Annotated in this window: 61 protein-coding genes and 4 pseudogenes (1 of these 65 running past the window's edge); 29 read left to right on the top strand and 36 right to left on the bottom strand. The window is 43.3% G+C overall.

The window, feature by feature from the left end; all coding sequences use genetic code 11:
- A protein-coding gene (locus tag ACED41_RS17485; RefSeq protein WP_171733000.1) for a sterol desaturase family protein crosses the window boundary here: on the top strand, positions 1-719 show its 3' portion. It extends 91 nt beyond the left edge of the window; only the last 719 of its 810 coding nucleotides appear in the window; its start codon lies off the left edge, out of view; it ends in the stop codon at positions 717-719.
- A 115-nt stretch (positions 720-834) separates the two neighbouring features.
- On the opposite strand, the gene ACED41_RS17480 is transcribed toward ACED41_RS17485, so the two are convergent.
- Positions 835-2,880 carry a methyl-accepting chemotaxis protein gene (locus ACED41_RS17480; RefSeq protein WP_371725349.1) on the bottom strand — a complete coding sequence of 682 codons (2,046 nt, stop codon included), beginning with the start codon at positions 2,878-2,880 and terminating at the stop codon, positions 835-837.
- A gap of 104 nt (positions 2,881-2,984) precedes the next feature.
- Here ACED41_RS17480 and ACED41_RS17475 point away from each other — a divergent pair, with 104 nt between their 5' ends.
- Positions 2,985-3,470, top strand: a complete 486-nt coding sequence (locus tag ACED41_RS17475) for a C40 family peptidase (protein WP_017059602.1) — start codon at positions 2,985-2,987, stop codon at positions 3,468-3,470.
- 107 nt (positions 3,471-3,577) lie between these two features.
- Here the strand turns inward: ACED41_RS17475 and ACED41_RS17470 are convergent, their stop codons facing one another.
- The gene (locus tag ACED41_RS17470) at positions 3,578-3,922 is read right to left on the bottom strand and encodes a DUF3802 family protein (protein ID WP_010440912.1); all 345 of its coding nucleotides are present in this window, start codon (positions 3,920-3,922) and stop codon (positions 3,578-3,580) included.
- A gap of 585 nt (positions 3,923-4,507) precedes the next feature.
- Between ACED41_RS17470 and ACED41_RS17465 the strand changes: the two genes are divergently transcribed.
- On the top strand, positions 4,508-5,374 hold the full coding sequence (locus ACED41_RS17465; protein ID WP_017059601.1) for a fructosamine kinase family protein: 867 nt from the start codon (positions 4,508-4,510) through the stop codon (positions 5,372-5,374).
- 74 nt (positions 5,375-5,448) lie between these two features.
- The gene (locus tag ACED41_RS17460; protein ID WP_004733789.1) at positions 5,449-5,652 is read left to right on the top strand and encodes a CPXCG motif-containing cysteine-rich protein; all 204 of its coding nucleotides are present in this window, start codon (positions 5,449-5,451) and stop codon (positions 5,650-5,652) included.
- 168 nt (positions 5,653-5,820) lie between these two features.
- On the opposite strand, the gene ACED41_RS17455 is transcribed toward ACED41_RS17460, so the two are convergent.
- Positions 5,821-6,429 (bottom strand): riboflavin synthase, encoded by a 609-nt coding sequence (locus ACED41_RS17455; protein ID WP_017065861.1) that lies wholly within the window; start codon positions 6,427-6,429, stop codon positions 5,821-5,823.
- Between the two features lie 161 nt (positions 6,430-6,590).
- Between ACED41_RS17455 and ACED41_RS17450 the strand changes: the two genes are divergently transcribed.
- Positions 6,591-7,961 (top strand): MATE family efflux transporter, encoded by a 1,371-nt coding sequence (locus ACED41_RS17450; protein WP_102333327.1) that lies wholly within the window; start codon positions 6,591-6,593, stop codon positions 7,959-7,961.
- Positions 7,962-8,062: 101 nt separating this feature from the next.
- Here the strand turns inward: ACED41_RS17450 and ACED41_RS17445 are convergent, their stop codons facing one another.
- The gene (locus ACED41_RS17445) at positions 8,063-8,905 is read right to left on the bottom strand and encodes a DNA ligase (protein ID WP_065584423.1); all 843 of its coding nucleotides are present in this window, start codon (positions 8,903-8,905) and stop codon (positions 8,063-8,065) included.
- Between the two features lie 311 nt (positions 8,906-9,216).
- Here ACED41_RS17445 and ACED41_RS17440 point away from each other — a divergent pair, with 311 nt between their 5' ends.
- The 17 genes from ACED41_RS17440 (at position 9,217) to ACED41_RS17360 (ending at position 29,037) form a co-directional block, all read left to right on the top strand.
- A complete protein-coding gene (locus tag ACED41_RS17440; protein ID WP_371725348.1) occupies positions 9,217-9,546 on the top strand; it encodes an STAS domain-containing protein in 330 nt (109 codons plus the stop codon).
- A gap of 62 nt (positions 9,547-9,608) precedes the next feature.
- Positions 9,609-10,445 (top strand): OmpA family protein, encoded by an 837-nt coding sequence (locus tag ACED41_RS17435; protein ID WP_371725347.1) that lies wholly within the window; start codon positions 9,609-9,611, stop codon positions 10,443-10,445.
- The gene (locus tag ACED41_RS17430) at positions 10,442-12,541 is read left to right on the top strand and encodes an SLBB domain-containing protein (RefSeq protein ID WP_017067079.1); all 2,100 of its coding nucleotides are present in this window, start codon (positions 10,442-10,444) and stop codon (positions 12,539-12,541) included. The genes ACED41_RS17435 and ACED41_RS17430 overlap by 4 nt, the downstream gene beginning before the upstream one ends.
- A complete protein-coding gene (locus tag ACED41_RS17425) occupies positions 12,541-13,230 on the top strand; it encodes a chromosome partitioning protein ParA (protein ID WP_371725346.1) in 690 nt (229 codons plus the stop codon). Before ACED41_RS17430 ends, ACED41_RS17425 begins: the two co-directional genes overlap by 1 nt.
- A gap of 592 nt (positions 13,231-13,822) precedes the next feature.
- On the top strand, positions 13,823-14,815 hold the full coding sequence (locus ACED41_RS17420; RefSeq protein ID WP_017059592.1) for an ABC transporter substrate-binding protein: 993 nt from the start codon (positions 13,823-13,825) through the stop codon (positions 14,813-14,815).
- A 146-nt stretch (positions 14,816-14,961) separates the two neighbouring features.
- Positions 14,962-15,861 carry a proline/glycine betaine ABC transporter permease gene (locus ACED41_RS17415; protein ID WP_017059591.1) on the top strand — a complete coding sequence of 300 codons (900 nt, stop codon included), beginning with the start codon at positions 14,962-14,964 and terminating at the stop codon, positions 15,859-15,861.
- Positions 15,854-17,086 carry a glycine betaine/L-proline ABC transporter ATP-binding protein gene (locus tag ACED41_RS17410; RefSeq protein ID WP_017059590.1) on the top strand — a complete coding sequence of 411 codons (1,233 nt, stop codon included), beginning with the start codon at positions 15,854-15,856 and terminating at the stop codon, positions 17,084-17,086. Before ACED41_RS17415 ends, ACED41_RS17410 begins: the two co-directional genes overlap by 8 nt.
- A 364-nt stretch (positions 17,087-17,450) precedes the next feature.
- Positions 17,451-17,855, top strand: a complete 405-nt coding sequence (locus tag ACED41_RS17405) for an Hpt domain-containing protein (protein WP_017059589.1) — start codon at positions 17,451-17,453, stop codon at positions 17,853-17,855.
- Positions 17,856-18,078: 223 nt separating this feature from the next.
- Entirely contained in the window at positions 18,079-19,590 is a 1,512-nt protein-coding gene (locus ACED41_RS17400; protein WP_017059588.1) for a sigma-54 dependent transcriptional regulator, read from the top strand.
- Positions 19,571-20,677, top strand: coding sequence for a glycosyltransferase family 4 protein (locus tag ACED41_RS17395; protein WP_017063896.1), 1,107 nt, complete (start codon positions 19,571-19,573; stop codon positions 20,675-20,677). Before ACED41_RS17400 ends, ACED41_RS17395 begins: the two co-directional genes overlap by 20 nt.
- Before the next feature lie 252 nt (positions 20,678-20,929).
- Complete coding sequence (locus ACED41_RS17390) at positions 20,930-22,306, top strand: O-antigen ligase family protein (RefSeq protein WP_371725345.1); 1,377 nt, start codon at positions 20,930-20,932, stop codon at positions 22,304-22,306.
- A 92-nt stretch (positions 22,307-22,398) separates the two neighbouring features.
- Positions 22,399-23,184 (top strand): DapH/DapD/GlmU-related protein, encoded by a 786-nt coding sequence (locus ACED41_RS17385; RefSeq protein WP_371725344.1) that lies wholly within the window; start codon positions 22,399-22,401, stop codon positions 23,182-23,184.
- Positions 23,177-24,295, top strand: a complete 1,119-nt coding sequence (locus ACED41_RS17380) for a glycosyltransferase (RefSeq protein WP_371725343.1) — start codon at positions 23,177-23,179, stop codon at positions 24,293-24,295. The genes ACED41_RS17385 and ACED41_RS17380 overlap by 8 nt, the downstream gene beginning before the upstream one ends.
- Positions 24,292-25,716: a Wzz/FepE/Etk N-terminal domain-containing protein gene (locus ACED41_RS17375; RefSeq protein ID WP_017063900.1), complete on the top strand. Its 1,425-nt coding sequence runs from the start codon at positions 24,292-24,294 to the stop codon at positions 25,714-25,716. Before ACED41_RS17380 ends, ACED41_RS17375 begins: the two co-directional genes overlap by 4 nt.
- 367 nt (positions 25,717-26,083) lie before the next feature.
- Complete coding sequence (locus tag ACED41_RS17370) at positions 26,084-27,184, top strand: glycosyltransferase (RefSeq protein ID WP_371725342.1); 1,101 nt, start codon at positions 26,084-26,086, stop codon at positions 27,182-27,184.
- Positions 27,181-28,368 (top strand): glycosyltransferase family 2 protein, encoded by a 1,188-nt coding sequence (locus ACED41_RS17365; protein ID WP_371725341.1) that lies wholly within the window; start codon positions 27,181-27,183, stop codon positions 28,366-28,368. The genes ACED41_RS17370 and ACED41_RS17365 overlap by 4 nt, the downstream gene beginning before the upstream one ends.
- A gap of 9 nt (positions 28,369-28,377) precedes the next feature.
- Positions 28,378-29,037, top strand: coding sequence for a sugar transferase (locus ACED41_RS17360; protein ID WP_017063903.1), 660 nt, complete (start codon positions 28,378-28,380; stop codon positions 29,035-29,037).
- A gap of 253 nt (positions 29,038-29,290) precedes the next feature.
- On the opposite strand, the pseudogene ACED41_RS17355 reads toward ACED41_RS17360, so the two are convergent.
- The 9 genes and pseudogenes from ACED41_RS17355 to ACED41_RS17315 all read right to left on the bottom strand — a co-directional run bounded on the left by ACED41_RS17355 (position 29,291) and on the right by ACED41_RS17315 (position 34,481).
- A pseudogene (locus tag ACED41_RS17355) lies at positions 29,291-29,806 on the bottom strand (GNAT family N-acetyltransferase).
- 78 nt (positions 29,807-29,884) lie between these two features.
- Positions 29,885-30,166 (bottom strand): hypothetical protein, encoded by a 282-nt coding sequence (locus ACED41_RS17350; protein WP_017059577.1) that lies wholly within the window; start codon positions 30,164-30,166, stop codon positions 29,885-29,887.
- 194 nt (positions 30,167-30,360) lie between these two features.
- Positions 30,361-30,765 carry a DUF1801 domain-containing protein gene (locus ACED41_RS17345; RefSeq protein WP_102320222.1) on the bottom strand — a complete coding sequence of 135 codons (405 nt, stop codon included), beginning with the start codon at positions 30,763-30,765 and terminating at the stop codon, positions 30,361-30,363.
- Between the two features lie 104 nt (positions 30,766-30,869).
- Positions 30,870-31,322: a hypothetical protein gene (locus tag ACED41_RS17340; RefSeq protein ID WP_102320223.1), complete on the bottom strand. Its 453-nt coding sequence runs from the start codon at positions 31,320-31,322 to the stop codon at positions 30,870-30,872.
- 26 nt (positions 31,323-31,348) lie between these two features.
- A complete protein-coding gene (locus ACED41_RS17335; RefSeq protein ID WP_017063908.1) occupies positions 31,349-31,771 on the bottom strand; it encodes a hypothetical protein in 423 nt (140 codons plus the stop codon).
- A gap of 207 nt (positions 31,772-31,978) precedes the next feature.
- On the bottom strand, positions 31,979-32,461 hold the full coding sequence (locus tag ACED41_RS17330; RefSeq protein ID WP_371725340.1) for an AAA family ATPase: 483 nt from the start codon (positions 32,459-32,461) through the stop codon (positions 31,979-31,981).
- A complete protein-coding gene (locus ACED41_RS17325; protein WP_371725339.1) occupies positions 32,458-32,664 on the bottom strand; it encodes a hypothetical protein in 207 nt (68 codons plus the stop codon). Before ACED41_RS17325 ends, ACED41_RS17330 begins: the two co-directional genes overlap by 4 nt.
- 641 nt (positions 32,665-33,305) lie before the next feature.
- Positions 33,306-33,731 (bottom strand): hypothetical protein, encoded by a 426-nt coding sequence (locus ACED41_RS17320; protein WP_017070867.1) that lies wholly within the window; start codon positions 33,729-33,731, stop codon positions 33,306-33,308.
- A gap of 114 nt (positions 33,732-33,845) precedes the next feature.
- Complete coding sequence (locus tag ACED41_RS17315; RefSeq protein ID WP_371725338.1) at positions 33,846-34,481, bottom strand: hypothetical protein; 636 nt, start codon at positions 34,479-34,481, stop codon at positions 33,846-33,848.
- Between the two features lie 96 nt (positions 34,482-34,577).
- Between ACED41_RS17315 and ACED41_RS17310 the strand changes: the two are divergent.
- Positions 34,578-34,715: pseudogene (locus tag ACED41_RS17310) on the top strand (IS110 family transposase); the annotation flags it as partial.
- Positions 34,715-34,993 (top strand): annotated as a pseudogene (locus ACED41_RS17305) (transposase); the annotation flags it as partial. The pseudogenes ACED41_RS17310 and ACED41_RS17305, both read left to right, overlap by 1 nt.
- Before the next feature lie 22 nt (positions 34,994-35,015).
- On the opposite strand, the gene ACED41_RS17300 reads toward ACED41_RS17305, so the two are convergent.
- Positions 35,016-35,681: a cold-shock protein gene (locus tag ACED41_RS17300; RefSeq protein WP_371725337.1), complete on the bottom strand. Its 666-nt coding sequence runs from the start codon at positions 35,679-35,681 to the stop codon at positions 35,016-35,018.
- A 128-nt stretch (positions 35,682-35,809) separates the two neighbouring features.
- The gene (locus tag ACED41_RS17295) at positions 35,810-36,238 is read right to left on the bottom strand and encodes a VOC family protein (protein WP_229647958.1); all 429 of its coding nucleotides are present in this window, start codon (positions 36,236-36,238) and stop codon (positions 35,810-35,812) included.
- 209 nt (positions 36,239-36,447) lie between these two features.
- Between ACED41_RS17295 and ACED41_RS17290 the strand changes: the two are divergent.
- Positions 36,448-36,578: pseudogene (locus ACED41_RS17290) on the top strand (IS110 family transposase); the annotation flags it as partial.
- Between the two features lie 530 nt (positions 36,579-37,108).
- Here ACED41_RS17290 and ACED41_RS17285 read toward each other — a convergent pair.
- From ACED41_RS17285 to artP, 5 genes are all read right to left on the bottom strand, one after another.
- The gene (locus tag ACED41_RS17285) at positions 37,109-37,858 is read right to left on the bottom strand and encodes a DUF2971 domain-containing protein (protein ID WP_371725336.1); all 750 of its coding nucleotides are present in this window, start codon (positions 37,856-37,858) and stop codon (positions 37,109-37,111) included.
- Positions 37,859-38,171: 313 nt separating this feature from the next.
- Complete coding sequence (gene artM, locus ACED41_RS17280; RefSeq protein ID WP_017080525.1) at positions 38,172-38,840, bottom strand: arginine ABC transporter permease ArtM; 669 nt, start codon at positions 38,838-38,840, stop codon at positions 38,172-38,174.
- Complete coding sequence (artQ, locus tag ACED41_RS17275; RefSeq protein ID WP_017083621.1) at positions 38,837-39,523, bottom strand: arginine ABC transporter permease ArtQ; 687 nt, start codon at positions 39,521-39,523, stop codon at positions 38,837-38,839. The genes artM and artQ overlap by 4 nt, the downstream gene beginning before the upstream one ends.
- 3 nt (positions 39,524-39,526) lie before the next feature.
- Complete coding sequence (locus ACED41_RS17270) at positions 39,527-40,258, bottom strand: lysine/arginine/ornithine ABC transporter substrate-binding protein (protein WP_371725335.1); 732 nt, start codon at positions 40,256-40,258, stop codon at positions 39,527-39,529.
- Positions 40,259-40,378: 120 nt separating this feature from the next.
- Positions 40,379-41,107: an arginine ABC transporter ATP-binding protein ArtP gene (gene artP, locus ACED41_RS17265; RefSeq protein WP_032545343.1), complete on the bottom strand. Its 729-nt coding sequence runs from the start codon at positions 41,105-41,107 to the stop codon at positions 40,379-40,381.
- Between the two features lie 570 nt (positions 41,108-41,677).
- On the opposite strand from artP, the gene ACED41_RS17260 reads away from it, so the two are divergent.
- The gene (locus tag ACED41_RS17260) at positions 41,678-43,513 is read left to right on the top strand and encodes an ABC transporter ATP-binding protein/permease (RefSeq protein WP_371725334.1); all 1,836 of its coding nucleotides are present in this window, start codon (positions 41,678-41,680) and stop codon (positions 43,511-43,513) included.
- 149 nt (positions 43,514-43,662) lie between these two features.
- Complete coding sequence (locus tag ACED41_RS17255; RefSeq protein WP_371725333.1) at positions 43,663-44,127, top strand: acyl-CoA thioesterase; 465 nt, start codon at positions 43,663-43,665, stop codon at positions 44,125-44,127.
- Between the two features lie 187 nt (positions 44,128-44,314).
- Here ACED41_RS17255 and ACED41_RS17250 read toward each other — a convergent pair whose 3' ends face one another.
- Complete coding sequence (locus ACED41_RS17250; protein WP_017063916.1) at positions 44,315-46,570, bottom strand: peptidase U32 family protein; 2,256 nt, start codon at positions 46,568-46,570, stop codon at positions 44,315-44,317.
- Positions 46,571-46,743: 173 nt separating this feature from the next.
- Here ACED41_RS17250 and ACED41_RS17245 point away from each other — a divergent pair, with 173 nt between their 5' ends.
- Positions 46,744-47,334: a glutathione S-transferase gene (locus ACED41_RS17245; protein ID WP_017061817.1), complete on the top strand. Its 591-nt coding sequence runs from the start codon at positions 46,744-46,746 to the stop codon at positions 47,332-47,334.
- Between the two features lie 223 nt (positions 47,335-47,557).
- Here the strand turns inward: ACED41_RS17245 and ACED41_RS17240 are convergent, their stop codons facing one another.
- From ACED41_RS17240 to ACED41_RS17210, 7 genes are all read right to left on the bottom strand, one after another.
- The gene (locus ACED41_RS17240; protein ID WP_371725332.1) at positions 47,558-48,007 is read right to left on the bottom strand and encodes a GyrI-like domain-containing protein; all 450 of its coding nucleotides are present in this window, start codon (positions 48,005-48,007) and stop codon (positions 47,558-47,560) included.
- 67 nt (positions 48,008-48,074) lie between these two features.
- Entirely contained in the window at positions 48,075-48,308 is a 234-nt protein-coding gene (locus tag ACED41_RS17235; RefSeq protein WP_017066535.1) for a hypothetical protein, read from the bottom strand.
- An 8-nt stretch (positions 48,309-48,316) separates the two neighbouring features.
- Positions 48,317-48,568: a Rho-binding antiterminator gene (locus tag ACED41_RS17230; RefSeq protein ID WP_004733849.1), complete on the bottom strand. Its 252-nt coding sequence runs from the start codon at positions 48,566-48,568 to the stop codon at positions 48,317-48,319.
- 170 nt (positions 48,569-48,738) lie between these two features.
- The gene (gene catB / locus ACED41_RS17225) at positions 48,739-49,371 is read right to left on the bottom strand and encodes a type B chloramphenicol O-acetyltransferase (RefSeq protein ID WP_017063920.1); all 633 of its coding nucleotides are present in this window, start codon (positions 49,369-49,371) and stop codon (positions 48,739-48,741) included.
- 93 nt (positions 49,372-49,464) lie between these two features.
- Entirely contained in the window at positions 49,465-50,196 is a 732-nt protein-coding gene (locus tag ACED41_RS17220; RefSeq protein ID WP_017066537.1) for a glucose 1-dehydrogenase, read from the bottom strand.
- A gap of 89 nt (positions 50,197-50,285) precedes the next feature.
- Positions 50,286-50,669, bottom strand: coding sequence for a nuclear transport factor 2 family protein (locus ACED41_RS17215; protein WP_102428711.1), 384 nt, complete (start codon positions 50,667-50,669; stop codon positions 50,286-50,288).
- A 51-nt stretch (positions 50,670-50,720) separates the two neighbouring features.
- Positions 50,721-51,437, bottom strand: coding sequence for an HAD family hydrolase (locus ACED41_RS17210; RefSeq protein ID WP_371725331.1), 717 nt, complete (start codon positions 51,435-51,437; stop codon positions 50,721-50,723).
- Between the two features lie 254 nt (positions 51,438-51,691).
- Here ACED41_RS17210 and ACED41_RS17205 point away from each other — a divergent pair, with 254 nt between their 5' ends.
- Positions 51,692-52,024 (top strand): PBPRA1643 family SWIM/SEC-C metal-binding motif protein, encoded by a 333-nt coding sequence (locus ACED41_RS17205; protein WP_017068336.1) that lies wholly within the window; start codon positions 51,692-51,694, stop codon positions 52,022-52,024.
- A gap of 104 nt (positions 52,025-52,128) precedes the next feature.
- On the opposite strand, the gene ACED41_RS17200 is transcribed toward ACED41_RS17205, so the two are convergent.
- From ACED41_RS17200 to ACED41_RS17165, 8 genes are all read right to left on the bottom strand, one after another.
- Positions 52,129-52,371 carry a hypothetical protein gene (locus ACED41_RS17200; protein WP_029222243.1) on the bottom strand — a complete coding sequence of 81 codons (243 nt, stop codon included), beginning with the start codon at positions 52,369-52,371 and terminating at the stop codon, positions 52,129-52,131.
- Between the two features lie 132 nt (positions 52,372-52,503).
- A complete protein-coding gene (locus ACED41_RS17195; protein WP_371725330.1) occupies positions 52,504-53,019 on the bottom strand; it encodes an adenylate kinase in 516 nt (171 codons plus the stop codon).
- A 259-nt stretch (positions 53,020-53,278) separates the two neighbouring features.
- Entirely contained in the window at positions 53,279-53,743 is a 465-nt protein-coding gene (locus ACED41_RS17190; protein ID WP_017066540.1) for a DUF302 domain-containing protein, read from the bottom strand.
- Between the two features lie 200 nt (positions 53,744-53,943).
- Positions 53,944-54,465 (bottom strand): GNAT family N-acetyltransferase, encoded by a 522-nt coding sequence (locus ACED41_RS17185; protein ID WP_371725329.1) that lies wholly within the window; start codon positions 54,463-54,465, stop codon positions 53,944-53,946.
- 69 nt (positions 54,466-54,534) lie between these two features.
- A complete protein-coding gene (locus ACED41_RS17180; protein ID WP_017066541.1) occupies positions 54,535-54,792 on the bottom strand; it encodes a hypothetical protein in 258 nt (85 codons plus the stop codon).
- Between the two features lie 203 nt (positions 54,793-54,995).
- Complete coding sequence (locus ACED41_RS17175) at positions 54,996-55,577, bottom strand: HD domain-containing protein (RefSeq protein ID WP_017063928.1); 582 nt, start codon at positions 55,575-55,577, stop codon at positions 54,996-54,998.
- A 67-nt stretch (positions 55,578-55,644) separates the two neighbouring features.
- Positions 55,645-56,052, bottom strand: a complete 408-nt coding sequence (locus ACED41_RS17170; RefSeq protein ID WP_102333302.1) for a GNAT family N-acetyltransferase — start codon at positions 56,050-56,052, stop codon at positions 55,645-55,647.
- 75 nt (positions 56,053-56,127) lie between these two features.
- On the bottom strand, positions 56,128-56,445 hold the full coding sequence (locus ACED41_RS17165) for a histidine kinase (RefSeq protein ID WP_371725328.1): 318 nt from the start codon (positions 56,443-56,445) through the stop codon (positions 56,128-56,130).
- Positions 56,446-56,519: the final 74 nt, after the last annotated feature.

Here is a 56,519-nt window from a genome sequence, read left to right as displayed (position 1 = left end):
TGACTCAAAATAAATGGTTTCGTTGGGGAAATAACTTCTCATTAATGGCGCTTAACAGTGTTTTATTGGCGACATTAATACCTGTTGCGGCATTTCAAGCGGCACTGATTGCGGAACAAAATCAATGGGGTCTGTTCAATAACATTCGCCTACCCTTTGAAATCACCGTGTTCCTTTGTGTCGTGTTATTAGATCTTGCCATTTACACTCAACATTTAGTCTTCCACCGTATCCCTGTCCTGTGGAAACTTCATCGCGTCCATCATGCCGATTTAGATATCGATGTCACAACTGGTACCCGCTTCCACCCCATCGAGATGATTTTATCTATGTTAATTAAAGTCGCGTTGATTTTCGTATTGGGTGTGCCCGCACTAGCGGTTGTGATATTCGAGGTTGTGCTTAATGTGAGTGCTATGTTCAATCACAGCAACGGTCGTTTACCTTTATGGTTCGACAAGCAGCTTCGTAAAGTGATTGTCACGCCAGATATGCATCGAGTGCACCATTCAGTGATCGTCAAAGAGACCCACTCTAACTTTGGGTTCTTCTTATCAGTTTGGGATATCTGGTTTAAAACGTATCGTGCTCAACCCAAGCTTGGTCACGATAAGGTAAGCATCGGTGTACCAGAAATACGAGACGGAAAAGAACAAAGGCTCGACTTGATGTTACGCCAACCATTCGCTTCCTTCCCTCATTCGAAAGACAAGACCTAACGCCTCAAGAAAATAATAAAAAATGGCGCAAACTCATAAGAGATTGCACCATTTTTATATGCGTAGCTTCTCACCTTTCAGCGGCAATTCCCACTTCCGGACGACGTTGACACACTTACTTCAATACGTACTTATGAAGCATGGCTTGTTGGTGCCCTGCTATCTCTCCGACTTGCTCTGAACTCTCGATCATAGATTCAAGTTGCAGCTTAGTATTCTCGCCCTGCTCAGATACTCGAGTGATTGAATGGGTAACATCGACAGTTGCACGAGCTTGTTCTTCGGTAGCCACCATGATTTGCTCAACACGCCCTTTGATCTGGCTAACCGCAAATTCGATTTTCTCGAAGGCTTGTCTTACATCGCCACTGGTTTCCAGTGCATTGGCCATCTCACTTCTCGATTCCGTTACAGAAGCACGTGAGCGATCGGCTGCCGCTACTAGTTCGTTCATCATGCTACGAATATTGGTGGTTTGCTGGGATGTGCCGCTCGCCAATTTACGCACTTCGTCTGCAACTACCGCAAAACCTCGACCTTGTTCACCTGCTCGCGCCGCTTCTATCGCAGCGTTCAGTGCCAATAAGTTGGTGTTTTCAGCGATACCACTGATCATGTCGACCATTTCACGAATCTGTTTCACTCGACCATCCAAGTCAGCCATCGACTCTTCACTCATGCTAAGAGAGTGCTCAAGCGCTTGTAATCGTTGTTGGTTAAGGCCAACCACGTGGCTGCCATTCACTGACTCATCTTCTGCTATTTGAGCATCGTCGTTCGATGCGTTAGAGATACGAGCAATCTCACCAATCGATGCTTCCAGCTCCGTAATGGTGGTGATCATATTCTGAAGTGATTCGTTCTGCTCGTTCAAGCTCGAATTGGTTTGCTCTGCAGCGTAGTGGCTTACTTCTGCCGTTTGATAAAGCGTCTCACAGTTGCGCGTTACTAAACGAACCGAATCTGCGGTTGAATCAACGACCGTATTGAGTTTTGAAGTAATAACTTGCAGCTCTAGCGGCCCCAGTAATTCACTCTGTTTAGAGAAGTCATGATCTGCCAGTGAACTCAACTGTTGAGTTATGTTTTTAAGCCCTTTATTCATCCAACGGCGTAACACGAACCATGAAATCACAATGATTACGGCAATCACTAGCCCGCTGATAAACAACACACGATCAATATTGGTAATGGTTTGATTTACAACCAGTTCACTTTCATCAATCAGGTGGGAAGCGGTGGAAGACAGCTGATTCAATGTGCTAATGACGGTGTTCGCTAAGTTAATGACTTGCGTTAAGTTCTGCTCTTGCTGCTGAACAAGTTCGAGTTTCAAGAGGATCTGTTTGATCACGCCTTCTTCGGTAAAGCCTTCTTTCACCATCTCGTAAGGCGCCGTCAAGCTCGCGAACTCAACGATGTCTGGATGCCAATCGGCAAAATCGCTGTAAGCCAAGTTAAGGCCTGCGATTCGGTTTCTCAATTGACGGTATTCGTCTTGTGCTTTATCAATGTCAGGTTGCATCATCAACATCAAGAAGGTGTTCGCCATAGCAGACGCACTGGATGTGAATCGGTTCGCTGCATCGCTCGCTTCTGGGTTGTCTTCAACCAAGAATGAGCTGATTCGATTCATTTCTGGTCCGATAGATCCAACGCCATAACGGAACTCGCCCATTTTACTGTCGATCAGATTTTGCTTACTTTGAATCTCAATCTGCGCCAGCAGTACCGTGTTGGTCATAGCTTGCAGTTGCGCCATGTCATCGACAAGGATTTGTTGTTGCTCTAAAGAGATCGCATCAGGAAAAGATTGGGAAATAAAAAGAAGTTCCTCTAGCGTGGTATTGCTCTCTGTCGCGAGTTGGTCAATTGAGCCCCTTGTGGCATTCAGTGTATCTAAGTCGGTTGATTGGGTGCTGTAAGTGATAAGTTTTACTTGTTCTAATACGCTTTGCGTTAATTCGGCGTTATGTAGAGCAAGGGGTAATGCTTGTTCCGAGAGTGCATCAAAATGTCCCCCGACCCGTTCAACGCCCCGAATGCTAACCATTGATAAAAAAGTAACAAGTAAAAGAATGGAAATAAATACAGCAGTGACGGTTTGAATGAGCGAGAATGTATAACGTGAGGGTTTTATTGATAAATTTGTGTCGGGCATGTGAAATCCAGTTTGACTACGAAAAGAGATATCCTTAAGTTAGGTCGTATACTAGAAGTCCTTGATGACGTTTTTATTTCAGTTTTTTGTCAGAAGAGTTACATATGAAAATCAGAAAAATGGCTGTAGTTACAATAACTTTAGCAACATTGGCTGCTTGTAGCTCGTCACCTTCGCCTTCTCAGCTTAGTCAAACCGCACAGAAACCCCTATCAAAGTCAGAACAATTGACTACAAACGCTTATATGAGCGTGTATGAACAGTGGAAAGGCGTGCCATACCATTTCGGTGGGACCTCATTTCGAGGTATAGATTGCTCTGCTTTTGTTCAAATCGCCGTGCAAAATGCGACTCAACAAGCTCTACCAAGAACCACAAAAGACCAGAGTAAAAAGGGAAAAGAAATTGCGTATGGGCAGGCAACAAGCGGTGACTTGGTGTTTTTCAAGACTTCGATGACGGTGCGACATGTAGGCGTTTATTTAGGAAACAACCAATTTCTACATGCCTCGACATCGAAAGGTGTCATTATTTCTAGGTTAGATAACCCTTACTGGGCATCCAAGTTTTGGCACTTTAGGCGTTTATAGCGGTTCGAAAGATAAACCGCTGAGCGAGGTAACTCTAGAAAGATACGACTTAAACGCCCGTTGTTATTATGCTGATTAATTACGACGATAAATGAGCAAACAAACCGTTAATCGTATTTAGCAACAGCAGTATCAAACAGGTTCTTCACTAACGCGATGTACTCATCGAGGAATACAATTTGTTCGTTAGTCGCTTTCTTAGCCCACACACCCGCTAATACTTCACCAAGATCCGCTACTACGGCATCTGCTTCTTTCAAAAGTTGAAAACGAACGCTCGAATGCAACTCTGGGTTTTGCTCGAAAATAGCCATGATGTTTGTTGAAATCATGTCGGTAACAATGTCTTCGACACTTTCGTTTCCAGTATCACCATTACTATTGGTAAACACATCAAGGTTGAATGATAGGTGCTCGATTAAAGCCAAATAGCCATCGGTTTCTACAACCACAATAATTCTCCGTTTTAAGCTCTAGAGCAGATTAATACGTACTTGCCTAATACTATGTAAATGAAGCTATTTGTCATCACTTTATTGCCCAAAACTACATTTAAATGATCCTAGTTAGTATTTCAGCTTAAAATTAAATCGATATAGCTTTATGTGGTATACCTGCCTACTTACGACATAAGTAAATTCACGCTAAAGAAGTGTAAGACAAACTTTGAAGCAAAGTATTGCGCCAGTTAACAATAGCCCTTTCAACTTACTCCAAAAGCTCATTTGATTTAGTCGCTAGACAATAACAAGTTCAAACCTCTTTTCCAGTTTGTGGCGTTCAAAACCGTTTCGATTGTGAGACCAGTTCCAAACTATTTCATCACGTCAGGTTTTCAATTTATGTTTGTATTTCAAAGAGCTTGAATCAGTTCGAGTTCACAATTCGGCCAATTGATTCTACGTAAGATGAAGAAGAGCTAAGAACATTGACGAGTGCGTCTATAAATTGTTCAGATTTATCCTAAACTATTGCTATTAAACAAACAGTATTTCTAACCTTCAATCTTTTTAACTTTCAGTCTTTGAGGATTTCCTATGTGGCAGGCCATTTCTCAACAACTTTCAGATACTCTTCTATTTAACTTTCAGATTACTGAACGTACCAAGGTTTCTGGTGGCGACATTAACGATTGCTATATGATCAGCGATGGTAATGAGCGTTACTTTGTGAAAGTGAATCAGCGAGAATTTTTACCTAAGTTTGAAATTGAAGCTGAGAACTTACGCTTGTTAAGAGAAACCTCCACTGTTTACGTTCCTGAGTTGGTGCTTATTGGCAAAACCAAAGAGTGCTCGTTCATTATTCTGAATTACTTGCCGACCAAACCGCTCGAGACGGGCAACAATAGCTTCGATTTCGGCGTTCAGCTTGCGCGGCTTCATCAATGGGGCGAGCAAAAAGAGTTTGGTTGCGACCAAGACAACTATATCGGCAGCACACTTCAACCCAACCCTTGGCATAAGAAATGGGGTCGCTTTTTCTCTGAGCAACGCATTGGTTTCCAACTGCAACTGCTCAAAGAGAAAGGCATCGAGTTTGGTGATATCGATGACATCGTTGATGTGGTGAATATGCGTCTTGCTGGCCACAACCCTCGCCCTTCTTTGCTTCATGGGGATCTTTGGAATGGCAATGTAGCAAATTCAGCCTTTGGGCCAATCTGTTACGACCCGGCTTGTTACTGGGGGGACCATGAATGCGATTTGGCATTAACGGAATTGTTTGAAGGTTTCCCTAAAGAGTTTTATGAAGGTTACCAGAGCGTCAATCCACTCGACGTGGGCTATACTGATCGGAAAGACATTTACAACTTGTACCATCTTCTTAACCACTGCAATCAATTTGGCGGCGAATATTTAGCACACACTGAAGCATGCATTCAGAAGATACAGGCCGTTTAATACCAATCACAGCGAGCTAAGTCGCTCTATAAAGCGACTACGATTGGAACAAGTTACAGTGAGGAGAATTCGCGATGCATAAATACACAGAGAAACATGTCTCCTGCCCCCACTGTGGGCATGCCATCAGCATAACGCTTGATGCTTCTAATGGGAGCCAAGATTTTTATGACGATTGCCCAGCATGTTGCAATGCCATTCACCTCGACATGCAGGTAGATGAGGTAAGAGACAGGATTAATCTCTCGATTGATGCAGACGACGAACAAGTCTTCTAACACCTACTCTCTTGTCGAGTTGGCTCTACACCTCGATTTTGAGGCTAGCCTAGAAAAACGCAGAGACACACAAATAGAAAAAGAGCACTCAATTTGCTCTTTTTTAATGTCTGCGACTCTTACTTAGTCAGCGTTTTTTAGGCAAATGCTGTTGATAAACCGCTACTACTATTTTTGGTTTGCTAGTACGCGTTCAACAGTATCAACAATCGCTTGTGTTTGAGGATCAAACTCAATGTTTACTTGGTCGCCTACTTCACGGCCGCCAAACAGAGTACGATTCAGTGTTTCTGGGATCAGGTGAACAGAGAAACGGTTCTCTTCCACTTCACCAATCGTCAATGAACAACCATCAACGCCGATGTAACCCTTACTCAACACATACTTCATTGATTCTTGAGGCAGCTCAAACCAAAGCGTACGGTTGTTTTCTGTTTTAATCACATCGACTAGGTTAGCCATCAGAGTAATGTGGCCAGACATGCTATGCCCGCCAATTTCGTCACCAAACTTTGCTGCACGCTCAACATTCACTTTGTCACCAACATTCAGTTGGCCTAAGTTCGTCAATCGCAATGTCGCTTGCATTAAATCAAAAGCAATCTGGTTACCTGAAATTTCCGTTACCGTTAAGCAACAACCGTTATGAGCTACTGAAGCACCAATGGCTAATCCTTCAACCATTTCATCGCTTAGCTCAATGGTATGAGTTTGAAACGACTCTTTTTTGTTTATAGCAACCAGTGTTGCCATGCCTTGAACGATACCTGTAAACATAAGATTCCTATTTAGCATTCTAGTAACAGTTTTTCATAGCAGTTATTGTGACATTTCTTTATGATTCGTCCAGTGTAAGCTTAAGATCATTGTCTCTGATTCCTTCAGAATGTCCTTTCCTACACTATTATTCTAATTTTCCCTCTTATTTGGAGTTGTTTGTGCATCGTTACAAAGAAGAATCCTCGAATCTAATTAAACTTGCGACCCCAGTATTGATCGCATCCGTTGCACAAACTGGAATGGGTTTTGTTGATACCGTAATGGCCGGTGGCGTAAGTGCTATCGATATGGCGGCGGTTTCGATTGCAGCAAGTATCTGGCTACCATCAATCCTATTTGGTGTTGGTCTATTGATGGCGTTGGTTCCTGTCGTTGCACAACTGAATGGTTCTGGTCGACAAGTAAAAATTCCATTCGAAATTCAACAAGGCGCATTTTTAGCGCTCGTCATCTCCCTTCCAATCATTGGTGTGCTTTTTCAAACACAATTGATATTGGAGTGGATGGACATTGAACAACTCATGGCGGAAAAGACCATCGGCTATATGAATGCGGTGATGTTTGCTGTACCTGCGTTTTTGTTGTTCCAAACATTGCGAAGCTTTACCGATGGTATGTCTTTAACCAAGCCTGCGATGGTGATTGGTTTTATTGGCTTGCTATTAAACATCCCGCTGAACTGGATGTTCGTATACGGAAAACTTGGTGCTCCTGCTCTGGGTGGTGTTGGCTGTGGCGTTGCAACGGCTATCGTATATTGGGTGATGTTTGCACTACTGTTCGCTTACGTTTTAACATCAAAGCGTTTGGCGAAAATCAACATCTTCGGTACGTTCCATAAACCGAAACTTAAAGCTCAAATTCGTCTGTTTAGACTTGGTTTCCCTGTGGCGGCCGCTATCTTCTTCGAGGTAACTCTGTTTGCGGTGGTTTCTCTGTTAGTTGCACCATTGGGTTCGTTGATTGTTGCCGCGCACCAAGTCGCGATCAACTTCTCTTCGCTGGTCTTCATGATTCCAATGAGTATCGGTGCAGCCGTGAGTATTCGTGTTGGGCATAAGTTGGGCGAAAACAACACCGAAGGCGCTAAGATCGCGACACACGTAGGTATCATTGTTGGTTTAGTGACAGCCTTAATGACAGCGGCGTTAACTGTCCTGTTCAGAGAACAGGTTGCATTACTTTACACAGAGAACACTGCGGTAATTACCGTTGCAATGCAGTTGCTGTTGTTCGCGGCGGTTTATCAATGTACTGATGCCATCCAAGTTATCGCTGCAGGTGCTCTGCGTGGCTACAAAGACATGCGTTCAATCTTCAACATTACCTTCGTTGCTTACTGGTTGCTTGGCCTTCCTATCGGCTACATCTTAGGAATGAAAGATTGGATTGTTGAACCTATGGGCGCGCACGGCTTCTGGATTGGTTTCATTGTCGGTCTAACATCAGCAGCGATTATGCTAGGTATGCGTCTACACTGGATGCACAAGCAGGACGATGACGTTCAGTTAGAATTTAGTTCTCGCTAGATTCGTACTCGCTAAGTCGGTCTATCTGATTTCGAATAAAAAAAAGAGCTCTGATTTTCAGGGCTCTTTTTCGTTTAATGGTCAGGTAGATCGTATCTGCCTTAATATTCACTCTTCTCTCGAACAAAGCGCGCAAACTTGGGTTTTCCGTTTTGAGTAAAACCATTGTAACGAAAGGTAATACGGCTGCCGATCTCTGGCGGTGCGAGTCTCATTTGGTCACTGAACCCGCTGCCTATATAAAATTCCACACCCTCTTCTGTGTGAACCAAGATTGAACCCATCATCCCTTTATACTTCCCTGTCCCACCCTTGTAGCCAATAACTGTGGCTTCGGCATCATGATGCCTTTTCAGTTTTAACAAATCATTACTTCGGCCTGCTTGATAACGACTGGTGATTTTTCTAAGCATCAAACCTTCGCCATTACGCTCATCGACATTATCAAGTTGATGAAACAAAGCCTCTTCACTGTGAATTGGTACATGTTCTATGTAGCTGACATGAGATTCTCCAATCACGCTTACCCAATGCAAAATGTTGTAATAGCGCTTTTGATAATCTCCCGCAGCGCCTGGCATATCAAACAGCATGAAATCGATTTGGCGCCATGCTGTGTCACTCGGCGTATGATCGAGAACGGTAGATTGAACAAGGTGGAACTTGCCCCTTCCTGCCCACAACTCTCCTTCGAGATGGACCTTAGGCAAGTTTTCAGTAAACCACTTGGGTGAGTAAATGCGATTACCATTGCGTGTATAAAGATGTTGTCCGTCCCAAAGAGCCCGAATCCCATCAAGCTTTTCACTCTTCCAGTATTCAGAAACATCAATGCCTTGTTGGTATGTATTGGCCAGTACCAAATGGTCGGGAGGTAAATAGGATGAATGAGAAGAAAGCGAACACGCCCATAGAGTTGCTATCGCCAATTTAGTTAATCTCATCATCTGCTCCGTATTGATATCTGTAGTAGTCAACAAACGCCTTTAATCCTAAGCGTTCTGACACGTAGGTAGACAACCTTTGCTAGAAGATGCGATCCACTCATCAACCTTATCTAACCTTTTCATTTATTCATTAAATTAATGATCTATAACTCTCATATATTCCGCCGTTTTTAGTTCTCATATTGAGAAACGTCTTTTCTCAATTTGAGATAGGAATTCATACTAAACATAAATTATTGAAAAATAACAACATAAAAGTTGGCACATTCAGTGCAGTTGTCCATACATACTTAAAAGGAGATATCGCTATGGAACTACGTAAGACTGATTTAAACACAACGACACTGACACTTTCTATTTTCGGTGATCTGGATGCAGCAGGCAGTCGTGATGCACAAACCGACATCGATGATGTGATTTCTAACGATGGTCACCCTGATATCGAAGTTGATTTTAGCCAGGTTGAGTTTTTAGATTCATCTGGTGTTGGCGCGATTGTTTATATGTTCAAACGTCTGACTGAGCGCGAACGCAACATGCGACTTGAAAATGTGACTGGTCAGCCTCTTGAAATTATGAACCTACTACGTATTGGCCACGCTATCCCAGTAAATTCAAAAAATCCTGCAAATTCATGAAGACCCACTAAGCTAGAAGTAACAAAAAATAATAAGAAAAATTAGAAACATAGGACGTTGGCATGAAAATACTGAAAAACTACATAGCCCTTTCTCTGTCCGCTCTCGTTCTGGGTGGCTGTACTAGCTATCCTGAACAAGGCACAGGGGGTTTGGCTGAAAGTTACGATTCTATTAACTATCAAAACTCAGACTTCTCTCCTGTCATGCCAGACGAGCCTCTTGGTCCAGAACATGGATTACGCTTTGATTGGCAGCTCGCTAAATTGCACCTTGATGCTTTGATCCAAGAAGGTGCTCGTTGGTGTTTCCCAGCTGCTGTTGTTCAAGCAATCGAAAAGCAAAATCGTATTGCTCGTGAACTTCAAGGCGGTCTACTACTGGATGCAGCCAACGACTTAGTGATCCAAAGAAAACGCCTAAATGAACTTGAGGTCCAACTGGATTACGTAACTTCACAAGCCCGCTGTGAGCCACCAAAAAATGAAAATCAATTTAGAATGCAACTGTCGGTTATTGAACAGTTGTATGACCTGCTTAATGTTGACAACCAATTCGCGGAAGATTCGATTGAAGTAAACCCGAAGTATATGGGAAGACTTGCGGAAGCAACCAGTTTACTGAAAGAACACAAATCTCTAGACCTTGTGGTTACCGGCCATGCTGATGCAACGGGTGCCGAAGAATACAACGACAAGTTAGCACTTGGACGAGCGAAACAAGTCGAACGCTACCTGACTATTTTTGGACTAGGCGCTCAACGAATCAAAGCCGTCTCTGTTGGCGAAACCGTCCCTCTTTTTGAAGGTGAATCCGACGGCACGCGTTTAACGAACCGCCGAGTAAGTATTGAAATTGTCTCGCCTAAGAATGCCGAGAAAATGGGAGGTGGATTATGAAATCCTTGATCGCTTTTATCATCACCCTATCGTTATGCTTTGCGAATGTCGTCAATGCTAACGATGAGTTTTCAGACGCGGTTCAAGTCGGTGATCTAATCCAAGTTAACGTACCCGGTGAAAGTACCTTAAACACGGGGTTCCAAGTGGATAAGCGTGGCCGTATTACTCTTCCAGAAGTAGGCGCTGTGTTTGTTGCGGGTTACGACAGCGAACAGCTTAACAAAGTCGTTCTAGAGTCGCTGGCAACCGCTTACAAAGATCTTTCGAACGCTTCAGTGTATGTAAAAGAGCAGCAAATCATCATCTACGTGCAAGGTTATGTAGAACAGCCTGGCGAATACACGCTCTCATTAGGTTCTAGCATCCAAATGGCACTTTACGCTGCGGGTGGTTTACGCCCGGGCGCGCAACTGGATAAGCTGATTCTTAAGCGAGGCGCAGATAAGAAAGAGTTTAACTACAAACGATTCCTTGATTCAGGAGACGAGTCAGCATTACCTACTCTTCAATCACTGGATTCACTATTCGTTCCAGCTTCTCCATTAGTCGGTAACATCGAGCAAGAGTTTGACGCAGCAAAGCTTGCTAACTCAGGTGACAGTGCTGATTCTCGTAACTCCATCAAAGTGTTTGGTGAGGTGAACGCGCCGGGTTCGTTCACTTACAAAGAGAACACCGACCTTGTCGACGTACTTATGCGTTCGGGCGGCGTAACTCGTTATGCCAGTGTTGAGCAAATCCGAGTGATTTCGAACAACACCCCAACGCTATTCAACCTAAAACGTTACTTAGATTCTGGTGACGAAAGTCTGCTTCCAATTTTACGCCCGGGTGCGACCATTTTCGTTCCCAAGCAAGAAGAAGAGATCAAATCCGGCGCCAACATGGTTTACGTAATGGGCGAAGTCGCAGCCCCTGGTGCTTTTGAAGGCAAAAGAGACGCGACCTTTATGGATATCTTGGCGAATGCGGGCGGCCCAACTCGATTTGCAGAGTCACGACAAATCCGTGTTATCAAAGCAGATGGCAGAGTGCTTAAATTCGATTTAGCGGCTTACACTGAAGGCTTACCTAACTCTAACCCTCCTAGCATCAAAGCTGGTGACGCGATTTTCGTTCCCGAGAAAACCGACATGAACGAGAAGTCTTGGTTGAAAATCACGCCAGACAGAGCAGTTAACGTGATTGGTGAGGTGAATCGACCTGGTCGTATTGAATGGTCAGATGAAATGAATTTCATGGGATTATTGGCACACGTCGGTGGCCCTACGCTACGCGCTGACACATCGAAAATCGAAGTTGTTACTGGTAGAAAGCTAGTTGTGTTTAACCTTGATGATTTTATTCGAAATGGTGCGCCACGTGACCAAATGCCACAAATTCGAGCGGGCTCTATCGTGCGTGTTCACGACTTGCCACAAGATCCTTCAGACAATAAATCACAATGGGTTCGTCAAAGCTCTGATGCTTCGATCTACATCTTTGGACAAGTGAATGCACCCGGTCGTTACCGCTTCACCAAAGACATGCACTTCCTTGATATCTTGTCTGCGGCTGACGGTCCAACAAAGGATGCCGACATCCACAACGTTCGAGTAACGCATCGTGACAAAACCTATTCGCAAGTAAGCAAACTTAACTTATCACTGTACTTTGAAACCGGTGACGAATCGTTACTGCCAAACGTAACCACTGGCGACACGATTTACATCCCAGAGAAAGGCAAAAACTGGTTAGATACACCGAAAGAAGAAACCGTTCGTGTGCTTGGTGCGATTAACAATCCGGGGCGTTATGTGTTCAACGACAACATGACCATTCTAGATATTCTGGCAGAAGCAGCAGGACCTACCGACAATGCTTATGTAGAAAAAATTACCATCGTCAATATGTCTTGCTGCCAAGGTCAGGCTCGTACTTTTGACCTTGTTGAATTCAGCAAAACGGCGAACATTTACAACTTGCCGGTGCTACGCGCTGGTGACACGATTTACATCCCAGACCGTCGCGAAAGCTTTATTGAAAAAGCACGCGTCGGACTTGATGACATACTGCGTATCACCACCACCATCGTATTAATAGGAGCTTTATAATGACAATTTCAGCGACCCATGCCGAAGTCGAGCAACTGTATTTAGCTTCTGAACTTAACGGCCAAAAATCAATATGCGTCACCGCCTGCCATTCAGGTGACGGCGTAACATCTATTGCAACCGCATTAGCCGAGCGTTTTCTTCTTGCGGGTCATTCAACGCTTTATGTTGATCTCAACTTATTCAACCCTGCTTTCAAAGATTTGAATATGCTAGAAGATAATCAGCAAGGTCAACTGATAGAACATGTTGAATCTCAGCGTACGTTTATCGGTGTCCCTGCTCCACAAGTTGCTTCAACGCAATTGGCTTATAAAGATCCGACAACGTTACAAAAAGTGGTCAACAAATGGTTAGAGAAATACGACAGAGTCATCATTGATACCTCACCGCTTCTCAACATAAACAAAGGCAATATTCCGGCGCAGTCTGTCGCGAGCGCTTGTGGCAGTACACTAATTGTTGTCGCCTATGGAGAAACGTCGAGTCACCACCTAGAACAAGCGAAAAAGCTGCTTGATGCACAAAGTATCAATCTAATGGGCTGCGTGATGAACATGAAACAAAAGCCTAGCTTTGCACAAGAGTTGGTCAGACAAATCAATCGAATGAAATTCCTTCCAACTAAACTTCGCGATAACTTGGCAAACAAGCTGTATCAAAATGAGTTTTTAAACCTGCCGATGTAACTTTTTCGTGCCACTATAGCTTCTTGTACAACTATAGCTTTCTTACGTAACTGTATAGCTGTCATTAATACCATGACAGCCACCTATCCTATTAAACTTCAAGACGCGACAGCTCTAAATACCCCAAAACCAAATTAGGTGTTTTTGGCGAAATTATTATTGAAAATAAGATTTTAAAAACCATTCAACGCATTTCACACACGCCAACCATGGTCTTACCACCTGTAAATCCCTTCAGAAATCAACAGCCCCATACCTAACTTTAGCGGTAATGTGACACAGACGGTTAAAGTGCCATGTAAATCGCATCAAAGATGGAATTCGTACGATTATTTCCTAAGATTATAAATAGAGGTGGTTTTTGACGAATTTGTAATAGTTTGACAAAGTTATCCGATGGCTGTTGAAACACAGTGGATGAATTGGCAAATCACACTTCACTGACTTTGCACGTTTATCTATTCAAACTTCACCCATCCCTCCTTCTGCTCAAATGGTTCAAATACACGGAAAGGATCACCATCGAGCAATTTAGATAATCAATTTACCTTGGTTACCTTAGTTGTATTATTAAAGAGAAAGGAAACTCAATATGAAATACAAGTTAAGCTCCGTATTTTTGTTAGTAGCAGCAGCCAGCGGTAATGCTAACGCTGGAGAATGTGGCAGCGTAACAATCGCAGATATGAACTGGAACTCTGCAACACTGATCGCCAATATCGACCAATTCATCCTTGAACATGGTTATGGGTGTGATGCTGAACTTATCCCTGGCGACACTATGCCAACAGGCACGTCTATGATCGAAAAAGGCCAGCCTGATGTTGCACCTGAACTTTGGAGCAACAGCTTAAAAGACGCATTAGATAAAGGTGTTGAAGAAAAACGTCTTCGCTACGCAGGTAAAGCACTTGTGAACGGCGGCGAAGAAGGCTTTTGGGTTCCAGCTTACCTAGTAAAACAGTACCCTGAAATGGCAACCATCGAAGGCGTACGCAAAAACGCAAGCTTATTTAAACACCCTGAAGACCCAGATACATCTGCATTCTACAGCTGCCCTGCAGGCTGGAACTGTCAGATCAGCGCCGGAAACTTGTTTAATGCTCTTGAGCTAGAAAACAGCGGTTTCACGATTGTTGATCCAGGCTCGAGTGCCGGCTTATCTGGCTCTATCGCAAAAGCTTATGAACGTGAAGAAGCTTGGTTTGGTTACTACTGGGCACCGACCGCTGTTCTAGGTAAATACGACATGGTTAAAGTCGACTTTGGCAGTGGCGTTAATGAGGAAGAGTTCCTTAACTGTACCACCAAAGAAGATTGTGAATCGCCAAAAGCAACCATGTACCCGCCTTCACCTGTCCACACGATTACCACTGAAAGTTTTGCGTCACGTGCTCCTGAAGCGTACGACTACTTTACTAAACGTGGTTTCACAAACGACAAAATGAACTCGCTACTTGCTTGGATGGAAGACAACCAAGCTGATGGCGAAGAAGCGAGTCTGCATTTCTTAAGTGAATTCCCAGAAGTATGGCACCCATGGGTTTCTGAAGAAGTGGCTAAGAAAGTTGAAGCTCAGCTGTAAGAGCTTGATTTAATAACAAGTAATTACGCTTCAACAATAAAACAGAAATAACGTCGCTATACTTGATGTTATTCATGATTCGGAGCCTTTTCATTAGCGATTTTCTTATCGCATGGACAAGTGGCTCCGAACTATAAGGATATAAAATGGCTGACAGCAATTGGTTATCAAGCTTTCCAGAGATGGAACGCGGTGATTTACGAACCATAAAAAAGACGCTAGATGGCGCATACCGTGAATTTTCCCGTGAATACGGCGAAATGATTGAATCTCTCTTTGACCCTCTTCTTTCATTCCTCGTTTGGTTTGAAAAACTCCTTATCTCAACACCTTGGATTATAGTCCTGGCTGTGTGTACCAGCCTTGTCTACGCAGCAAGCCGTTCTTGGAAACTGGCTCTAGGCTGTGTTGCTTCTCTACTTCTCATTGGTTACTTTGGAATGTGGGAAGACACCATGCGGACGCTCAGTATCATCACTGTATGTACCTTGGTTTCAATATTCTTGGGCATTCCGATTGGTATTGCGATGGCTCGTTCAAATCGAGCTCAGTCAATTGTTACGCCGATGCTCGATATCATGCAAACCATGCCTGCGTTCGTTTATTTGATTCCAGTGGTAATGCTACTGGGCATCGGTAAGATTCCAGGGCTAATCGCCGTGGTTATCTACGCGATCCCACCTGTAATTCGTCTAACTAACCTAGGCATACGCTTAGTTGATAAAGAAGTCCTTGAAGCCGCTACCGCTTTCGGTGCGAGCAAAAAGCAACGCTTATGGGGTGTTCAACTTCCTCTAGCAATGCCAACGATCATGGCGGGTATTAACCAAACCATCATGATGGCACTGTCTATGGTTGTTATCGCATCCATGATTGGTGTGAAAGGCCTAGGACAACCGGTTCTCAAATCGATTACTAACCAGTACTTCACATTAGGCTTGATGAATGGTTTCGCCATCGTTGCCCTCGCAATCCTTTTTGACCGCGCTTCACAAGCGTACGCAAGAAGAACTAATGCGCATTTAGGAGGATTCAAGCATGACTAAACCATTGATTGAAATTAGTGGTCTGTACAAGGTGTTTGGACCGAAACCAATGTCTGTTATGAACCGAGTTCAAAACGGCGAACACAAAGATCAGATTCTTGCGGATACGGGTCATACCGTTGGTTTGAAAGAGATCAACCTTGAGATTAACCGTGGTGAAATCTTCGTTATCATGGGGCTTTCTGGCTCGGGTAAATCGACGCTGATTCGCCACTTCAACCGTTTGATTGACCCGACTCAAGGTAAAATCATGGTTGAAGGCATTGATGTGATGAGCCTCAACACTAAACAGCTAGAAGAGTTCCGTCGTCATAAAATGTCGATGGTATTCCAACGCTTTGGCTTAATGCCTCATCGCACTGTGGTTGAAAACGTTGCGTACGGGTTGGAAGTACAAGGCATCAAAAAAGAAGACCGTTTAGCGAAAGCCAACGAATGGTTAGAAACGGTGGGCTTAAAAGGTTACGGCAAGCAATACCCAGCGCAACTTTCAGGTGGTCAGCAACAACGTGTTGGGCTTTCGCGCGCTCTGTGTACTAACGCTGAAATCTTGTTAATGGATGAAGCCTTTTCGGCACTCGACCCTTTGATTCGAAGTGAAATGCAAGACCAGCTTATTGAACTTCAAGAGAAGCTTCATAAGACGATTGTTTTCATCACACATGATCTGGACGAAGCACTCCGCCTAGGCGATAGAATCGCAATTTTGAAAGACGGCGAGTTAGTACAACAAGGCACACCACATGAGATTCTGCTAAATCCAGCCGATGATTACGTGGAAGCGTTCGTGAAAGACGTAAACCGTGCTCGTGCACTGACCGTTGAAACCGTTATGCAGCCTCCTCTGTATCGAATCACATCAGAAACAATTGAAGGTGCTTTGGCACAAATGAAGATGCTTAAAAACGATTACGCTTATCACGTAACAGATGACGGCTATCAAGGCCTAGTCACACAAGAAAGTCTACAAGACGCCGTTGAAGATTCATCGGTACATGATTTTAGTGATGAGATATACGAAGAAGTCCCTGCCATCTTACCAGATGCGGTGATTGAAGAAGTGCTACCGGACACTATGTCTTGTGACTACTCTCTTCCAGTTGTTGATGAAGACGGTAATCTAAAAGGTGAACTCGAGAGAAGCGCTGTTGCTGATATCTTCTCAGAAAGTAGCGAGGAAGAAGTAGAAGCCGACCCAAAGCCAAAGATTGATAAAGCTTCGTAGTCCTACTTTTCGTGATTTAAAGCTCGGCTGTTTAAATTATCGCTATTTAGATTAGCCCAAACTGCTTACCCCGCTCTAAGACCACTGTTGTTAATTCACTGCAGTGGTCTTTTTTATTTGTATCGGGCTCGTTTTCTTCTGAGATCTACCCGCACCTTAGGCTTTATAGGCACCTAAGTTTATATTTCATAAGAGAAAACAAAATAAAATCAGTCCGTTAGGTTTGTCACAAACCCAATAGCAAGATGAGTGAGATGCCAATTAAATGCTCTATTTGTACGGCAACCAGTTGAAATTATTCTAGAAAATGACTAAAACTTAATAGTATTAACAGATATTAAGCTCAATAAAAGGACTTAGTTTGATGAATTCTACTTTAGCGTCAGACGCAGCTACAAATCTAAACTCACAACAAGTGAGCGAGCTTGTCGATGAAAGCGTTCTGGAGCAAATGATTCGCGATACAAGTGCGGACATTATCCCTATCTTGATCGACCATTATGTCGAAGAATCACAAACACGCTTGGTCGCTATAAAAGAGGCAGTCACGCAGAAAGACGCTCAAACACTTGAGTTCGAGGTCCACACTCTCGGCAGCACAGCGCTTTCGTTAGGTAATCGCCCTTTGGGTGAATTAGCTCGAGCTTTAGAAAAGCTATGTTTAGAACAGAGTCATGATGCGGCATTTCGACAAGTTGATGAATTACTAGAGCTCGCAGAGCGTTCAATAAAAGCCTTGCTTGAAAGGAAAGAGGCAGGCTTCAGCTAGCTTTGCATGTTCATTATCGGTATCAGATTAAAAACTCAAAACAGTCGTTATTAATATAGTCGCCATAAGATGGGCTCCATCATGAACAGCAATGCGAGAAGTTATACAGGCCGCTTCTTAAAAGATTGCATGTGGTAGATAACAAATACACAAGACTCGTATTGATGGTTGCATATCACTATGTTATTGATTGGTTAGGATAAAGTTTCAAAAGGAATACACAATGCGCCCTAAGGTATTGTTAGTTGAAGACTCCACCTCACTCGCCGTACTCTACAAGCAGTACGTAAAAGACGAGCCCTATGATATTTTCCACGTCGAAACCGGCGCGGAAGCTAAGACCTTCATTGAAAGGCACTCTCCACAGCTTGTGATTCTCGACCTTAAGCTTCCTGACATGCCAGGCGAAGAAGTCTTAGATTGGATTACTGCTAACGAAATACCGACCGCTGTCATCATCGCGACAGCGCATGGTTCAGTAAACATCGCGGTAGACCTTATCCAACGCGGTGCAGAAGACTTCTTAGAGAAACCCATTCAAGCCGATCGACTCAAGACCTCTGTTAGCTTGCATCTAAAAAGAGCGAAACTCGAAAACCTCGTCGATAACATGCAAAGCAAATTCGATCGTGATCGTTTTCATAATTTCATTGGCTCTTGCCTACCCATGCAGGCGGTTTACAAGATCATTGATTCGGTAGCACCAACCACTGCCAGCGTGTTTATTAACGGCGAAAGTGGTACAGGTAAAGAAGTGTGTGCGGAAGCGATTCACCAAGAGAGTCAGCGTAATGGTAAACCCTTCGTGGCCATTAACTGCGGCGCTATCCCTCGAGACCTAATGGAGAGTGAAATCTTCGGTCACGTTAAAGGTGCGTTTACCGGTGCGACAACCGACCGGAAAGGTGCAGCAATGCAAGCGCATGGCGGTACCCTATTTCTCGATGAGCTTTGTGAAATGGAACTGGAGATGCAGAAGAAGCTCCTCAGATTTTTGCAAACTGGTACGTTTACTCCACTCGGTGGCAACCGCGAGATTAAAGTGGATGTCAGAATTATCTGTGCGACCAACCGCGATCCACTGGTTGAAGTAGAAGAAGGACGTTTTAGAGAAGACCTTTACTATCGTGTTCACGTTGTGCCTATCGAAATGCCACCGCTTCGCGAGCGAGGAAGTGACATTGTCACCCTATCTAATCACTTCTTGAAACTGTACGCGAAGCAAGACAAGAAGAAGTTCAAATCAATAGACAAAGAAACGCAGAATCTACTTAAACGTTATGCGTGGCCAGGCAATGTGCGTCAGTTGCAAAACATCATCCGTAACATCGTGGTGTTGAACAATGAAACGAGCGTGACTAAAGACATGTTACCGCCTCCGATTAATAAAGTAGATGCCGCTCCATCATCTAAATCAGTGACACCAATTCGAGTAACTGCGCCTCAACCTGCAGTTGTTGAAGCACCAGAAGCTAAGTTGCCACCGATTACTCCGGAAGAGTTGGAACAATCGTCAGTTGCTCAAGCTCACAACGAGCCGATGACGCCTGCATTTACCACAAGCGAAGGTGCTATTCGTCCAATGTGGCAAATAGAACGTGAAGCCATTCAACATGCCATCAATCATTGCGATGGGAATGTGTTAAACGCTGCTGTGCTGTTAGAACTTAGCCCTTCTACTGTTTATCGTAAGAAACAGGCTTGGGAGTCGGAAGATGAGTACAATCAAGCCTAACCAAGGTGTACTCGACATAAACCTTCATGAGATTTGGCTGTTGATCGACAGCCAAACTTTTGGAGGCATAGAAACGCATGTTTTAGAATTAGCACAAGGCCTGATATCGGAAAGCGCTCAGTATTCAGAGGCTGTTCGTATCGTTCTTTTGACTAAGTTTAATCCTGAAGCGATCATCGTTGAAAAGTTGAATGCGCTGAACATCCCTTTTAGTTACCTCTCCGATTTAGCCTCATGTTCTGTAGATTCAAATGGCAATAGCGCGACACAGCTGAAACGTGCAGTTCAACATTATCAACCAAGGCTTATCCATGCTCATGGTTACAAAGCCAGTTTGGTCAGCAAGTTAATCAAGCTTCCGCCTCGTTTCAACAACACAAAGCAAATCACCACTTATCACGCAGGTGAAACCCCAACAGGCAAAGTATGGCTTTATGATTGGCTCGACCGTTACAGCAGTTTTCTTTCTGATCAGTCGCTCGTGGTCAGTGAAAAGATTAAAGCGAAAGTGCCGAGTCAAACCCATCAATTGAATAACTTTGTTAAAATGCCAACCGGGTTAACAAGCTCCCCTTCATCAAGCCCATTCCATGTTGGTTTTGTGGGGCGATTGAGCCATGAAAAAGCGCCTGATCGATTTGTTGCATTAGCCAAACAGTTTCCTGATGTTCGGTTTGAGCTTTTTGGTGACGGGCCAGAAATGGACATCTTAGTTAAATCGCAGCCTGATAATGTGACCTTTCATGGGCATCAGACCAATATGGACGACGTCTGGAGCCAAATCGATCTGTTAATCATCCCTTCTCGCTTTGAAGGCTTACCTATGGCGGCATTAGAAGCAATGATTCGTGGCATTCCCGTTCTCGCAACCTCAGTTGGTAACTTGCCTCAACTCATCGAGCATCAAGTTAACGGCTACCTTGCAAATTCAGAAGCTGAGCTAGAACAGTTTTTATCTTTGTGGATGTCATTGACGAACGAGCAACGTAACTCTCTCAAGAGTCACGCGATAGAAACCGTGAAAAACCAATACTCTCCACAAGCCGTTGTCCCGCAGTTGTTGGAAATCTATCAACTCGACCGTTAATTCTAGCCTTAGTCGATAACTGGTTATTTTGGCTTGATGATTTAAGTACTTTAGACAGTTTTATACTGATTCTCAAAATGACAAAACTCACCTCAAGGCTACGCCCTCACTTAATAATCCAACATTAAATCAGTAAGTTAAACAAAATGCATAACTGGCACTCACTTTGCAATCTTTAACATCAGGCGTAACTACGTCTTAAAAAGATTACGAGCCGAGTCCTAAAGAGTTTATTTGCCAATAGAGGTCACAATGGTCAACCCTGAAGCCAATAGATTGCCAGTCATCATCACGATCAGCACCTTGTGTGTTGGGCTTGGTGTTGTTTGGTACTTTGTGCCTCACCCTGCTGTCATTGTGGCGCTCGCTCTTGTGCCATTGGCCGGGTTATTCGTGTTAAACAAAACATTCTGGTTAGTTCTATTGTTCGTTGTCTTTTCATTTTTCCGAATTCACGAAGCTATACCTCAGCTCTATTCGCTAAAAATACCGCTGATGCTTTCATTAGGCGCTCTGTCGGCTCTTCTATGGCATGCATTAATCAGTAAAGAACTTAAAATCTTCTGGCACCCTTGTTTAAATTGGCTCGCCATATTTTGGGTATTGGTTTTAATTGGTATTATCTTCGCGTCCAACAGGCCAATAGCACTAGCAGAATTCAAGGGCGTTTATTGGAAAATTATAGTGATGACGCTTGCGATTACTTGGCTAGTAAACACCACGGAAAATCTCGCAAAAACCGCGATGACGATTATCTACGCTGGCGCTTTAGTCAGCTCTATTGCCGTGTACAACTCAGTAAATGGTATTGGGCTTGTCGAGGGCTCACGCGTGACTATTGGCCGCGATTTTGGCTCTATGTTAGGTGACCCGAACGACCTAGCACTGGTACTGATGTTCCCACTCGCCTTTACAATAAGCCAAGCCACCACGACTGGCATCTCACGATCCAAACGTTTAATCAGTGCCTTAGTTTGTCTGTTACTGCTCGCCGCCATTATTGCCACTCAAAGCCGTGGCGGATTACTGGGTTGTATTGCGGTGATTGGTATTTTTGCGTGGAAGCTAGTGCGCTCTAAAGTTCTCTTAATCTCAGTGGGAACTCTCGCGGCCGTGGTGCTCTATTTAGTTGCTGGTATCTCAGACAGATCTTCTGGTGGTGCCGCTGAACAAGGTATCGATGAATCTGCAATGGGTCGAATCTATGCTTGGGAAGCAGCAATAAAGATGGCAGTTGAGAATCCACTGACCGGCGTAGGGTTGAACAACTTCTTCTCGAACTACTTCTTTTACAGTTCGCATTGGGACGGACTGAATCACGCCGTTCACAGTACCTGGTTTGGTGTGTTGGCAGAAACAGGCTTTATTGGTCTGATCATTTTTGTCTGCCTTATCGTTGCTTTGATCAAAACCTCTCGCTCTACGCTAACGAGGTTAAAAAACTCGGCCACAGAAATCGCCCCCGAACTCAATGCGGTCGCCTATGCGATCTATGCAGGTCTGATTGGAACAATCGTGTCGGGTACATTTTTGACTCAAGGCTTCAACTGGCCGATTTATATCCTCGCAGCACTCACAGTTTGCGTCTCAAAAGTATCTCAAACTGCCTGTCAAAATGAGAAAACCTAAAAGACACATTTTAACCTATTGAAAATATAATATTTATTAGATGGCACAATATATGAAAGTACTTCTATATAACAAAAAAGAGGATTTTCATTATGACGTCAGTATCTATACATCAATTCAAACATTGGCTTAAGTTTCATCCTAATTCTCGAATTAGAAATGTGTTTTTCATTTTGAAAAACATCAGAAGCGCAGAGCTACCTACCCCTAAACTATTTAATCGCTGTCTATATCAAGCGCACAAGCTAGTGGTGAATCTGGTTTCTGGCTTTACGCGATTCTTCTACTGGACTCCGGCTTTCAAAGGTCGTGTGGCTCAATGTGGCAAACGCCTGTATTTGTATGGTGGACTGCCTTTCGTCAGCGGTCCGGTGCAAATTACGATTGGCGACAACTGCCGTATCTCTGGCCACACGACATTCTCTGGTTGTACTCAACAACTTGAAGGCTTGGAACACCCACTATTGTCGATTGGCAATAACGTCGACATTGGTTGGCAGTCGACTATCGCTGTTGGAGGTAAAGTGGTTATCTCTGACAACGTACGAATCGCAGGCGGCGCTTTTCTATTTGGATACTCTGGACACCCGCTTGATGCAAAACGCCGAGCGCTAGGTGAAGGTGACGACCCTCAGCAAATCGGTGACATCATTCTTGAACCCGATGTTTGGTTAGGCACGAATGTGACGGTCAAAGGTGGCGTAACCATCGGCGAAGGTGCCGTAATAGCCGCAGGCAGCGTAGTAACAAAGAATATTCCTGCCTTCGCAATCGCAGGTGGCAACCCAGCTCGAGTTGTCGGTCACACCAAACCCGTTGAAGTGACAGAATCCGATATGTTCGATTCGTTAGAGACTCATGGAGGTGACCATGCGTGATTTAATCGTATTTGGTGAAGACTTTGGTGGCCTGCCTTCATCGACTCAACATTTAGTTCGTCACCTTGCTAAGCAACACAAAGTCTTATGGGTCAACTCTATTGGCTTAAGACAACCGAAGCTGTCCGCTAAAGATGCCAGCCGAGCGTTCAACAAGTTGTTTGGTAAAACCAAGGCCGTAACTCAAAACATGCTCGACTCTGAGGGACACGACAACATTACTATCGTTAACTTAAAGACAATCCCTGCGCCTGCTTCTAAATTTTCTAGAAAGTTGGCTCAGCAAATGATGTTGCACCAACTAAAACCGATTATTGCGGAGCTTAATCTGAACGCGCCTATCCTATGGACCTCTCTTCCAACCGCTGTTGATTTATGCGGACACTTAGGCGAGTCATCTGTGGTCTATTACTGCGGTGATGATTTTAGCGCGCTGGCTGGTGTTGATCATGACACCGTTGCACAGCACGAATCAGAGCTAATCGAAAAATCAACGCTTATATTCGCGGCTAGCAAAAAAGTGATGGATAAATTTCCAAAGCATAAAGCGCACTTGCTACCACATGGTGTCGACGTAGACCTATTTTCAACACCCGCACCAAGAGCAAAAGATTTACCAAGCAACCACCGCCCTATTGCTGGTTTTTATGGCAGCCTTTCTAAGTGGCTTGATTATGAAATGATTGATCATGTTGCGAATGCGATGCCGGAATGGGACTTTGTTTTCATAGGTCCAAACGAGCTTGATACGCTCATGCTGCCTAAGTTGAGTAACGTACATTACCTTGGCCCTCGTCCACACCACACGCTACCAAGCTATTCTCAACACTGGGATGTGAGCTTGTTGCCGTTTGTTGATAACGAGCAGATCCGAGCGTGTAGCCCACTCAAACTAATGGAATACCTTGCGGCGGGCACACCCATTATCACAACACCGTTCCCTGCTTTGGTTCCATATCAAGGGCACGTAACCACGGTTGGCAGTGCCAACCAAATGATTTGGGCGCTTGATCATGCACGCGAGCTAAGCAACTCACCTATCTCTGTCGTCGAACAAGAGAGCTGGCAGAACCGTGGTAACTTCGTACATTGGATGTTGGAGCTATTATGAATAATCTGAAATTGCGGTTATTAGTCATCATCAATGCGATGTGGCGCCAACGCTACGTTATCGTTCTGCCAATGCTTATTTTGCCCTTTGTAGGCTTTGGTGTGAGCAAGTTGGCTCCAACTAAATATGACGCGCATACCAGTATGTTGATTCAAGAAACGGCCAAGATGAATCCATTCTTGGAAGACATTGCCGTTTCGACGATGCTCAAAGATCGACTTAACGCATTGAGAACACTGCTTCACAGTCGACATGTGCTTTACTCGGTCGCTGATGAACTGCAATTAACCACGCCAGATATGCCTGAAATTGAGAAACAAGAGATCATTACTGACCTGTCTCAACGTCTAACGGTGACTCAGCTTGGAAAAGATTTTCTAAAGATAAGTCTAACGTCGAACACACCAAATGGAATGGAAGCGACGCTGCGCTCGGTAAGTGAACATTTCATTGAACAGTTACTCGCACCGGAACGTTCATCGATTGAAGATTCAAGTAACTTCTTGAAAATCCATATCGACAAACGTAGCGCAGAGCTTGCAGAAGCAGAAGAAGCGCTAGCTGCATACATGAATGAGAATGTTCATTCGACGCCTGAGGTACAGAGCCAAAGTTTGAATCGCTTAGCTTCACTCAAACAAACACTGGCAGAAAAAGAGGCCGAGTTATCGGGTGTCGAAAAAAGTTTAGGGTCAATCGACCAACAACTTTCAAGAACCAACCCTGTGATCGGTAAATTAGAAGACCAGATCATCGACATTCGTAGCGACCTTACCTTGTTACAAGCTAAATACACGGACAAGCACAGTGCTGTGCAAGCTAAAGTGCGTGAGCTAGACAGACTAGAGAATGAACGTAAGAGTTTGCTCGAGGTAACCCAGCCAACGATGAACAGCGACCAGCTTTGGGACATCGCAAGTAGTACGACACTGAACAAACTTTCTGATACCCAACCTCTTCTGGTCACTCAATTACACAGCCTACAGCTGGTTCGTGCTCGCTTTGAGTCTTTAACTGAAGAGACCAAAAGCCTTCGAACTATGATTTTCGAATTAGAACACAAGGCCAATAACTTCGGCGAAAATGCAAAAGAGATGTACCGCCTTAAACGTCAAGTTGAAATCAAACGTCAACTATATGATGAACTGACAGAGCGTTATGAAATGGCTCAACTAACGGGTTCGCTTGGTGTATTCGAGCAAAACAAACGTGTGAAGATTATCGATTTGCCTTTCACACCGAGTGTCAAATCTAACATGCCGACTTTTGTTTTTATTCTGGCTGGATTCGTTGCAGGTATCGGTTTGGGTATTGGTTTAGCGGTATTGTTTGAACTGTTTGATTCTTCAATCAAACGCAAAGACGAAATCGAAGATATCTTGGGTGTCCCTGTGATAACGGTGATCCCTAAAATGAGCTAGTCAGCCTCAAAGCCATTTTTGACTTGCTAGATTCACAGCTTTCTAGTTTCCAAGCTTCGTGCATCCTAGAGCAAAACGCCAACACTCGGTTGGCGTTTTGTTTATTTAGAGCCCCAAGTTCTAATGCTACTTTCGATTTACCCAAGCCCTATGATTCAAACTGCCATTCGATTGTATTTTGTTTTGATTCCCATTTTGAGAAATGAAAACTGCCCTAGAATTAAATAATCTAAACAACTGAAAAATAACGGTTATTTAATTGGCACAACTCCTGCAATCTCCTTGTGTAGTTAAACGTTTTAAAGAAGTTACTTCAAGAGAAACGTCAGAAAGGCGAAACAACAATTATAAAGGCAGGGTCCAAACTATGAATACGCATTTAACGAAGCATGGCAAAAAGATCATACACGTTGTTCAGCACCTTGCACCGGGTGGATTAGAAACCCTAACTCTGGATTTGCTCCGCCTTGCTAAACCAACAGACCAAGTGTTGATTGTCAGTTTAGAGGGTACTAAACAAGAGTCTATAAACAACTGGCCGAAGCTAGAGCCATACAAAAAGCAAATCGTCTTTTTGGATAAAGCACCAGGCGTACAATTCAATATCATTATTAAGCTAATTAAAGCCTTCAACGCGATTCGCCCTGATGTGGTTCATACCCATCATATTGGCCCACTGTTATACGCTGGTTATGCCGCTCGCGTAACCGGGGTTCCAACTCGAATCCATACCGAACATGACGCTTGGCATCTGAACAACAACAAACGTCGTCGATTACAAGCGATTGCTTTAAAAGCTGCTCAACCAACGTTAGTTGCCGACGCGACACGTGTTTATAACCAACTACGCACTGCTTTTTCTTATGAGAACATCATTACCATCAAAAATGGCGTTGATTGTGAGAAGTTTAAGCCAATGTCGAAAGAACACGCGAGAGCAAAACTAAACCTGCCGACAGACAAACACATCATCGGTTGTGCAGGTCGACTAGAACATGTCAAAGGCCAAGACCAACTTATTAAAGCACTGACTCTTTTACCTGCAAACATGGTTGTCGCATTGGCTGGCGGCGGTACTAAACGCAATCAACTAGAGCAACTGACTAGCCGCTTGAATCTGAGTGACCGAGTCATCTTTCTTGGCTTAGTTGAAGACATGACCACGTTTTACGGAGCGTTGGATACGTTCTGCCTACCTTCACGCCACGAAGGGCTGCCGCTTTCTACACTTGAAGCTCAAGCATGCAATATTCCAACCGTCGCAATGGACGTTGGTGCCGTCGATGAAACCTTATGTCCAGTCAGCGGCGCCCTCGTCAAAAGCGGCAGCATTGTGGGGTTAGCTAGTGCGCTATTAGAAAAGCAAAATGAACGCTTTTTGTCACCTCGTCGTTACGTACTCGAAAACTTCGACATCATCAAAATGGTTTCGTCTTACAACGATATATCAGAAGGAGCTTACGCATGATTGATTGGTTGCTTGCGGGACTTTGTTTGTTTTCAGGTGCGTTGATTGTCTATCATCACGCAGCCTACCCTTTGTTACTGCGTTGGTATGCGAAAAGCCACCCCGCACGCAAAGTTGAAGAGAGTCATCGTTGCTACAAAGAGGAACAGCAAGATTGTACGTTGCCGACCATCACCGTTCTTGTTCCTGCATTTAACGAAGAACAGTGGATCGCAGACAAGATTCGTAACCTTGCTTCACTCGATTACCCAAAAAAGAAGTTGGAAGTCATTATCGCTTGCGATGGTTGCACTGATAACACAGTCGCCATTGCACAAATGACCATACAAGAAGCGATGTGCAGTGATGTCTATTTTGAGATACATGACCATCAAGTAAACCGAGGTAAAGTCGCGGTTGTTAATGAAGAAGTGACACGTATAACCAGTGATATCACGGCGATGAGTGATGTTTCTGCCCTTATTTCATTGGATGCTTTGCTTATATCTGCCGCTCATTTTGAAAGTGACAAGGTTGGAGTGGTAAACGCAACGTATCAACTTTGTCCAACAGGCAATGAAGGCGAAAACACGTATTGGCAGTACCAAACCGCGGTTAAAGAGTCTGAGGCTTCGTTAGGTTCTAGCTTGGGTTCTCATGGCGCTTTCTACTTGTTTAGAACACACCTGTTTGAACTGCTTCCACTCAACACTATTAATGATGATTTCATCTTACCGATGCAAATCGTTAAACAAGGTTACATCGCCGAATACGAAACCCAAATGGTTGCATTAGAGCTAGAAGAATCGAACCTAGAAACAGACTTCAAAAGAAGACTTCGTATTTCAGCGGGCAACATGCAACAAGCGATTCGATTATTTGCCTTGTTCAGCCCGAAGTTTAAAGGCATCGCGTTTGCGTTCTTTTCAGGAAAAGGGCTTCGCCTACTCACTCCATATTTAATGATTGTGTGCTTAGTGTGCTCAATCTTACTTAGCAACTACTTGGTATTTGAAGCGCTGTTATGGGCTCAAGTTGCCGTTTATACCATTGGCGTCCTTGGCTGCATCTTGCCAAAGCGTCTAGTAAACAAACCTATTTCATTAATCTCTTATTTGATAGTTGGACACTACGCCAACTTCATTGGTGGCATTCGTTACCTAATCGGACTAGAAAACTCACCTTGGACACGAGCAAATCATTAAGGACTTATTATGATGAACATCGAACAGCTATCTACCCAAAACCTATACCAATACAAAATCTCACGTGCTAAACGTACTTTCGATTTTGTAAGCTCACTGATTGCTTTGATTTTGCTAGCGCCCGTATTTCCGTTGATTGCGATGGCGATTGCACTCACTTCTCGTGGCCCTATTTTCTACCGTCAATTGCGCGTTGGTAAATCGACACCGGAGAAAATGGAAATCTTTGAGATCATGAAATTCCGTAGCATGTACGAGGATGCAGAAACTCGCTCTGGTGCAGTTTGGGCTACCGCGAATGACCCACGAATCACGCCTGTTGGCCGCTTTTTGAGAAAGACACGTCTTGATGAACTGCCACAACTGATCAATGTACTGAAAGGTGAAATGTCTCTAATTGGCCCGCGCCCTGAACGCCCTACTTTTTACACCAAACTAGAGAACGAAATTCCTTACTTTGCCGACCGTACATACGGTGTAATGCCTGGTATTACAGGGCTTGCACAAGTAAATCAAGGTTACGACACCTGTATTGATGATGTACGTCGTAAAGTAGGTTTTGACCACAGTTATGCACTAAGCCTATGTTCGGTTAAGTCTTGGATTGCCGCTGATCTCAGCATCATCTCTAAAACAATCATCGTAATGGTAGATGGTCGAGGTCGCTAAACCAGTATGGTCTAATGTGGATACAAAGCCTGTTTTCTATAAAGCCTTAGGGGGCGATTGGAAAGTCGCTAATGAAACACAGAGTGCCGAATTAGCCCACGTTAACTAGACTCGCTGCTCTCGGTTCTCAGTTGAATGGTGTAATAAGGTTTCTTCCCTATCAATTGACGTAAACATTGGCAATGAATGTATAACGCAGATGTGGCTTGAGTTAGGGATTAGAAATTAAGAGCTGAGAGCTCAGAGTTAAGAATTAAGAGTTAAGACGAGAAAGCTTATATTCATAGAAAACCACAGCACTTTCGTCAGAGGCTTGCTCAACAAAACCTAGCTTTTTAAGTAAGTTGGCAGAGGCTATGTTTGAACGATCGACACCGCCAATCAGTGTTGACCATGACTCCATTTTAGCGACTTCTGTGATGAAACCCTTCAGTAGCTCACTCGCTAAACCCTTGCCCCAGAACTCTTCTGCAAGCAAGTAGCCAATATGAGCATCACTTTCGTCTTCTACATAAGCGAACAGAAAACCAATCAATTGATTATCGTTGGATTTCACTTGAAGTAAGCGGCTCCCCGACAACATTCGGTCGAGCCAAATTTCAGCCAGCTCACCTGACACAATACCATGAAAGTATGGTGGAAGGTTTTCAACGACTGACGGGATTAGAATGCCAGGTACTCGCTAAAGCAGAGCCGAACGTTCAGGAACAGTAAGTTCACCTGCGACTTCTTCTACTTTTAGTCTTTGAGTTTCAAACGAGATCGCCATGTGTCCTGCCCAATTTGATAAAAATGTGGATTATACACCTGAGTTCTCGTGTTGGCTTCGTTTCCAGGCTAAAGCAAACTAAAGAACAGCCACGCCTTCAACTTCAATCACTGAGTTAACATTTGCTCGCTCGATTATCTTGAGTAACGTCGTTTGAACTAATTCATTATCTCGGATTTCGGTTTCACAAGAAAAACGCTCTTCTTGAACACCATCGCCCTCACCCAGCATAAATTGAACCGCGACTTCCGTTGCGAGATCTTTGGTCGTCCCGTAATACGCTAACGTGATTTTTGGGTATCCGTGGTCGCCTTTTTTAACCTGCTTTGCGATACGTTTTTTGGCTTTATCTAAATTCATACAACTTCCTTTTAAGTTTGAAATACAAGGTGACTAGAACACCTTTTTAAACGGTAAGCAATACAATCAGCGTTGGTTATAGAGATTCCCTAGCCTCTTGATACTAATCAAGATGGTACAGTCTTAGCACTTTAAAGAGTGATAGCTAGAACACAGAAAACCTGTTTAAGAAATATAATGACAACACATAAGAATTACGCGCCAAGAAGCGGTAGATGTTTTCGTTGTTGATAAGTTAAGGCTAACTCTAAGCACTGCTTGATTGGTGCTTTGGGAAGTGGTTCAGTTAGGTTCAAGACGATTGCCCGATTACCTTGAAATACCAATGTGCCATCGTGCAATTCTCTGAATGTGTCGACTAGCTTCGTTTGACAGTTAAAGAACAAGTAATAGTTGTTTGGTGACTTCAATTTCCAGTCGATTCGAATTGGGCTGCCCGTCTTAACGCTGTAACTCGGCTCGCCCCATTTCAGAGACTCTTCGACTTCAGCTAGTTCCAAATCAGAGCAAAGCTCAAAGATTAATGAACGCAACTCTTCAAGCCGAGCTCGAACATCATCGGGATACTCGTCGAAATGTGTTTTGATTGCTTGGTCCATTGAACCTCCGATCCACTTGTTGAGATATTAAAATGCAGCTCACTTAAAGCATACAGCCTTAAAAATTAGTCCAACTCAAAACGAAAAGTGCCAAGCCTCGTAAATCAATTTTGAGTTATCTGTTCGTTAGCGGTTTTCAAGGCCAGCTTTAAACCGTCCGTATCCTTACAACCAATGTAAACATGCTTTCCATTGCTTAGGCTTAACTTCAACGCTGAACCTATCGATGCATTATACAACCAACCATCGCTCAGCATTCGGATACCAATACCTTGATACCACTTGCTTTGATAAAACGATGTCTCTGTAATGTCTGACACTTCTACATTCTTACGCCAAAAGCCAAAGCCGAAATACCAGCTTAGTACATTGTCTTTGACCTCAATGGTCATGGAGAAAAAGAGCAAAGCAATTAAACCATTGATGGCGTGAGCGATTAATGTCCCGGGGTTATTATCCGAGGTAACGACAATGAAAGCACTTATCGCAACAAGGATGAGCAGCAATCCCTTGTTGAATTCCTTACTATAAAACACAGCGACAACTCCTATAGACAACGAACAACCCACTAACTAGCCAACAGTTATCTTACTGCAGCCTTTCTAAATAATCGTAGCAAGTAATGCAGGCATACTCCCACAACCAAACCAAGTAGCATCGCCTTGATACTACCAACCCAAAGTATCAAGCCAGAATAACCTTGTCCCGGACCTAAGCCTTGTTTATTAATCACATCGACGAACATAAATCCGTTCCACAGCACATGCAGTGAGGCTGTAAATCCATGCACACAAATTGCGATGGTTCCAAGTAACTTGTACTTGCTAATGACTGGTGCGCCACAAAAAATGACAACAAGCGCAAAGGTAAAAATCAGAGGGCCAGACAATACTAAAGTGAGTGTGGTTACTTCAACGTGGCTCTCTATGCCATAACTGTATGTACAAAATACCATTGTCATTGAAAACAAAAGCGAAATGAGTGCGAACCATAGCGTTCTATTCATTGGGGTTCCCTGCCTTAATAGTGGGTTTAGGACAAATTCGATAATCGACAGGAAGAACTAATTACCAAAAATACGGTATGAGAAATGCCCTTGTTACTCTACTATTCGATGGACGACTCAGACTTTCATAAACCCAATGTAACGGAAGACTTAGAACACAAGCTAGATAATAAAAATACCACTCACCTCCGCGCCTGACTACATACCTTATCGAGCTTCCTGTTGAACCCAAACAACATTTTCATTTGAAGTGGGAACCTCAAACCAAGACCAAAACAGATCTAACATTTCAGGTGTCATTTCATAAGACTTACCATCCAGTTCAGAGTTACGGCTAAATGCTCTCTGCTTACAAGTCTCAAAGGGAACATCAAGGTAGTGAACTTCGCTGTCCACGCCTAGGTTTGATGCCCAGCTTATAAAAGAATCTCGGTCAGACTTACGCCAAAAACCAAAGTCAAAAATCACCGGAACACCCAAGGAAAACAGCTGCATTGCAGAGTCCTTGAATAAACCTTGAAGCGCAGCCAGCCGGCGATCAAAAACTTCACGCTCCATATGTTCGCCATACAAAGGAATCATCCACTCATCAATCGAGAAACGAAAGGCGCCATGCTTTTCTGCAATCGCTTTAGAGTAAGTCGTTTTACCCGAACCAATAAAGCCACATACGAAATAGATTTTAATCATGATGCTCCATTAGTCTCCTTGTTACGCATGATTCTTTCTTTTAGAAGTGTACCAATACTGCTCACTACAAACGTAAAAGCAAACGCCACAATTGGCCGATAGAAATCAAACGCACCATCCGTCATAAAAATGTACTGATGAATGGCAACACCAAAGCCAACCCCTAATGCCAACTTCAGATTCTTGAAAATTCCTTGTCTCATGTTCATTCCCTCGTAGAAAGCAACACTATGTATAGGTGTGAGTGACGTTATGACCAGACCTTAAACCATTGTTACATAAACACTGAGATTGAAGTAAGCCGAAAACAACAGCGCTGGGCATTAGTCTTAAATGCTATGTCGGGCTAATTTTTCCTGACGTTCTTGAGTGCATGTTTGATCTTGTCGTAAATAAAACTAAGAACCGCACCGACAAAGACAAATAAACTAAGGTCAATCAGAGCAAGCTTAAGACTGAACGGATCTGAAAACAGGTTATAGGTGAATCCCATTTGCAAACCAATAAATTTAGCTAAAAAAACTGTAGGTATGATCAGAAGTATATTCACGTATTACCTGAAAAATTGACTAGAAGTAGAGTTCTAAAGCACATACTACTTTTGCTCATTTCTCAGGCAAGGAAATAGGTCTCGATTTACCCTGAAATGGGGATGAAATATGAATTTCACCACGATGAGTGGTGCGCCCTGTTCAGGGCGGAGTAACGCAATGCCGAAGCAGCCGTATACTTCTTAAATGACTAATACAAAGACATAGTGAAAATGCCATGCGTTGAGAATCACTCTTGAGCAGCTCGGATGGATAATAAGCACTCCAATCTAGTAAGATGAGGTCCAGACTTGCTATGCGTTACTTCCAAGCTCAGAATTTGGCCCCAACTTATTGCTAAAAACGAACAGACAACTAACCAAAATGCCTATCTCGAAAAGCTGACATAGAAAAGATGCTGTCTTAAACACCAGACCAGATTCCATCCAGGGCATCGCTATTTCGATTAGCGCAGCGGCAAAAACCAAAGTATACCCAACCCATTGATGCCATTTACCTAACATTGGCGAGAAATGATAGAAAGCTAACAAATAGAGCACCGAAAAAAAAGGCATTATAAACCAAGTGAAATACTCAAGAATTTCAACTAACGAGCGACCACCTTCGCCCAAAGTCGCCATTAGAATCGGGATAATAAAATTGAGTATCATGTAAAGAAACGGATAGATAAGAATACCCAAGGCAAGATACCGAACTGACTTTTTAACTCTAGTTTCCACTTGTACTACCTTCTCAAGTTGGAGTAGCGCATGACGCTAAACGTCTAGCTAACCTGCACAGCACCTTGGCGTATGTTTTTGCGAAGCAAAATTGCCAAGCGTGAAGTGTCTGGTTTAGCGTTTTGTTAGGCTTTTATATGTTGAAGTTGGATTAGAACCATACAAAGCAAACCAATATGGCAGTAGCAACCCAAATGCCATTGAGCCACCGACAAACGTCGTTGGAACGCTTTGTAAAACCAGATCCACAACCTTATCGTACTGTTCCGAACTCATTGTTGATTTGCTTAAATATACCTCATAAGAAAAGCAAATTGGTTGATATACAGACATTCTTAGGAACCAACCCAACGCACTAACAGGTAGCAAAAACAACAATGGCTTCGTCCATTTTGTAGGCACTACAAAATGGATTCCGGAAATCAAAAATAGGAACGCCACATATAAAGTGTTTGCCGATATATTACGAGAATCAAAAGCATAAGATTGACCTTCATACATCATTAGTACTGAAACCCCAAGGACACTAACTAAAAACAGTTTCCCGAACTCTTTTGTAAGCGACAAGCGAAGAAAGCAGTAACCTATGACCAATAGAAACACGGTAAGCCAAATATAAGCATCCCAGTTCATTTCTAGGAATCGAGGGCGCGAAGTTTCGATAAGTATTAGGAACGTATTCGCTATGGGCAGATAGAGAATCCCAACGAACCCAAGGCGAAGAAGTGCCCAAGCAATCTGTCGTTTCATTTTGGTGCTTCCTCCTTGAAGCCTAACGAATGACATGGATTCCCCCTACCGAGGATCTGCCACACTGATGTGGTACTTAAATGCATCGGAGGCACCATGTCTGATTATTCTTATTTCTGCGGTATCGACCTAGCTAAAAACCACTTCAGTCTTCATGCCGAAGACCAAAATGGTAAGGTCATACTACATAAGTCAGTAACCCGCTCTAAACTACAGATTTCGATAGCAAATATACACTCATTGGTGTCGCACCAATCACACGCGAAAGTGGTCGCTACAAAGGTATGCACGAGATCCAAGGTGCTCGAGCGCAAGTACGCACAGTGCTATATATGGCAATGATGTCAGCCATGCAATGTAACCCCTTATTCAAAGCGACTTATGCTCGACTTGTAGCTGCCGGAAAGCCTAAGAAAGTCGCAATAATCGCGTGTGTTCGAAAGATGGTTGTGACCCTTAACACTATGCTGAGAGATGGCGCCATGTGGGATGAAAACACAGCAAAAAACTAATCATTGACGCCATAGTTGTTTGTTATGTACCTGCCGCCAACAATAATATAAACAAAAGAATGCCACCTAAGATAAACCAACCAGCATTACTTTTTTCTAGTTGCTTTGCCCTAACCTTATCTTCTTCCGATTTTATTCCAAAGAAAAGAGCATCAAAATAATCAATCTTACTTTGTAAATCTTGAACAGATTGACTTGCTTCTGATACTGAATCACATGGCGTCTGATCCGTTACTACAGCAAAATCTCCTTTAAATGCATGAACGGTATATCGATAATTACCAGAGCGGAACGTTTCTTTCTCAAAATTCATATTCAATATGGCATTACAACCAGCATCTTTAGCTAGAGTTTCAATATGCTCACGCGCTTCATCTAGACCTTTAATAAACCGACATTCAATCGAGTTCTGCTTTTCAACAGTTCCATATTTAGGCTTCGAAGCTTTGGTGGTGAAAAACCCCACCATTTCTTTCTTGAAATATACTGTTGGAACTCTAAGTTTCTTCGCAGCCAACCCCCTAGGGTTTGGCGTAGGATCAAACTCTACAACTACATTTTTTACCAATTTAGCTTCATCTGATTTATCTAACAATGCAGAAAAATGTAGAAAGTAACTTTCACCATCATCACCATTTATAAAACCATACTTCTTACTAGAAATATACGATACAACCTTGCCTTTCAAGCTAACTCCTTATGTTGAAAATGTTGTTACCTAACGCTAAATTAACGTGCCAAAAACCATGGCACATACTTTCCACGAGGTGAAAATGCCAAGCGTTTTTGGTCATTGTTAAACGCCTTGTTATAACACTACTCTGACGATTTCGCTTTCTCTCCAAGGTGCTGGGTAAACCTTAATAAATAACCATCTAGATCTTGTATTAGAAACTCTCGTTCACCTGATAGCTTTTCACCAATGTCATACCATGTTTCTTTTAAATCACGGAAAAAACGTACGTTAGCTTTCTTCAGTCTTTCAACTAGCGGCTCTAAATCTGAAAGCTCTATTTGAAAGTTTACTCCACGTCCTAATGGAGTAACTAACTCACTAGTAATCCACCCTGAATCCGTGATTTGTTCGAGCATGATCTGAACCTGTTCTTGTTCAAGGTATACAAAGTCAGGGTTTTCTCGCTTAATACGTACAGAGAAGCCAAGCACATCGACGTAAAATGATAACGACGCTTCAAAATTACTAACTGATAATTCGGGAACCATCGGGTTCCAGTATTCTTCCATAATCTATCCTTGCTATATGCTATGATACTGCCTGTGTTATAACGAATGACATGGATTCCCCCTCCCGAGGATCTGCCACACTTATGTGGTACTTAAATGCATCGGAGGCACCATGTCTGATTATTCTTATTTCTGCGGTATCGACCTAGCTAAAAACCACATCAGTCTTCATGCCGTAGACCAAAATGGTAAGGTCATATTTATAAGACAGTAACCCCGTATTCAAAGCGACTTATGGTCAACTTTTAGTAGCTGAAAAACCTAAAAAGTCGCAATAATCACGTGTGTTCGAAAGATGGTTGTGACTCTTAACTCTATGTTGAGAGATGGCGCCATGTAGGATGAAAACACTGTCAAAAATTAGTCATTGACGCCATAGTCGTTTGTTATAAAACTACAGGTAAGAACGATCTATGGAGCCATTTCTTTGAGCCTGCCTGCATTGCATTTGCGTTGACTCATCAAGATTACGGTACTCGAGCTCGTCCAATATTGCCTTTCTTCCACCATCCCAAGCGAGATCTGCTTCCAAGCCAATTCGATAGCCTAACGCATAACACAAATCATAAGTTTGATAACGCGCAGGATCATTCTGTGGGGCTAGAACACTACAGCCGGCTGTTGAGAGCATAGTTATTGTAGCCAGCATGAATTTACTAATCATAAGTTACTCTATGTTGCTAAGTTATTTTGTTTCAACTTTACTCTAGATAACATTTCACACTTACCATTTTACGCCAGTTTCATAACACCCTGCTAAGGGGTGAGCGACGCCTGCCACCTAACTCAGACCATTGCACCGTAAACACAAAACTCAATTTAAACCGAAAATGCCGAGCATTGCGAATCAGCCTTAAAGCGTTTGTATGTTTATTCTTCAAAGCGCAAGCCCAAACCCTGAAAATCAATTTCCTGATTTAGGTTTCTTTCAGTTAAAGCATATTTTGATTCAGAAAAGTCCATACATGCGAGGTCTATACTACCATTCGTCAAAATCGATAGCGTTCGCTTGTCTTGTGAAGATGCCTTAGCGCCAATATAGATCTTGGTGATTTTGCCCGGATGAGGATTTCTGTTATTACCATCATGGATAATTCGATACTCGTTTTCATACGCCCAAGATTCATGCTTTATGGTCAAAGCTTTACTTATCATTGAGTAGTATTCCTCAGCCTGTCCAGCTGCCCGCTTTTGATCATGCAATTCCATAAACTCTTGGTCAGTATTCGGCAATAAATCAAGGTAATCATTTATGGCTTCAACTGATTTATACTCAACTTTACGAGCGTTTTGTACGATAAACAATCTGTCATTGGGAGAATCTCCGAAAATCCCTTGTTCTTTTAAACTAACAATTTCCTCATCACTAAAAGGCGTATATTCAATACAAATTCCTTTATGCGAATCAGCATAGTGAGACCACATTAGCAAATTGTTATGCTCAGTTGCCAAACATAGTATTTTCTTGGTTTCTAAAAAGAACTCTTTAAACTTCTTCCCTTTCATTAACGCACAATCAAATGGGTCATTGAAACTGAGCGGAGAGCTATACCAACAATACTCATTGATAAACGCATCAAGAGTATTCTTATTTAATGTCATGTATTTATAGAACTTCAAGCTTAACCTCTTTAAACATAACAGCTATTAGACCGAAAAATTCTGCATTTAAATACAGAATTATTCTATCTAGTTTCATATGCACAGCAATTTACCACGATTAATCACAGCAATTCAGTGACTTAAAACATAGATAGACTCATTGAATGACAAAATGCAGAATATTTCTATATAGTATGAATTTCGCAAAAACCCCGCTCTACTAGATATAAAAACAGTACCTCTGCGCATACCCCAAAAACAAAAAAGCCTGCCATTTATGCGAACATAAATGGCAGGCTTTATACGTTAATTAAATTTGTTTGTGGCTAGCTTACGCGGCTTCGAATGCGAGGGCTTTCTTCTCTACTTGGCGGAAGATCAGCGTTAGTATGCCGTTTACTGCTAAGTAGAATGCGCCGGCGATACCAAACACAGTAAGTGTGTCGTAGGTTTGGCCGTTAATACGCTGAGCGTAACCCATCAAATCCATGATGGTGATGGTGCTTGCCAGTGACGTACCTTTGAAAACTAGAATCACTTCGTTCGAGTAAGCTGGAACGGCGCGGCGCAGTGCGTATGGCAGTAACACTTTCAGCGTTGCGATTTTGTCCATACCAAGTGCGCGACATGCTTCCCACTGCCCTGCTGGAATGGCGTTGAATGCGCCTCTGAACAGTAGCGTGCTGTATGCGGCAGTGTTCAAAGCTAATGCTAACATTGCACAGAACCAAGGTTGGCTTAACCAAGTCCACATGAAGCTTTCACGAATCCAATCGAACTGACCCGGGCCGTAATAGACCAAGAAGATCTGCACCAACAATGGTGTGCCGGTGAACAGCGTGATGATGCCACGTGTTAACCAGTGAATCGCAGGTATTCTTAGGATTAGCGTTACCGTCATCAGCAGTGACAAGATACAACCAACCAGCAATGAAGCGCCTGTAAGTTGAAGACTGGTCACTAAGCCTTCAAGCATTTGAGAGAGGTATTGTTGATTCATGCCATTGCCCCTTTGTTACCCAAACCTTGAATAGAGAACTTACCATCAATCACTTTTACCAATCTTTGTGTGATTAAAGTGATGACCAAGTAGATTGCTGCTGCTGTCGCGTACCAAGTAAATGCTTCGTGCGTTGCCGCTGATGTTAGTTGTGCTTGTTTCAGCAAATCCGTTACGCCAATCAGCGATACTAATGCGGTGTCTTTCAGTAACACTAACCATTGGTTGGTTAAACCTGGTAGCGCGTGTCTTACCGCTTGAGGTAACACGATACGAAAGAATGAACGCGATTGAGAGATACCAAGCGCGCTTGCTGCTTCTCTCTGCCCTTTGCTTACTGCTTTCAAAGCACCACGGATGGTTTGTGAAGCGTAAGAAGCAAAGATAAGTGACAGTGCAACAACACCAGATAAGAACGGGCTCACTTCTATGAAATCGCCAGTGATCATGAACAGAACTTGTGTCGAACCAAAGTAGATAAACAGTACGACCAGAATTTCTGGTAAACCACGAACAATCGTCACAAATGCAGTCGTTGGCCATTTGATTGCAATACGACGAGACATCTCACCACTTGCAAACAAAACTGCTAGAACCAATCCAACCAATAGACTTACGAACGCAAGCTGAACAGTCATCCAGCTTGCTTCGACGAGCCCTAAAGAGTAACCCGTTAATTCCATAAATTACTTACCGAAGTACTTGTTGAAGATCTTGTCGTATTCGCCGTTCGCTTTCACTGCAGCAAGTGCAACGTTAAGCTGGTCTACAAGTTCTTGGTTGCTCTTGTTTACTGCGATACCAAAGCCGTTACCGAAGTACTCTTGGTTTGTTACTTGGTCGCCAACGTACGTTAGATTGTCTTCTTTCTTGAACCATTCTGCTACAACGGCTGTGTCACCGAATACAGAATCGATACGACCGTTTTTCATGTCGATGAATGCATCTTGGTAGCTTGAGTAAGGTACCGCTGTTACGCCAGTCATTTGCTCAAGTAGGAAGCTCTGGTGAGTAGAACCGTTTTGAACGCCAACACGCTTACCTTCTAGTGCTGCTTGGTCTGCTACTTTGCCTTCGAAAGAAATGAATGCTGCAGAGTTATCGTAGTATGCGTTAGAGAAGTTCACTTGTTGAAGACGCGCTTCTGTGATGTCCATTGCCGAGATAGCCGCATCGTAACGTTTGAATTTAAGTGCAGGGATCAAGCTATCGAATGCTTGGTTGTGGAAAGTACAGGTTGCTTTCAGCTCTTCACAAAGTGCGTTTGCTAAGTCTACGTCAAAACCCTGAATTTGGTTGTTCTCATCCATGTATTCGAATGGTGCGTACGTTGCTTCCATCGCGAATTTGATTTCTTCTTTAGCCGCTGCGTTAAAAGAAGCAAGGCCGATAAGTGAAGCTAGTAGAATCTTTTTCATTTTGTTACTCCGAATACTGTGTAATAGCGGCCTGTGGCCATTCTTATAATTTGATTGTTTTAATTGATGTTGTGTTTAGCTAGATCTAGTGAGTCAACTTTCTTTTAATAAGTGACTTACTTAATGAGTCAGATACTCGGCAAACTCAGGTGTCTGCGGATTAACGAATGAATCGCTGGTGCCGTGTTCAACGATGTACCCTTTCTCTAGGTACAGAACGTGGCTAGCAATCTTCTTCGCGAAATCGACTTCATGCGTCACGACCACTTGGGTAATGCCCGTTCCGCTCAATTCTTTAATAATGCTCACGACTTGGTTGGTGATCTCAGGATCAAGCGCCGCTGTTGGTTCATCAAACAACAACACATCCGGTTTCATCATCAGCGCACGTGCAATCGCAACACGCTGTTGTTGACCGCCAGACAGTTGAAGTGGCCAAGCGTCTGCTTTGTCGGCAAGTTGAAGTGTCTTTAGGACTTCTTGCGCTTGCTTAATCGCTTCTTGCTTATCCAAACCCGCCACTTTGGTTGGTGCTTCAATCAAGTTTTCCATCACCGTCATGTGTGGCCATAAGTTGTATTGCTGGAACACCATGCCGACTTTACGACGAAGTTTAAGCCCCTGCTTCTCTTGGATTTGGCTTGAAAAATCGAATTGCTCATTCGCAATGTCTAATTCGCCGTTGTCTGCGATTTCAAGCAGGTTCAATACACGCAGTAATGAACTCTTGCCCGCGCCGCTTGGGCCAAGCAATACCAAGGTTTCGCCACTCTCACAGTCGAAACTGATGTCGTGAAGAACTTGGGTATCACCGTATGATTTGTTGATGCTCTTTACTTGAATACTCATGCCACAATACTGCATTAATTGTCATTTGTTGGTTATTCTATTCAATCCGAGGTTTTATGCAAGAAAAATGTATAAAAAACTACTTTGTTGAATTTTTGTAACAAATATTCCACAAAAAACAGTCGCTATAACTGGTCTTACAACCAAAACTTACAAGTCATTGATAAAGCTAATATCGAGATAAATAGCAAACGTTTTGCTATCAATTTATAAATCATTGCACGGTTGCTTGTTTATGTGTGCACTCTCCTATCAACGCTAATTTACTTGCATAAAAATTAGGGTTAAATAGCTTGGTTTCCTATCCAACTGACTGGATCAAAATGCTTAGTTTTCCTTTAAGGTCGTTTCGAATTATTCACTTAGTGTTGATGAAATATTGGAAATTGAGTTTCCTAAGGAGCGTCACAGCGCAATAAATGCTTTAATGGGTTCGATTCTCAACAACAATTACTGCCCAGCGAACAACGCGCAGTACAGGCAATAAGTCATAAAGCAATTAGCCATAAGCAACAAGCAACAAGCAACAAGCCATCTATTTTTAAAGCGACAACACATTAAGGCAGTCATATGCAAAACGATGTCTCTTCTACGCTCGACTCGAACCAGCGACAGACTCAGCGATCGACTCAACAAGCGCCAGACCCCAAACCTGAGAAAAAAAGCCTCAGTATTTTGTTTGAGCTGAGTAAATTCATTCAGCCTTATAAAGGTCGTGTTATTGCTGCGTTGATCGCGTTGATCTTCACAGCGAGCTTAACCCTTTCAGTCGGACACGGTATTCGTCTTCTTATCGACCAAGGCTTCAGCCAACAATCGTTGTCAGACTTAGGCAGCGCGATTCAATTCATCATGGTGGTGGTCGTGTTGATTTCGATTGGTACTTTCTTCCGCTTCTACTTGGTTTCTTCTGTTGGGGAACGCGTGAGTGCAGACATTCGCTTATCGGTTTTCAATCATGTCGTGACGCTGCATCCGAGTTACTTCGAAACCAATGGCAGTGGCGACATCATGTCGCGAATCACCACGGATACTACTCTGCTTCAAAGCATCATAGGTTCATCGTTCTCGATGGCGATGCGCAGCGCGTTGATGTGTATTGGTGCAATCATCATGCTGTTTGCGACCAATATTAAGCTGACGTTGATTGTATTGGCCTCGGTGCCATTTATCTTGATTCCGATCCTTGTTTATGGGCGCCGTGTAAGAGCCCTATCTCGCCAAAGCCAAGATTCCATGTCTGATGTGGGTTCTTACGCAGGTGAGGCAATTGAGCACATTAAAACGGTGCAAAGCTACAGCCGAGAAGAGCAAGAGAAAGCATCATTCGCGGTAGAAGTGGAAAAGGCGTATGAGATTGGTCGCCAGCGTGTAAAACAGCGCGCGATTCTTATTTCTGGCGTTATCGTGATTGTATTTAGTGCTATTGCAGGCATGCTTTGGGTTGGCGGCAGTGATGTTATCAACGGCACTATGTCGGCTGGTGACTTAGCGGCGTTTGTGTTCTACGCAATTATGGTTGCTTCATCGTTAGGTACGATTTCTGAAGTGATGGGTGAACTGCAACGCGCGGCAGGTGCGACCGAGCGATTAATCGAGATCCTACAAGTTGAAAGCCATATTGTTGCGCCAGTTGCGAATCCAACTTCGCTTGCTAACGTAACGCCAGAAGTTGCATTTAATGATGTGACCTTCTGTTATCCATCAAGACCGGACCAACCCGCAACAAGCAACCTCACGCTTACTGCCCATGAAGGCAAAGTGTTGGCACTGGTTGGCCCGTCTGGCGCAGGTAAAACTACCCTGTTCGAACTGCTGCAACGTTTCTACGACCCACAAGTGGGTAAGGTCACCTTAGGCGGTGTTGAACTGAATCAGTTTGATCCTAACGAGCTAAGAAAGCAGATGGCATTGGTACCGCAACAACCTGCTCTGTTCAGTAACGATGTGTTCCATAACATTCGCTACGGCAACCCGCAGGCAACAGACGAGCAAGTGATCGAAGCGGCGAAGAAAGCGCACGCACACGAGTTCATTCAAAACCTACCTGATGGCTACAACAGCTTTCTTGGTGAACGTGGTGTAAGGCTTTCTGGTGGGCAGAGACAACGTATTGCTATCGCACGTGCCATCTTGAAAGATCCAAATATTCTATTGTTGGATGAAGCAACCAGCGCACTAGACAGTGAAAGTGAGCATCACGTACAACAAGCGTTAGAAGAGTTAATGCGTGGCAGAACGACGATCATTATCGCCCATCGATTATCAACAATTAAACACGCCGACCAAATTGCGGTGCTCGATAAAGGACAACTAGTAGACATCGGCGACCACCAGTCTCTCATCAATAGCTGCGAATTGTACCAACGCTTGGTTGAGCTGCAATTCAAACACCTTAGTGCGTAACCATTGAGTGGATGTGCAACTAAGTCACTGACATTGTGTGGTTTCAAGCTTCAAAAACTTAAATCACGCGTGTTGCAGTTTTGTTAATTTAGCGGTAGGGTTTTTATTCCAATAACAACTTACCCCTACATAACAATAAGAGAGTTCGCATGGAAGCACTATTATCTGACTACCCGGTAGTAACAGAAATCCCTGTCGCTTGGGGAGAAATGGACGCACTCAATCACGTTAACAACGCTGTATATTTTCGCTATTTCGAAACCGCTCGCTTAGATTTTTTCAAGCACGTCGAGCTGATGGAAGAGATGGCGATTACCAAAGTTGGTCCTGTTCTTGGTGACACTTACTGTAAGTATTTCCGCCCAGTCACGTATCCAGATACCTTGATGGTCGGCTCACGTGTTACCGATATTCAAAATGACCGATTCACCATGGAATACGCGATTGTCAGTAAGGCTCAACAGAAACTGACGACCGTTGGCACTGCGACTATCGTGATGTTTGATTTTGCTTCGAACCAGAAAGCCCTGCTCTCGCTGCGCTTAACCAATGAAATCGAAAAGATGAACACGTTGAAGAGCCCATGCTTCAAACAAGAAACAGTGACGGAATAACGTATTCGCTGATTGAGAAAGACTCAGAAAGTTTCAGACATTAAAAAGGCCACTCGATTGAGTGGCCTTTTGTTTATTGGTGCTGAGTGCTTATAAGCGGTTGAGCGTTATAAACCTTGAACGCTCTTTGCGTTAGAAGCTATAAGCCTTACAGCCCATAGACATTGAACCCTATAAACCTTGTACGCTATAGACCTTGCACGTACTGAGCATTAGTTCGAACTTCAACCATCTGCTCTAGGTTCTGTTGTGAACCTTCAACGCCGTTCAGTAGCGCTTCGAAATGCTTGATAAGCTCAACTTTATCTTTCACTTCTTTAGAACCTGCACCGATGTTGGTTAGGTCAATGAAGAACTCGTCGAACAGACCAGAGAAGTCAGTTACTGCGTCGTGGTTCAAGAACTGCTCGTGGTTGTAAATGCTTGGGTAGCCACCCTTCTGTTTATCAACCGCAAAAGAGATGCCTTTCACGTTGGTAATCGTGGTCGCTTTCTCACACTTCAACATACAACCTGCTTCGATGCTTGGCTTGTTACAACCCACGGTTCTTTGGAAGAAACACTGACGGCTGGTCATCATCAAGATTGGGTGGTAAATGCTGTAGAACAGTTTGAAGTTCTCTGGGCGACGAATATGACGAATCTGACCTTTGTTGATCTCGTTCGAAATGAATGCGCCTGCACAGTTCAGCTCTTCTTTCAGAGTAACCAGTGCGTGAGAGTTGGTCGTGTTCATGAACGGGCCTGCAACCCACTCAATACCCATCTCGTAAGCTTTGTAAGCAATACCCGTGTTGTTGGTTACGATGCGAGCTGGCTTGATCTCTTCAAGAATACGAACCGCTTCGTCGTAATCTTTACCGATCAATACCGCTGGGAACCAAGGAATCAAACGTGGGTTTGCTGCCAAGATGTCGATGTACTTGTTACAACGCTTCTTGAAGCTTTCTGGAAGTTTGAAGTAAACATCCGCGTCAGTCACGTCACACAGGTGTAAGTCTTCTACATCGGCGATAAGCATCGACATAGTCGGCTTCTCGTTCACTTTAGGGTGCTGAGGCAGTGCTGGCACTTCAACGTGCTTAATCACTTCCACAGAGCCGTTCAGAATGAAGTCGATCTCGTCTTTTAGGTCTGAAACTTCTTTTAGAGGAATCAACAAGCCTGCATCCACTTCACTGAAGTCGTGGCTTTCTAGCGTGTGAACTGCACTCTTCACGTTTTTGAAGCGCTTCTCAAGTAGCTCTTGAGTAATCGCCTTCTCTTCAACCGCTTTCAATAGCGATTTAGATTGAAGAGTAAAGTTCTCTTTTGGCGTGTTCACAGTCACCGTAAATGGTTGACCCACTTTTGCGCTGAACGACAGTGCTACTGGTGTCTTACGAATATCAAGGAACTCGATCTTGTCACGCATTTCGTTACCAAGAACGTCTTTCGCTTGGTGAAGTTCGTTGGTCACTTCTTGAATCTGTACAACTGAGATTTCGTTGTTCTGCTCCGTCGCTTTTTCAACAGCGTAGTTCATGCTGTTGTCGCGCGGGTTATCGATGAACATGTCTTTCGTTAGGTTGCCCTTTAGGAAAGAGTTGGTGAAATCACGGTTGAATACTTTGTGTAGGTTCGAATCGTCTTCGATCAACAAACCACTTTCTACAAAGCTATCAATCTGTTTACGCCATGTGTCTACCACAGTGTAAACGTAGTGTGCGCCTTTAATACGGCCTTCTACTTTCAATGAGTCGACTTTCGCATCAACCAATTCAGGTAGGTCGTAGTAAGCTGAGTTATCTTTCAGGTTAAGTGGGAACTTGTTGCCCGCGTTGGTGATTTCGTACTCATCACGACACGCTTGGCTACAACGACCACGGTTACCTGAGTTACCCACACTTACTGAGCTTGAGTAACATTGACCAGAGAATGCGATACACAGAGCGCCGTGTACGAACACTTCGGTTAATACGTCGTGATCGTGTGCCACTTCCGTCAGCATCTTGATTTCAGGCAGGTTCAACTCACGAGACAAGTTAACGCGCGTCGCGCCAATCTTAGACAAGAACTTAATCTGACCTTCGTTGTGCGTAGTTAACTGAGTCGACGCGTGAACGTCTAACGATGGGAAATGCTTCTTAACCAGGTTGAATAAACCCAAGTCTTGAACAATGATGCCGTCCACTTTGGTGTTCACAAGCTGGTTCAGCAGTTTGGTGATGCTCTTAGTCTCGTGCTCCAGTAGCACAACGTTAAGAGTCAGGAACACTTCACAGCCGTATTCATGAGCAAGGCGAATCACACCATTCAATTCGTCTAACGACAGGTTAGAGGCTCTGTTACGAGCGTTGAATGTGTCTAAACCACAATAAACTGCATTAGCACCCGCTACGATGGCGGCTTTTATCGCTTCTACATCGCCACCTGGGGCTAATAACTCAATTTTTCTGCTCATTTTTGAAGTCGCTCACTTACTTATAATTTTTAAGCCGCGTATTCTACCCACATCACGATCTCTTTACCACCGTACAACACTTTTCAAACTAAATGACCTCAATAATGCCGAACGAATCCGATCTACCTATCCTTTATTCTTTACGCCGTTGCCCTTATGCAATGCGCGGACGAATGGGCATCGCACTATCACAGCAAAAAGTGTTACTTCGAGAAATCGTTACCAAAGACAAGCCTAGCGAACTATTGGCCAGTTCGCCAAAAGGAACAGTGCCTGTATTGGTGTTACCCAATGGACAAGTCATTGAACAGAGCTTGGATGTGATGAACTGGTCACTTCAACAAAACGATCCTCAAGATCTTCTGCGTTCAAGCAATCCAACGCTTAGCGAACAAGTTCAGCAGCTCATTAAAACCAACGATGAAGAATTTATTGGTCACTTAGAAAGGTATCGTGCATCGGTTCGTTACCGAAACATCGATGTTGAACAACGCCGACAAGCCTGCGAAACCTTCATTAAGCAGTTAGAAGTGCGACTTACCGATCAGCCCTACTTTTTTGGAGAAAGCCCAAGCTTGGCCGATTTTGCGGTGATGCCTTTCGTCAGTCAGTTTGTGCGAGTCGAAAAGAAGTGGTTTGTGAAATCGGAATATCAAAACGTAGGACGTTGGTTAAGAGCGCACCTTGAAAGTAAGCTCTACACCCAAGTCATGAAGCAATACCCTTTGTGGAATGAAACCAAGCAAGATTGTCTTTTTGGATAACTTAAGAGAATTTTGGGTGACTTAAGGGTATCTAGGGTGATCTAGGGGAATTCTGGAATAGATAATTCCTAGGTATTAAAGTAGTTACGTGACACTGTATCTTCTTTGTAAAGAACAGATATTCAAAGGCTTATCTGGGATTCCGTTGTCTCTTTACCGGTAACTACTGTCTCTTAACTGGCAAACACAGTCTAAGCTAAGCCTTTTGTTCATTTTAACCTGATCACTGAATCGCTATCGAAATCTCGACTTCAGTTTCACCTTTGTATAGTTCAAAATCTGTCGTGTAAGTTCTCACATGTGGGCAGTCAGCAGCGCTGAAATACGCCCACACTTCACCCCATAGGTCGATCACAGCTTGTGGTAATTCACCTTCAGCAGAAAACGTTAAGTATTTACCTGCTTGTATTTCGGTTTCTACAAGCGTATCAACATTCTGATCCGTAAGTGCATTAGTACACGCGATAACATCAAATTCGCCCGTAAAGTCAGACTCGTAGTTAGTGTAAACGCCATACACTTTTGAATCCGGTGTTAATTTCGGAAATGCTTGGTCAAAAAAGCCCTGCCACAATTGCCCTATCTTGGCTTTGGCTGGGTCCATCTCATCGGTATTAGTGGTTCTTACTGAAAAACCATACGCCTTTACGGCTTCAATCGTTTCTACTTTCATTCGTTTTATTCCTAAGCCAATTGACGATCTAACTATATTGAATCCAATGTTTTGTAAAATAACACGACTAATCTTGTATCTCTTTATGCCCACACTTTTCACAGACAAGGTGACGAGAAAATTCGTCCATAGATGCGATAAATGGGCCAAGAAACCAACCTTTTATCATGCCTGCCCAAAACTCGCTTCGCTTTTGGTTAGGTTTCTCTGCAAACGCACTCGTCTTTCTGACCAACACCACAACGTGCTGTGTATCTTCTCGGCATGCGGTGCAATAGCATTGTTCTATGGTGTTATTCATTTGAAAGCCTATGACGTTTTGAATGAAATCTGCTGAAAATGAGGGTTGTCGACACAAACTTCTAGTGTGGAAAGGTCTGTGAGTACGACAAGTTGTTCTACACCTTGAATACTGACCTTAATGCACTCTTCACGGCTATCATTGCGTTGAGTATCTAATCCGACACATTCAATCTGCTCGCCAGATTTCAGCGTTAATTTGATTGGGTATCGGTGCATACACACAATCTCAATATAATCGTAATCGTTGCAACTAATCATAATACCCTTCCAATTCATCCACCACGCTAATGCGACATGCCATACTATTCAATATCTTTACAATCAATAAGTTACTCGTATCACAATCGCATTGCCATAATCAGATTATTGAGTAATTTGTTAAATTTAATCTCGTTCTCACCATTCACATTTCATCTGTGAACGACAATTTAAGGCTTCAAGAATCCTTTCCAATAATGGTACAAACCACCAATGTCTGAAGAACACATTAGCGACATTGCGCCTTTGATTTGTTCTTCGCTCCATTCCCACCATTTCATTTCTAGCAACTGAGCGATTTCAGTCTCATTGAAACGATAACGGATATGGCGTGCTGGGTTTGAACCGACAATCGAGTATGGCGCGACATCTTTAGTCACAACCGCTCGACTTGCGATGATGGCTCCGTCACCAACCTTAACACCACTCATGATCATGGCTTCTGTACCAATCCACACATCGTTACCAATCACGGTATCACCAGAGCGTTCAAAGCCGTCTATCGCACCTTCAAACTTCTCATCGTCTTGATAGAAAAACGGGAAGGTACTCACCCACTGGTTTTGGTGGCCTTGGTTGCCCGCCATCATAAACACGGCGCCAGAACCAATCGAGCAGTAGCTGCCAATGATCAGCTTATCGATGTCGGTTCTATCCGGTAATAGGTAACGCGCACAGTCATCAAAGCTGTGGTTATGGTAGTAACCCGAGTAATAGCTGTGCTCGCCCACGATGATGTTCGGGTTGGTCACTTGTTCTTTGAGTGACTTTCCAACAAACGGGCTTTCAAAATAGTTTTTCATGGTTGTACTCTTAGTTTCGTTCTTTTAGTTAGGTACTTTTGTTGCGTGTTGATGGTTGTAACTTGTTTATATTAGTGTAAAGGCAAACGTGCCCTATCGACCGCCTGCAATATCAATAAACGAGCCGGTGACATACGAAGCTTCGTCTGATAATAACCACGCGATAGAGTTCGCGACTTCTTCTGGTGTGCCACCTCGTTGTAACGGTAACTGCGAAGCTAGTCTGTCTACGCGATCTGGCTCTCCGCCGTCTGCATGCATCTCAGTATAAATACAACCTGGCCTTACGCCATTCACTCGAATATTGCGTGAAGCTAATTCAAGCGATAAGCCTTTGGTGAGTGAATCCATCGCACCTTTCGATGCTGCGTAATCCACATACTCAAACGGTGCGCCAGTACGAGAAGCGGCAGACGATACATTCACAATCGAACCCGCGCCATCGGCTTGTTTGATAAAGGCTTTACTGCACAGAAAGCAGCTTGATACGTTGGATTTCATCACCTTTTCAAAGCGATCCAATTCAATATCAACCAATGGTGACTGGGTAAACAAGATCCCGGCATTATTAACCAAGTGAGTCACTGGACCTAGCTTGTTACGAGCAATCTCGAATAAGGATTTCACGTCCGATTCAACAGACACATCCGCACGCACACTAATCGCGGTTCCGCCTTGTTCGCGAATCTCATTCACTAGATCTTCAGCTCGCGACTCATTGTGTATGAAGTTAACGCATACAGCATAGCCTTGACTGGCCAACAATTTAGACGTCGCTGCGCCAATGCCTCGGCTTCCGCCGGTTACAACCACTACCTTGCTCAATGAAACCTCCTAATGTTTACTTATTCTGTGCAACCTGATTATTCGATACGACCTAGTTGTTCGTGACAAACTGATCGTATCGATACAAACTAATTGTTCGATACGATCTGAACCCACTGCGATCGCCACGCCGGCGCTTCGAATGGTTCTGGCCAAAACTCAGTTTGCTTTTGAATTAAACCATCAACAACCGTGTGAAAGGTGATCACTCGGTCTTTCAGCACACTGTCAGTAACTGAAATGTCCGTTACTACCGTATCACCTTCACAGACAATCGAATTGAGCGTGAACTCCCAAACACCATTGGCTGGATATTCAGAGTTGATTGCCGTGAAGTTGTGGCGGCCTACCGTCAATTCAGACGACTGAGGCCAATAGCCTTCAAAATCTGCGGCTAGCCATTCGCTTGCCTTGGCAAAATCATTACTGCGCATTGCATCCCAAAAACCTAATACCACTTGTTTTGGTGTCATTATTCTTCCTTAAAGTCATTCAGGTGTGGTGATTTTTAAATGTCTGCTTCGTTATGCGTACTTGCTAATGATCGTTAAAAGATCATCGACACTGTTAGCAATGTAATCGGGCTTGGTTTGCCAATTTTCAGGTTTCGATCGGCTATAACCTGCTGCAACGGCAATCACTTTTGCGTTTTTACCCAGCGCGGCTTCAATATTGCGAGCAAACTGTGTGTCCGCTTCATGGTCACCGATGTACATCAAACAAAGCTCGTTAGTCGGATCGGCGCCAAATATGTTCTCGACACATTTCACACCACCAAATGGATGGGGTTTTTGGTTGCCGTTCGAAACATCGTCATAACCCACTACCGATTTAAACAAATCGCCGATGCCATAACTGTCGAGCACACCACGAATATTCAATTGAGAGTTTTGAGAGCAGATCCCATGAGGAAGATGAGCAAACTGATTAACCACGGTTTCCATTCCTTCAAACAAGGCGACGGCTGTTTGGTTTTTCTCTTGATGCTCTGCCCACATTCCACCAGCGATCAACATTTCATCGTGTGATAAGCCGTAATAGTCGATATATAAGGCTTGCCAGTTTTTAGCCCCGTGGTTGGCTTCATGATAAAGCGCTTCGCTAAGCAAATATTTAGGTAAGTTCTCACCTGATAAGTGTGGCGCGACCACAGAGATAATATCTTTAGTAATTGCGATATTCTTTGGAACTGAATTCACTAAGGTTCCATCGTAATCCCACAGGATGGCATCTAACTTCATGGGGTATCTCGTTGTTTAAATTGACGATTTCAATTTATCACTTGAAGGCCTGTTAAGGGAAATCTTATTGTCTTGAGTTTCAAAATTAGTCTAATTAGAACAAAGCTATAAAACAAATAATTGCTGGCAAACAAAAACCAACAATCTTTGCTCACATCACTGCTTTATCAATTGCAATATATGCGTATAATCCCCGCTCCATTGCGCTATCGCCGTTAAAAATAGCGCCATTCAACATTTTTAATGAGTACCCAATGTCGAAACTATTTTTCAAAGGCCGTATCGAAACAAGACAGAACCACGTTCTTGCTGGCTACAACGTAAACCGCGATGTGAAAGCGGGTACTGAAGAATCTCCAATCGCAGTAATGGTTCAAACTGAAGCGCGCAAAGCAGAAGTTGAAGCACTAGCCGCTGAAAATACTATCTTCGTTACTGTTACAGTCGACGCAGACAAAGAAGAGAACACCATCGAGCTTGATACTCTACTGAACAAGCCAAAAACGATGACGTTTGAAAAGACCCCTAACCGTAACGACCCATGTTCTTGCGGTAGCGGTAAGAAATACAAGAAGTGTTGTGCATAAGGCTTCTCACTCAAACTGCCAATAGCACGATGAGTTAAGTAATACCTAACGGGAAGATCATTGAGGTCTTCCCGTTTTTATTTGCCTAAGCCAAACTCACAAACTCAGTCGAGGTTGTCTGGTGTATTCAGATATGTTCCACATTGGGTACATTTGTAATCACCTGTCGCGCCCGAACCTGTAACACCAAAAGATAGAAGCTCCGATAAAATTCGTTGGAGTAAGCTCGGTTCTTTATCTTCAGCTTGTGGTGCCTTTTGCACTTGGCTACTGAACATCGTGTACCTATGCAGTGTAAGTTCCTTACAGTTACAGCAGAACGCTCTCGTCTTCTCACTTCCATACATAATATCTATAGCCTTAATTCAAAGCACAAATTCAACACATGGCAAATATGCCACATGTTGAGTTAAATCTATATATTTTCATGAAGTTATGAGCAAATTAAAGCGTTTCAAAGAAAGGTAAGCTCTCGACTGTTAAGTGACGTGTTGATGAACAAAGTTATTCAATTCAGTCACGCTTCTGATGATGTAAACCTCTTGCTCTTTAGCACGCAATTCTAACTGCGCTTTAAAGTCGTCATTCCAAAATTTAGGACACAGTTTTAGTGTCTTATAACTTTGTATCGTGCCTTTTATAACTGAACTTCCATCAGGCCAGCCTTCAGGTTTAACGAATAGACCTTTGAGCATTCGCTTGGTTACAAACCAGTAGCTAATTGAATAAGGAAGGTCGATATAAACCAAGGTATCAGCTGCATCTAAACGTGTGTTGAACGAGCCTAGAGGGCCAAAACCATCGATGATCCAGCTTTCTGACTTAAGTATGCTCTCATGAGCCTGCTCGAATACTTCACGTTCAACAAACTCTCCGTTGGCCTTATAAACAATAGAATCTAACTGGTGAAGCTCTATCCCTGTAGCTAGTGCTAACGCCTTGCTGATTGTGGATTTTCCACTCCCAGGCTTGCCAAAAACCGCGATCTTTTTCATATGACTTCCTCTATTCAGATAAAACCCATAAGACAGCGACAAAAAACCCACCTTACGGGTGGGTTCGATAAACAAAGCGCATCAACAATCCCACCATTCCTATGGAATGATGATAATTCGTTGGTTAGATTGCGCTAAATTCAGTTTCATAAAACTACTTTTATATACTGTTGCTTAGTTGTCAACACAATGACTAATGGGCGATATCATCGTCATATCGCACCCATTAATAGTCTTAATGAGTGCTTATTGATCTTGGTTATTTTGCTTTCTTTTTCGCCACTGTCGCTTCTGATAACTTGCTTAGTACACCCGATACTTTCTTAACGACCTCGTCACAGCCATTGATCGCGTGACGCTCTACCAAGTAATTAGGATCGTTGTAAGACAACCATACTTTCTTATTAGAATCCTCAGTGACTAACACCTTCTGCGGTAAATCTATCGCGACTTCTTGAGCACATTGCATTAATGGTGTCCCTACTTTCGGGTTACCAAAGATGATGACTTCCGTTGGTCTCAATTCAAGATCGACCTTACTCGCGTTTTTCTGATGGTCGATTCTCGCAAACAAGGTCAAACCTTTGCTCTTGGCGATTTCTTCAAAGCGGTCAGCGGTCTCTTTCACTGAATAATTACTTTGGTATTTAATCAAACCATCAGAAGCCGCAGCTGAAAATGATGCCGAGAGTAAAATGGCGCATAGTGGTAGTAATTTTTTCATCGTCACCTCTGAGATTTAACCTAATCAAACTTACATTCATAGCGCCACTTCCAAATTCAGCGACGTAACCCATGTCAGTATAGACGCGATTCCATTCTCAGTTTGCAGAGAGGATCACTTTTCTAATGCGTCTTATTATCATCAGTTTACCTAAAGTTTATTCACATCGTTAACTCATGGAGTAACTTAAAACAAGAGAGCTAATACATATAGCCAAGCCAATCAATATCCCCTAAAGGCCATCGTTTTCCGTTCAATGGTTTTACATATAGGTCATCAATTTCTTCAACAGCGACGCCATAACTAAGGTGCTCATGAAGTCTTAACCAAGAGTTAGTACTAGTAATTTGGATATACCCTTGTGAGGAATAGAAATCATGAAGATCTGATATCAAAATAATGAAATCGACATCCCTATTCTTTGCATACTCATCCAATTCACACAGCATAGATTTACCAACACTTTGCCCTCGGACATTCTCAGCAACACAAAAATCAATAACACCTAATACTTTGTAAGCACTGTCACCAACACTGACCATACGGTAATCAAGACCAAGGTAGCCGACGAGTCGTTCTTCACGGTATTGCAGAGCTCGCATATGAGGGAGTTGTTTATAATAAGAACGCTCTACCTGATGATCGGGGAAAGAGCTATTTCTCAGAGCGGTAATGGCTTGATGTTGCTTTTTGGACACTTCGATTTCGGATATGATTTCCATACAGTCCCTTGTAATTTCTGACTCATATTTATTATTGTCATGAGATTTACATCAAATGTTCATACCCAATCAGTGCCAAGACTTAGTCCCACATTTCTCACATTGGTATTCGTAATCACTGTCTACATAAAAACCGGGAACATTATGGTCACCTCTAAACAATAACGTCACCAGGTACTCCATCAACACGCCTAACTTCCATTGTTTCTTTTCAGATTCAGCGTCCGCTTTAGATTCAGCATCGGAAGCGCTAACAGCAAGGTGCGGGGTAAGTGCGTCGCACTGCTCACAGTGATAAGGGTGTTTAATATACTTATTATCAAGCATTTATATAAGCCAACTGATATTTATAAATTTTATACATACTAACAACTTATCACTCGGTTCTCGAACTTATTGTTGTCCACTAGAGTTTTATTAGAAAGAAATGAGACACAAGGTAAGTGCCATGCATCTTGAATCAGTTACCATCGAGTTCTCCCTCATTGAAAAGCTAAAGCTATTCTTACGCTAAGGTATGAAATTAACTTTTACTTTAATAACCCTTTTTCCGCAGCACCTTCAAGTTGCACTTCTAGCTCTTTCCATAAGGCACGACTGCCTTTAGAAATACGCTCGCCATTGAAGGTCAGTACTTTGTCTTTGGATATGTTGTGCTTCTTCCAGCTGTGACCACCACCATGGATGTTATGAAGCAAAGGCGGCACTCTATCGATCGCCTTACAAAATCTAGCTTCTGGTGACTCACCGGCTTCGAACTCAAGCCATAAATCCAAATACTCGCTTGTTGAATGGCTCGGCAATGATTTCAGCAACCGCTCGACGCAGTTTCTCTCTTTGAGCTTGTTTTCTTCGGTTTCACTGGCATAAATGATGGTGTCTCCGGCATCGATTTCCCCAAGATCATGAATCAGCAGCATCTTCATTACTCGCGTAATATCGATTTCTTCATTGGCATAGTCTTTCAACATGAGTGCGCTCAAACAGACGTGCCAACTGTGCTCAGCGGAGTTTTCATATCGATCCAATCCAACCGGTTTTGTCTGTCGATGAACATCCTTTAATTGTTCAATCTCGACCATGAATTGCAGAATGCCTTTGATTTCTTCCACGATGAGCTTCCTTAACTTAAGTTGATGATTTAGCGGTGCGGAGGGTTAACCTAACGAAAGAGAAGCGTTACTCCCAATGAACCGACATTTTGTAATACGCAACACCCGATTTTTCAAATTCAGAGCCTTCTACAGCCATCCCAAACTTTTGATAAAAACCTAAAGCCGTTGTGCGCGCATCGCACCAAAAATATTGGATGTTTGATTCTTTGAGGTTAGAGATGGCATGATCAATCACGTTTGAACCGATTCCCTGCCCTTGGAATTCAGGCAGCGTGGCAAACTTTCTCAGCCTCGCTTCATTGCCTTGGATATAGATAGACGCGACACAAACCAACTGCTCACCAACAAACGCGCCGTAATGCGTTGCTTGTTCGTCATCTGGCACCATACAAAACGACATCGGTTTATCAGGCCAAAGCACTTGATGCCTAACCGGAAGTACCTCCGTCGCTGAAAGCTGTTTTATTTCCATATTATCTCCAATGTTCAGAAACCTACGTAAGTATGCAAGCTTGAAATGAAGCAAATCCTTTTCAACATTAATTTACTATTGAGTAGTCTTGGCATACATTTCACAAACGACTTCGACGTTTAGAAAATTACTTGTGCGCCAAAAAGGCTGGCGTTCAAAACCTCGAGTTGCATTTCTTTGTTTGTAGCCATCCGGATTGCGACCAAAATAAGATGTTAACCTTGCCGTCATATCATTTTCGAGCGAAATTCCGCTAATCGAAATATCGTAACCGCCCTGACATGGAGATACCCATACCTGCCCATTAGCCCCACTCAAACTAATATTCTTTGTTGTTATTTGTTGCTGATGTAGAACCAAAGAAACTGGCAAACGTTTATTTAAATCAGACACTATTCTATTCATTAGGGCATACATAGACAGAACCTTAAGCACTAAGCTCAGCGTAAATTCCGTCTAACGTAATG

Source organism: Vibrio sp. 1F255 (assembly GCF_041439145.1).
Taxonomy (GTDB): domain Bacteria; phylum Pseudomonadota; class Gammaproteobacteria; order Enterobacterales; family Vibrionaceae; genus Vibrio; species Vibrio crassostreae_C.
This window is presented reverse-complemented; position numbering and strand designations above follow the sequence as displayed.

Excerpts from the sequence above, each read along its gene's own strand:
- ACED41_RS17360 (WP_017063903.1), top strand. The coding sequence starts at position 28,378 with ATGATGAACATCGAACAGCTATCTACCCAAAACCTATACCAATACAAA.
- ACED41_RS17435 (WP_371725347.1), top strand. The coding sequence starts at position 9,609 with ATGAAAATACTGAAAAACTACATAGCCCTTTCTCTGTCCGCTCTCGTT.
- ACED41_RS17405 (WP_017059589.1), top strand. The coding sequence starts at position 17,451 with ATGAATTCTACTTTAGCGTCAGACGCAGCTACAAATCTAAACTCACAA.
- ACED41_RS17235 (WP_017066535.1), bottom strand. The coding sequence starts at position 48,308 with ATGAATAACACCATAGAACAATGCTATTGCACCGCATGCCGAGAAGAT.
- ACED41_RS17420 (WP_017059592.1), top strand. The coding sequence starts at position 13,823 with ATGAAATACAAGTTAAGCTCCGTATTTTTGTTAGTAGCAGCAGCCAGC.
- ACED41_RS17385 (WP_371725344.1), top strand. The coding sequence starts at position 22,399 with ATGACGTCAGTATCTATACATCAATTCAAACATTGGCTTAAGTTTCAT.
- ACED41_RS17245 (WP_017061817.1), top strand. The coding sequence starts at position 46,744 with ATGGGCATCGCACTATCACAGCAAAAAGTGTTACTTCGAGAAATCGTT.
- ACED41_RS17365 (WP_371725341.1), top strand. The coding sequence starts at position 27,181 with ATGATTGATTGGTTGCTTGCGGGACTTTGTTTGTTTTCAGGTGCGTTG.
- ACED41_RS17205 (WP_017068336.1), top strand. The coding sequence starts at position 51,692 with ATGTCGAAACTATTTTTCAAAGGCCGTATCGAAACAAGACAGAACCAC.
- ACED41_RS17270 (WP_371725335.1), bottom strand. The coding sequence starts at position 40,258 with ATGAAAAAGATTCTACTAGCTTCACTTATCGGCCTTGCTTCTTTTAAC.
- ACED41_RS17455 (WP_017065861.1), bottom strand. The coding sequence starts at position 6,429 with ATGTTTACAGGTATCGTTCAAGGCATGGCAACACTGGTTGCTATAAAC.
- ACED41_RS17350 (WP_017059577.1), bottom strand. The coding sequence starts at position 30,166 with ATGAATTTAGATAAAGCCAAAAAACGTATCGCAAAGCAGGTTAAAAAA.
- ACED41_RS17375 (WP_017063900.1), top strand. The coding sequence starts at position 24,292 with ATGAATAATCTGAAATTGCGGTTATTAGTCATCATCAATGCGATGTGG.
- artQ (WP_017083621.1), bottom strand. The coding sequence starts at position 39,523 with ATGGAATTAACGGGTTACTCTTTAGGGCTCGTCGAAGCAAGCTGGATG.
- ACED41_RS17370 (WP_371725342.1), top strand. The coding sequence starts at position 26,084 with ATGAATACGCATTTAACGAAGCATGGCAAAAAGATCATACACGTTGTT.
- ACED41_RS17380 (WP_371725343.1), top strand. The coding sequence starts at position 23,177 with ATGCGTGATTTAATCGTATTTGGTGAAGACTTTGGTGGCCTGCCTTCA.
- ACED41_RS17330 (WP_371725340.1), bottom strand. The coding sequence starts at position 32,461 with ATGATTAAAATCTATTTCGTATGTGGCTTTATTGGTTCGGGTAAAACG.
- ACED41_RS17240 (WP_371725332.1), bottom strand. The coding sequence starts at position 48,007 with ATGAAAGTAGAAACGATTGAAGCCGTAAAGGCGTATGGTTTTTCAGTA.
- artM (WP_017080525.1), bottom strand. The coding sequence starts at position 38,840 with ATGAATCAACAATACCTCTCTCAAATGCTTGAAGGCTTAGTGACCAGT.
- ACED41_RS17255 (WP_371725333.1), top strand. The coding sequence starts at position 43,663 with ATGGAAGCACTATTATCTGACTACCCGGTAGTAACAGAAATCCCTGTC.
- ACED41_RS17185 (WP_371725329.1), bottom strand. The coding sequence starts at position 54,465 with ATGGAAATCATATCCGAAATCGAAGTGTCCAAAAAGCAACATCAAGCC.
- ACED41_RS17425 (WP_371725346.1), top strand. The coding sequence starts at position 12,541 with ATGACAATTTCAGCGACCCATGCCGAAGTCGAGCAACTGTATTTAGCT.
- catB (WP_017063920.1), bottom strand. The coding sequence starts at position 49,371 with ATGAAAAACTATTTTGAAAGCCCGTTTGTTGGAAAGTCACTCAAAGAA.
- ACED41_RS17465 (WP_017059601.1), top strand. The coding sequence starts at position 4,508 with ATGTGGCAGGCCATTTCTCAACAACTTTCAGATACTCTTCTATTTAAC.
- ACED41_RS17215 (WP_102428711.1), bottom strand. The coding sequence starts at position 50,669 with ATGACACCAAAACAAGTGGTATTAGGTTTTTGGGATGCAATGCGCAGT.
- ACED41_RS17325 (WP_371725339.1), bottom strand. The coding sequence starts at position 32,664 with ATGAGACAAGGAATTTTCAAGAATCTGAAGTTGGCATTAGGGGTTGGC.
- artP (WP_032545343.1), bottom strand. The coding sequence starts at position 41,107 with ATGAGTATTCAAGTAAAGAGCATCAACAAATCATACGGTGATACCCAA.
- ACED41_RS17170 (WP_102333302.1), bottom strand. The coding sequence starts at position 56,052 with ATGGAAATAAAACAGCTTTCAGCGACGGAGGTACTTCCGGTTAGGCAT.
- ACED41_RS17430 (WP_017067079.1), top strand. The coding sequence starts at position 10,442 with ATGAAATCCTTGATCGCTTTTATCATCACCCTATCGTTATGCTTTGCG.
- ACED41_RS17390 (WP_371725345.1), top strand. The coding sequence starts at position 20,930 with ATGGTCAACCCTGAAGCCAATAGATTGCCAGTCATCATCACGATCAGC.
- ACED41_RS17315 (WP_371725338.1), bottom strand. The coding sequence starts at position 34,481 with ATGAAACGACAGATTGCTTGGGCACTTCTTCGCCTTGGGTTCGTTGGG.
- ACED41_RS17345 (WP_102320222.1), bottom strand. The coding sequence starts at position 30,765 with ATGGACCAAGCAATCAAAACACATTTCGACGAGTATCCCGATGATGTT.
- ACED41_RS17410 (WP_017059590.1), top strand. The coding sequence starts at position 15,854 with ATGACTAAACCATTGATTGAAATTAGTGGTCTGTACAAGGTGTTTGGA.
- ACED41_RS17395 (WP_017063896.1), top strand. The coding sequence starts at position 19,571 with ATGAGTACAATCAAGCCTAACCAAGGTGTACTCGACATAAACCTTCAT.
- ACED41_RS17210 (WP_371725331.1), bottom strand. The coding sequence starts at position 51,437 with ATGAAGTTAGATGCCATCCTGTGGGATTACGATGGAACCTTAGTGAAT.
- ACED41_RS17195 (WP_371725330.1), bottom strand. The coding sequence starts at position 53,019 with ATGAAAAAGATCGCGGTTTTTGGCAAGCCTGGGAGTGGAAAATCCACA.
- ACED41_RS17190 (WP_017066540.1), bottom strand. The coding sequence starts at position 53,743 with ATGAAAAAATTACTACCACTATGCGCCATTTTACTCTCGGCATCATTT.
- ACED41_RS17250 (WP_017063916.1), bottom strand. The coding sequence starts at position 46,570 with ATGAGCAGAAAAATTGAGTTATTAGCCCCAGGTGGCGATGTAGAAGCG.
- ACED41_RS17295 (WP_229647958.1), bottom strand. The coding sequence starts at position 36,238 with ATGGAAGAATACTGGAACCCGATGGTTCCCGAATTATCAGTTAGTAAT.
- ACED41_RS17230 (WP_004733849.1), bottom strand. The coding sequence starts at position 48,568 with ATGATTAGTTGCAACGATTACGATTATATTGAGATTGTGTGTATGCAC.
- ACED41_RS17260 (WP_371725334.1), top strand. The coding sequence starts at position 41,678 with ATGCAAAACGATGTCTCTTCTACGCTCGACTCGAACCAGCGACAGACT.
- ACED41_RS17475 (WP_017059602.1), top strand. The coding sequence starts at position 2,985 with ATGAAAATCAGAAAAATGGCTGTAGTTACAATAACTTTAGCAACATTG.
- ACED41_RS17400 (WP_017059588.1), top strand. The coding sequence starts at position 18,079 with ATGCGCCCTAAGGTATTGTTAGTTGAAGACTCCACCTCACTCGCCGTA.
- ACED41_RS17415 (WP_017059591.1), top strand. The coding sequence starts at position 14,962 with ATGGCTGACAGCAATTGGTTATCAAGCTTTCCAGAGATGGAACGCGGT.
- ACED41_RS17460 (WP_004733789.1), top strand. The coding sequence starts at position 5,449 with ATGCATAAATACACAGAGAAACATGTCTCCTGCCCCCACTGTGGGCAT.
- ACED41_RS17480 (WP_371725349.1), bottom strand. The coding sequence starts at position 2,880 with ATGCCCGACACAAATTTATCAATAAAACCCTCACGTTATACATTCTCG.
- ACED41_RS17445 (WP_065584423.1), bottom strand. The coding sequence starts at position 8,905 with ATGAGATTAACTAAATTGGCGATAGCAACTCTATGGGCGTGTTCGCTT.
- ACED41_RS17335 (WP_017063908.1), bottom strand. The coding sequence starts at position 31,771 with ATGAATAGAACGCTATGGTTCGCACTCATTTCGCTTTTGTTTTCAATG.
- ACED41_RS17440 (WP_371725348.1), top strand. The coding sequence starts at position 9,217 with ATGGAACTACGTAAGACTGATTTAAACACAACGACACTGACACTTTCT.
- ACED41_RS17200 (WP_029222243.1), bottom strand. The coding sequence starts at position 52,371 with ATGTATGGAAGTGAGAAGACGAGAGCGTTCTGCTGTAACTGTAAGGAA.
- ACED41_RS17180 (WP_017066541.1), bottom strand. The coding sequence starts at position 54,792 with ATGCTTGATAATAAGTATATTAAACACCCTTATCACTGTGAGCAGTGC.